60 protein-coding genes and 3 pseudogenes (2 of these 63 cut by a window edge) are annotated in these 57671 nt (G+C 40.4%); 33 read left to right on the top strand and 30 right to left on the bottom strand.

Annotated elements, in window-relative coordinates:
• On the bottom strand, nt 1-283 hold the 5' portion of the coding sequence (locus tag N8A86_RS19295; RefSeq protein ID WP_273566863.1) for a DoxX family protein. The gene continues 77 nt to the left of window position 1, outside the view; the window shows 283 of its 360 coding nt (coding positions 1-283); it begins with the start codon at nt 281-283; its stop codon lies beyond the left edge, outside the window.
• Between the two features lie 197 nt (nt 284-480).
• On the opposite strand from N8A86_RS19295, the gene N8A86_RS19300 reads away from it, so the two are divergent.
• Nucleotides 481-1062: a fasciclin domain-containing protein gene (locus N8A86_RS19300; protein ID WP_273566864.1), complete on the top strand. Its 582-nt coding sequence runs from the start codon at nt 481-483 to the stop codon at nt 1060-1062.
• 261 nt (nt 1063-1323) lie between these two features.
• Here the strand turns inward: N8A86_RS19300 and N8A86_RS19305 are convergent, their stop codons facing one another.
• Both N8A86_RS19305 and N8A86_RS19310 read right to left on the bottom strand, forming a co-directional pair.
• Complete coding sequence (locus N8A86_RS19305; RefSeq protein ID WP_273566865.1) at nt 1324-1893, bottom strand: PQQ-dependent sugar dehydrogenase; 570 nt, start codon at nt 1891-1893, stop codon at nt 1324-1326.
• A gap of 15 nt (nt 1894-1908) precedes the next feature.
• Nucleotides 1909-2852 (bottom strand): annotated as a pseudogene (locus N8A86_RS19310) (PQQ-dependent sugar dehydrogenase); the annotation flags it as partial.
• Between the two features lie 264 nt (nt 2853-3116).
• Between N8A86_RS19310 and N8A86_RS19315 the strand changes: the two are divergent.
• Together N8A86_RS19315 and N8A86_RS19320 are read left to right on the top strand one after the other, a co-directional pair.
• Nucleotides 3117-3719, top strand: a complete 603-nt coding sequence (locus N8A86_RS19315; RefSeq protein WP_273566867.1) for a hypothetical protein — start codon at nt 3117-3119, stop codon at nt 3717-3719.
• Nucleotides 3674-4504, top strand: coding sequence for a transglutaminase-like domain-containing protein (locus N8A86_RS19320; RefSeq protein ID WP_273566868.1), 831 nt, complete (start codon nt 3674-3676; stop codon nt 4502-4504). Before N8A86_RS19315 ends, N8A86_RS19320 begins: the two co-directional genes overlap by 46 nt.
• On the opposite strand, the gene N8A86_RS19325 is transcribed toward N8A86_RS19320, so the two are convergent.
• From N8A86_RS19325 to N8A86_RS19340, 4 genes and pseudogenes are all read right to left on the bottom strand, one after another.
• Nucleotides 4496-4762, bottom strand: coding sequence for a hypothetical protein (locus N8A86_RS19325; RefSeq protein ID WP_273566869.1), 267 nt, complete (start codon nt 4760-4762; stop codon nt 4496-4498). The genes N8A86_RS19320 and N8A86_RS19325 overlap by 9 nt on opposite strands.
• Nucleotides 4763-5048: 286 nt before the next feature.
• Entirely contained in the window at nt 5049-6224 is a 1176-nt protein-coding gene (locus N8A86_RS19330; RefSeq protein ID WP_273566870.1) for a hypothetical protein, read from the bottom strand.
• Between the two features lie 30 nt (nt 6225-6254).
• Nucleotides 6255-6662: an Ig-like domain-containing protein gene (locus N8A86_RS19335; RefSeq protein WP_273566871.1), complete on the bottom strand. Its 408-nt coding sequence runs from the start codon at nt 6660-6662 to the stop codon at nt 6255-6257.
• Nucleotides 6663-6956: 294 nt separating this feature from the next.
• Nucleotides 6957-7816, bottom strand: a pseudogene (locus tag N8A86_RS19340) (sigma-70 family RNA polymerase sigma factor).
• 265 nt (nt 7817-8081) lie between these two features.
• On the opposite strand from N8A86_RS19340, the gene N8A86_RS19345 reads away from it, so the two are divergent.
• The 4 genes from N8A86_RS19345 to N8A86_RS19360 all read left to right on the top strand — a co-directional run bounded on the left by N8A86_RS19345 (nt 8082) and on the right by N8A86_RS19360 (nt 11738).
• A complete protein-coding gene (locus N8A86_RS19345; protein WP_273566873.1) occupies nt 8082-8420 on the top strand; it encodes a carboxypeptidase-like regulatory domain-containing protein in 339 nt (112 codons plus the stop codon).
• A 200-nt stretch (nt 8421-8620) separates the two neighbouring features.
• On the top strand, nt 8621-9472 hold the full coding sequence (locus N8A86_RS19350; RefSeq protein WP_273566874.1) for an IS110 family transposase: 852 nt from the start codon (nt 8621-8623) through the stop codon (nt 9470-9472).
• A gap of 197 nt (nt 9473-9669) precedes the next feature.
• Nucleotides 9670-10521, top strand: a complete 852-nt coding sequence (locus N8A86_RS19355) for a TonB-dependent receptor plug domain-containing protein (protein ID WP_273569102.1) — start codon at nt 9670-9672, stop codon at nt 10519-10521.
• Complete coding sequence (locus N8A86_RS19360; RefSeq protein ID WP_273566875.1) at nt 10518-11738, top strand: outer membrane beta-barrel family protein; 1221 nt, start codon at nt 10518-10520, stop codon at nt 11736-11738. Before N8A86_RS19355 ends, N8A86_RS19360 begins: the two co-directional genes overlap by 4 nt.
• A 121-nt stretch (nt 11739-11859) precedes the next feature.
• Here N8A86_RS19360 and N8A86_RS19365 read toward each other — a convergent pair whose 3' ends face one another.
• Nucleotides 11860-13296, bottom strand: coding sequence for an amino acid permease (locus N8A86_RS19365; RefSeq protein ID WP_273566876.1), 1437 nt, complete (start codon nt 13294-13296; stop codon nt 11860-11862).
• Nucleotides 13293-14051, bottom strand: a complete 759-nt coding sequence (locus N8A86_RS19370) for an APC family permease (protein ID WP_273566877.1) — start codon at nt 14049-14051, stop codon at nt 13293-13295. Before N8A86_RS19370 ends, N8A86_RS19365 begins: the two co-directional genes overlap by 4 nt.
• 301 nt (nt 14052-14352) lie before the next feature.
• Here N8A86_RS19370 and N8A86_RS19375 point away from each other — a divergent pair, with 301 nt between their 5' ends.
• The 8 genes and pseudogenes from N8A86_RS19375 (at nt 14353) to N8A86_RS19410 (ending at nt 21781) form a co-directional block, all read left to right on the top strand.
• On the top strand, nt 14353-14724 hold the full coding sequence (locus N8A86_RS19375) for a DUF4242 domain-containing protein (protein WP_273566878.1): 372 nt from the start codon (nt 14353-14355) through the stop codon (nt 14722-14724).
• Nucleotides 14725-14801: 77 nt separating this feature from the next.
• Nucleotides 14802-15740 (top strand): nickel-binding protein, encoded by a 939-nt coding sequence (locus tag N8A86_RS19380; RefSeq protein WP_273566879.1) that lies wholly within the window; start codon nt 14802-14804, stop codon nt 15738-15740.
• 12 nt (nt 15741-15752) lie between these two features.
• Nucleotides 15753-15893: pseudogene (locus tag N8A86_RS19385) on the top strand (helix-turn-helix domain-containing protein); the annotation flags it as partial.
• A 430-nt stretch (nt 15894-16323) separates the two neighbouring features.
• Nucleotides 16324-17238: a helix-turn-helix domain-containing protein gene (locus N8A86_RS19390; RefSeq protein WP_273566880.1), complete on the top strand. Its 915-nt coding sequence runs from the start codon at nt 16324-16326 to the stop codon at nt 17236-17238.
• A gap of 98 nt (nt 17239-17336) precedes the next feature.
• On the top strand, nt 17337-18548 hold the full coding sequence (locus N8A86_RS19395) for a PQQ-dependent sugar dehydrogenase (protein WP_273566881.1): 1212 nt from the start codon (nt 17337-17339) through the stop codon (nt 18546-18548).
• A gap of 61 nt (nt 18549-18609) precedes the next feature.
• Nucleotides 18610-19566 carry a nuclear transport factor 2 family protein gene (locus N8A86_RS19400; protein ID WP_273566882.1) on the top strand — a complete coding sequence of 319 codons (957 nt, stop codon included), beginning with the start codon at nt 18610-18612 and terminating at the stop codon, nt 19564-19566.
• A 526-nt stretch (nt 19567-20092) separates the two neighbouring features.
• Nucleotides 20093-20896 (top strand): hypothetical protein, encoded by an 804-nt coding sequence (locus tag N8A86_RS19405; protein ID WP_273566883.1) that lies wholly within the window; start codon nt 20093-20095, stop codon nt 20894-20896.
• 105 nt (nt 20897-21001) lie between these two features.
• Nucleotides 21002-21781 (top strand): hypothetical protein, encoded by a 780-nt coding sequence (locus N8A86_RS19410; protein ID WP_273566884.1) that lies wholly within the window; start codon nt 21002-21004, stop codon nt 21779-21781.
• 398 nt (nt 21782-22179) lie between these two features.
• On the opposite strand, the gene N8A86_RS19415 is transcribed toward N8A86_RS19410, so the two are convergent.
• Together N8A86_RS19415 and N8A86_RS19420 are read right to left on the bottom strand one after the other, a co-directional pair.
• Nucleotides 22180-23190 (bottom strand): CE1 family esterase, encoded by a 1011-nt coding sequence (locus tag N8A86_RS19415; protein WP_273566885.1) that lies wholly within the window; start codon nt 23188-23190, stop codon nt 22180-22182.
• Nucleotides 23191-23198: 8 nt separating this feature from the next.
• Nucleotides 23199-24164, bottom strand: a complete 966-nt coding sequence (locus tag N8A86_RS19420) for a CE1 family esterase (protein WP_273566886.1) — start codon at nt 24162-24164, stop codon at nt 23199-23201.
• 554 nt (nt 24165-24718) lie between these two features.
• Here N8A86_RS19420 and N8A86_RS19425 point away from each other — a divergent pair.
• The 6 genes from N8A86_RS19425 (at nt 24719) to N8A86_RS19450 (ending at nt 28952) form a co-directional block, all read left to right on the top strand.
• On the top strand, nt 24719-25126 hold the full coding sequence (locus N8A86_RS19425) for a LytR/AlgR family response regulator transcription factor (protein ID WP_273566887.1): 408 nt from the start codon (nt 24719-24721) through the stop codon (nt 25124-25126).
• A gap of 414 nt (nt 25127-25540) precedes the next feature.
• On the top strand, nt 25541-26857 hold the full coding sequence (locus N8A86_RS19430) for a hypothetical protein (RefSeq protein ID WP_273566888.1): 1317 nt from the start codon (nt 25541-25543) through the stop codon (nt 26855-26857).
• A gap of 5 nt (nt 26858-26862) precedes the next feature.
• Nucleotides 26863-27489, top strand: coding sequence for a hypothetical protein (locus tag N8A86_RS19435; protein ID WP_273566889.1), 627 nt, complete (start codon nt 26863-26865; stop codon nt 27487-27489).
• Between the two features lie 9 nt (nt 27490-27498).
• Nucleotides 27499-28059 carry a FecR family protein gene (locus N8A86_RS19440; RefSeq protein ID WP_273566890.1) on the top strand — a complete coding sequence of 187 codons (561 nt, stop codon included), beginning with the start codon at nt 27499-27501 and terminating at the stop codon, nt 28057-28059.
• Nucleotides 28060-28414: 355 nt separating this feature from the next.
• Nucleotides 28415-28672: a type II toxin-antitoxin system ParD family antitoxin gene (locus tag N8A86_RS19445; protein ID WP_273566891.1), complete on the top strand. Its 258-nt coding sequence runs from the start codon at nt 28415-28417 to the stop codon at nt 28670-28672.
• Nucleotides 28659-28952 (top strand): type II toxin-antitoxin system RelE/ParE family toxin, encoded by a 294-nt coding sequence (locus tag N8A86_RS19450; protein WP_273566892.1) that lies wholly within the window; start codon nt 28659-28661, stop codon nt 28950-28952. The genes N8A86_RS19445 and N8A86_RS19450 overlap by 14 nt, the downstream gene beginning before the upstream one ends.
• A gap of 297 nt (nt 28953-29249) precedes the next feature.
• Here N8A86_RS19450 and N8A86_RS19455 read toward each other — a convergent pair whose 3' ends face one another.
• Nucleotides 29250-30479 carry a hypothetical protein gene (locus N8A86_RS19455; RefSeq protein ID WP_273566893.1) on the bottom strand — a complete coding sequence of 410 codons (1230 nt, stop codon included), beginning with the start codon at nt 30477-30479 and terminating at the stop codon, nt 29250-29252.
• 116 nt (nt 30480-30595) lie between these two features.
• On the opposite strand from N8A86_RS19455, the gene N8A86_RS19460 reads away from it, so the two are divergent.
• The 7 genes from N8A86_RS19460 to N8A86_RS19490 all read left to right on the top strand — a co-directional run bounded on the left by N8A86_RS19460 (nt 30596) and on the right by N8A86_RS19490 (nt 40018).
• Nucleotides 30596-32953, top strand: a complete 2358-nt coding sequence (locus N8A86_RS19460) for a TonB-dependent receptor (RefSeq protein WP_273566894.1) — start codon at nt 30596-30598, stop codon at nt 32951-32953.
• Between the two features lie 109 nt (nt 32954-33062).
• Nucleotides 33063-34055, top strand: coding sequence for a 2,5-dihydroxypyridine 5,6-dioxygenase NicX family protein (locus N8A86_RS19465; RefSeq protein ID WP_273566895.1), 993 nt, complete (start codon nt 33063-33065; stop codon nt 34053-34055).
• Nucleotides 34048-35316, top strand: a complete 1269-nt coding sequence (locus N8A86_RS19470) for a purine-cytosine permease family protein (protein ID WP_273566896.1) — start codon at nt 34048-34050, stop codon at nt 35314-35316. The genes N8A86_RS19465 and N8A86_RS19470 overlap by 8 nt, the downstream gene beginning before the upstream one ends.
• A gap of 356 nt (nt 35317-35672) precedes the next feature.
• The gene (locus tag N8A86_RS19475) at nt 35673-35963 is read left to right on the top strand and encodes a hypothetical protein (protein WP_099542964.1); all 291 of its coding nucleotides are present in this window, start codon (nt 35673-35675) and stop codon (nt 35961-35963) included.
• 161 nt (nt 35964-36124) lie between these two features.
• A complete protein-coding gene (locus N8A86_RS19480) occupies nt 36125-36511 on the top strand; it encodes a DUF6807 family protein (RefSeq protein WP_273566897.1) in 387 nt (128 codons plus the stop codon).
• Entirely contained in the window at nt 36504-38945 is a 2442-nt protein-coding gene (locus N8A86_RS19485; protein ID WP_273569103.1) for a PVC-type heme-binding CxxCH protein, read from the top strand. The genes N8A86_RS19480 and N8A86_RS19485 overlap by 8 nt, the downstream gene beginning before the upstream one ends.
• Nucleotides 38918-40018 (top strand): c-type cytochrome, encoded by a 1101-nt coding sequence (locus tag N8A86_RS19490; protein WP_273566898.1) that lies wholly within the window; start codon nt 38918-38920, stop codon nt 40016-40018. The genes N8A86_RS19485 and N8A86_RS19490 overlap by 28 nt, the downstream gene beginning before the upstream one ends.
• 743 nt (nt 40019-40761) lie before the next feature.
• Here the strand turns inward: N8A86_RS19490 and N8A86_RS19495 are convergent.
• The 7 genes from N8A86_RS19495 to N8A86_RS19525 form a co-directional block, all read right to left on the bottom strand.
• Nucleotides 40762-40956: a cold-shock protein gene (locus N8A86_RS19495; RefSeq protein WP_273566899.1), complete on the bottom strand. Its 195-nt coding sequence runs from the start codon at nt 40954-40956 to the stop codon at nt 40762-40764.
• A gap of 73 nt (nt 40957-41029) precedes the next feature.
• Nucleotides 41030-41635, bottom strand: a complete 606-nt coding sequence (locus N8A86_RS19500; RefSeq protein ID WP_273566900.1) for a GIN domain-containing protein — start codon at nt 41633-41635, stop codon at nt 41030-41032.
• A gap of 110 nt (nt 41636-41745) precedes the next feature.
• A complete protein-coding gene (locus N8A86_RS19505) occupies nt 41746-42159 on the bottom strand; it encodes a nuclear transport factor 2 family protein (protein ID WP_273566901.1) in 414 nt (137 codons plus the stop codon).
• Between the two features lie 166 nt (nt 42160-42325).
• On the bottom strand, nt 42326-43021 hold the full coding sequence (locus tag N8A86_RS19510; RefSeq protein WP_273566902.1) for a protein-L-isoaspartate(D-aspartate) O-methyltransferase: 696 nt from the start codon (nt 43019-43021) through the stop codon (nt 42326-42328).
• A 36-nt stretch (nt 43022-43057) separates the two neighbouring features.
• Nucleotides 43058-44170 (bottom strand): hypothetical protein, encoded by a 1113-nt coding sequence (locus N8A86_RS19515; RefSeq protein WP_273566903.1) that lies wholly within the window; start codon nt 44168-44170, stop codon nt 43058-43060.
• On the bottom strand, nt 44161-44859 hold the full coding sequence (locus N8A86_RS19520; RefSeq protein WP_273566904.1) for a hypothetical protein: 699 nt from the start codon (nt 44857-44859) through the stop codon (nt 44161-44163). The genes N8A86_RS19515 and N8A86_RS19520 overlap by 10 nt, the downstream gene beginning before the upstream one ends.
• Complete coding sequence (locus tag N8A86_RS19525) at nt 44856-45281, bottom strand: hypothetical protein (RefSeq protein WP_273566905.1); 426 nt, start codon at nt 45279-45281, stop codon at nt 44856-44858. The genes N8A86_RS19520 and N8A86_RS19525 overlap by 4 nt, the downstream gene beginning before the upstream one ends.
• A 389-nt stretch (nt 45282-45670) precedes the next feature.
• On the opposite strand from N8A86_RS19525, the gene N8A86_RS19530 reads away from it, so the two are divergent.
• Together N8A86_RS19530 and N8A86_RS19535 are read left to right on the top strand one after the other, a co-directional pair.
• Nucleotides 45671-46270 (top strand): outer membrane beta-barrel protein, encoded by a 600-nt coding sequence (locus N8A86_RS19530; RefSeq protein ID WP_273566906.1) that lies wholly within the window; start codon nt 45671-45673, stop codon nt 46268-46270.
• A 5-nt stretch (nt 46271-46275) separates the two neighbouring features.
• Entirely contained in the window at nt 46276-47703 is a 1428-nt protein-coding gene (locus N8A86_RS19535; RefSeq protein WP_273566907.1) for a hypothetical protein, read from the top strand.
• Between the two features lie 86 nt (nt 47704-47789).
• Here the strand turns inward: N8A86_RS19535 and N8A86_RS19540 are convergent, their stop codons facing one another.
• The 9 genes from N8A86_RS19540 to N8A86_RS19580 form a co-directional block, all read right to left on the bottom strand.
• Nucleotides 47790-49403 (bottom strand): tetratricopeptide repeat protein, encoded by a 1614-nt coding sequence (locus N8A86_RS19540; protein WP_273566908.1) that lies wholly within the window; start codon nt 49401-49403, stop codon nt 47790-47792.
• Nucleotides 49404-49658: 255 nt separating this feature from the next.
• Nucleotides 49659-50201: a DUF4251 domain-containing protein gene (locus N8A86_RS19545; RefSeq protein ID WP_273566909.1), complete on the bottom strand. Its 543-nt coding sequence runs from the start codon at nt 50199-50201 to the stop codon at nt 49659-49661.
• Nucleotides 50202-50555: 354 nt separating this feature from the next.
• Nucleotides 50556-50945: a hypothetical protein gene (locus tag N8A86_RS19550; protein ID WP_273566910.1), complete on the bottom strand. Its 390-nt coding sequence runs from the start codon at nt 50943-50945 to the stop codon at nt 50556-50558.
• A 12-nt stretch (nt 50946-50957) separates the two neighbouring features.
• The gene (locus N8A86_RS19555) at nt 50958-51521 is read right to left on the bottom strand and encodes a carboxymuconolactone decarboxylase family protein (protein ID WP_273566911.1); all 564 of its coding nucleotides are present in this window, start codon (nt 51519-51521) and stop codon (nt 50958-50960) included.
• A gap of 65 nt (nt 51522-51586) precedes the next feature.
• A complete protein-coding gene (locus tag N8A86_RS19560; RefSeq protein ID WP_273566912.1) occupies nt 51587-52165 on the bottom strand; it encodes a TetR/AcrR family transcriptional regulator in 579 nt (192 codons plus the stop codon).
• Between the two features lie 159 nt (nt 52166-52324).
• Nucleotides 52325-53167, bottom strand: coding sequence for a 3-keto-disaccharide hydrolase (locus tag N8A86_RS19565; RefSeq protein WP_273566913.1), 843 nt, complete (start codon nt 53165-53167; stop codon nt 52325-52327).
• A gap of 104 nt (nt 53168-53271) precedes the next feature.
• The gene (locus tag N8A86_RS19570) at nt 53272-54486 is read right to left on the bottom strand and encodes a hypothetical protein (RefSeq protein WP_273566914.1); all 1215 of its coding nucleotides are present in this window, start codon (nt 54484-54486) and stop codon (nt 53272-53274) included.
• Nucleotides 54486-54962, bottom strand: a complete 477-nt coding sequence (locus N8A86_RS19575; RefSeq protein WP_273566915.1) for a TlpA family protein disulfide reductase — start codon at nt 54960-54962, stop codon at nt 54486-54488. Before N8A86_RS19575 ends, N8A86_RS19570 begins: the two co-directional genes overlap by 1 nt.
• A 171-nt stretch (nt 54963-55133) precedes the next feature.
• The gene (locus N8A86_RS19580; RefSeq protein ID WP_273566916.1) at nt 55134-55454 is read right to left on the bottom strand and encodes a hypothetical protein; all 321 of its coding nucleotides are present in this window, start codon (nt 55452-55454) and stop codon (nt 55134-55136) included.
• A gap of 225 nt (nt 55455-55679) precedes the next feature.
• On the opposite strand from N8A86_RS19580, the gene hpf reads away from it, so the two are divergent.
• Nucleotides 55680-55982, top strand: a complete 303-nt coding sequence (gene hpf, locus N8A86_RS19585; RefSeq protein ID WP_273566917.1) for a ribosome hibernation-promoting factor, HPF/YfiA family — start codon at nt 55680-55682, stop codon at nt 55980-55982.
• A 26-nt stretch (nt 55983-56008) separates the two neighbouring features.
• On the opposite strand, the gene N8A86_RS19590 is transcribed toward hpf, so the two are convergent.
• Nucleotides 56009-56377: a hypothetical protein gene (locus tag N8A86_RS19590; protein WP_273566918.1), complete on the bottom strand. Its 369-nt coding sequence runs from the start codon at nt 56375-56377 to the stop codon at nt 56009-56011.
• A gap of 43 nt (nt 56378-56420) precedes the next feature.
• The gene (locus N8A86_RS19595; RefSeq protein ID WP_273566919.1) at nt 56421-56762 is read right to left on the bottom strand and encodes a hypothetical protein; all 342 of its coding nucleotides are present in this window, start codon (nt 56760-56762) and stop codon (nt 56421-56423) included.
• 150 nt (nt 56763-56912) lie between these two features.
• On the opposite strand from N8A86_RS19595, the gene N8A86_RS19600 reads away from it, so the two are divergent.
• Both N8A86_RS19600 and N8A86_RS19605 read left to right on the top strand, forming a co-directional pair.
• Nucleotides 56913-57422, top strand: a complete 510-nt coding sequence (locus N8A86_RS19600) for a YceI family protein (protein ID WP_273566920.1) — start codon at nt 56913-56915, stop codon at nt 57420-57422.
• Nucleotides 57423-57662: 240 nt separating this feature from the next.
• A protein-coding gene (locus tag N8A86_RS19605) for a TerC family protein (protein ID WP_273566921.1) crosses the window boundary here: on the top strand, nt 57663-57671 show its start. Its footprint extends 948 nt past the window's final position; only the first 9 of its 957 coding nucleotides appear in the window; the start codon lies at nt 57663-57665; the stop codon falls past the right edge of the window.

Below are 57671 nucleotides of genomic sequence, written 5' to 3' on the forward strand. Positions count from 1 at the left end.
AAGTATCCTTAATCTTGATGCGTACCAGAAAGCCCAATACCATTAAAAATGATAAGCCAGCTGCAGCAAACGCTTGCAAATAGGGCTGGTAGATATAACCTAGGACCAATCCTATAGCCCCCAGCAACTGTAATAAGCCTACGATCTTACGAAAAGACGAGAGGCCATATCTTTTAAATTCCGACTTCATTTCTTTTGTTACAAAACAAGCTCCACCAAAAAAGAAAAAGGAGAGTGCGGAAAAAAAGTGAGATAGGTCAAAATTTCCATATACGTCTTCCATTTCGAATCGATTACCCGAATTTTTCCTAGGCTCAAGTTTTCTTAAAGGCCTCTTTAAGATTCAATTTATTCTTTTAGAGTACAAATTACGGAGCTTGGACAAACAAATTCTTTATTTTTGTTTAATGTTATGTTAAATAAATTAAACAAAATTTTATATCGAGTATCTTTATGGCTAATTAAAAACTTAAAGAACAAATGAAAATTTTCAGAGTGCTAAGTATTTTTGCAATTTCAGGTCTTTTATTATCATCCTGTGGTGAAAAGAAAAAAGAAATGAAAGAAGAAGAGACCATAGAGGAAACTACAGAAGTTGCTGTAGTGGAAGAGGTAACTCCAAATATCGTAGAAGTCGCTGCGGGAAATAACAATTTTTCTACCCTGGTCGCTGCAGTGCAAGCAGCAGAATTGGTTGAAACTTTGAGCAGTAATGGCCCATTTACTGTATTTGCACCCACCAATGATGCCTTTGGCAAATTGCCCGAAGGTACCGTGGAAAGCCTATTGTTACCCGAAAGTAAGGATGCTTTGACCGGTATTTTGACCTATCATGTGGTTTCTGGTAAATTTGAGGCGGCCGCTGTAATAGAAGCTATAAATGCTAATAACGGCAGTTTTACGGTGAAAACGGTACAAGGGAATGATATCGTTTTGAGCCTTGTAGATGGTAATGTTGTCCTGACGGATGCCAAAGGTGGAACAGCCACTGTAGTCATCGCAGACGTGGAGGCCTCTAACGGAGTGATTCATGCTTTGGATGCTTTGGTGATGCCAGAATAATAAAAACAATGATTAGGAACAAAAGAGCCATTGCCACAATGCAATGGCTTTTTTGTTTTAATGCTATATTAAATAGCTCAAGATAACCGCGATTTCATAAAGAAGAATACCAGTAGAAGAATCTTAAGACAATCATGCCTAATTTTCTTTTAATGTATACCTTCTATTGTACTTTACTAAGATGTCTAAGACACGATAGTATATAGAAAAATAAAAAATATTCTTGAAGATTTCATAATTTTTTGAAGAGTAAACCATTGCCTAATCGATATACTCGAATTTGAGTATTGTACCCGGGTTATTAAGATTAGTAAGGCCTTCGTTATTTGGGCCCGATGTAGGTCCTCCACCATCCGTGATGACATAGATGGCCTTACCATCACTGCTAACTGTTAAACCCCTGTAACGATTGCCCACTGCAAATAGTTCTTGCATCGCCCCCGTCACGCTTTGTCCATCGGCAGTTAGCATTGTACGGAAGATTCGACCGGATTTGAGCCCCGTGGATAACAAGGAATTCCCCCATTCCGGTATCCCGTCATCGTCATAGACTTGTATACTGGATGGTGCAATCGTCGGGAAGCAGTAAAAACCATTTCCGCAATCGAAATTAAAATCATTGCCCACCGTACTTTCAAAAGTGCTGATCGGAGCCATAAAATCTGGATGGTCCCAAGAGTCTTCCGTGAACGTTGGGGCACCTTCTGGGCAGCTATCGGTCTCGTCATATTCGACCGATTGGCAGTTCTCCATGTCGGCCCATATACAATAGCTATAGGCCATGTTGTCTTTATATCCTGCTACATGAGGCCATCCATAATTTTTTCCCACTTCGATAATATTGATTTCGTCATCGGTTTTCGGGCCATGTTCGTTGGAATATAATATTCCGTCTTTGGAAAAATCAATCCTTGGGCATTGCGATGGCCATACGAATAAATATGACTCTTGACCCCATTGATGACCGGATTGTCATTAGGTATCGTTCCGTCGAGATTTATACGCAGTATCTTACCGGGATAATTGGACCAATCTTGATTGTCGATTTCTGCTTGTATAGGAATAATTTGAGATAATACAGGTTGGCATTTATTGGTAAATTGGTTGGCACCCAAATCCCCTATGGTGTAATACAATGTATTGTCCGGGCCGAAAACCAAACGACCTGAATTGTGGTCCCCACTGGCGGGAAGGTCGGTCAAGATAGACGTTGTGTTGGACAGGTCAGCGTCGCAATTATCATCAATGGAGTAATCCATGCGTACAATCTTCTGCTTGTAGACCCCATCGTTATAGGTGTATGAGGCGTAAACATAATCATTGCCCTTGTCCTGTCCAATTTCTGGATGTAAGGCGATCCGCAATAGCCCTGTTTGAAATTCGAAGTGTGTTGCATCGTTCAATTCGATCAGCTCATCGCTATCTCCTGTCTTTGGGTTGATACGGACAATCTTATACGATTCGCGCTCCGATACCCAAAGATAACCTTCAGGACCGATAGTGATTTCCCAAGGTGTAACAAGGGAATTGTTGGGTAAAAGCTGTGTCATTTTGAAGCCATCAATTATAATAGGTTCTATGACTGAAAAATCATCAGTGTCCGCGTCGATTTCGCAATTTGAAGTAGGGTCGTTGGTGGGTGGCATTTCTGTATCGGGTTCTTCGGGTATTTCCGAATCAGGCTTTGTTGGTGTTTCTGAGTCGGCAGGAGGTATTATTCCAGTACTTATATCGTCGTCTCCACAAGATAAAATGGTCAATATCAGAAATAGGAAAACTATTTTTTTCATGGAAAATACATTTCGATATTTGATGGTGTATGATGAATTAATTCTTAAAGTTAAAAGAATCTATCATAAAACTATAGCATTCAAGGACTAAGTCATGGAAGTGAGGTTGAAAATCAACAATTTGCATGGGTATGGTATAAGTTGGAGATTGACTGGACAAAGAACGATCCCTATAGTTAAGAGCATATTCCACAGGATTATTATCCGTATTGGGATAACAGTGTATTTATCGTAAATTCATACAATCATTAATCCCGTATTGAAATGAAAAAGCTTCGGATTATTTATTTCCTAATGATTGCCATGCTCATGGCCTGCAATTCAAGTACAAAACAAGAAAAAGACAAGGAAGAGTCCCTTGCTGAAACCAATATTCCCAAAGTTGTTACGGCAGATATAGAGGCGGGTATTAAAGCCAATATTGACAAAAGAGTAGCCGAAGGCGATGGGTATTTTTATATGGAAGATGCCGAGGGACAAGAACTCCGCCTACAATTGGTTCGCGTACATACCGAATATCTTTCTAATTTAGGGCCTCGACGGCATTTTGCCTGTGTCGATCTCGCCGATATTAGCGGTGATGTCTACGATGTAGATTTTTTTCTAGAAGGAGATCCGGGTAACATGTCGGTTACCGAAACTACCTTACACAAACTAAATGGCAAACCTTTTTATACATGGAAACGACGCAAGGATAAGACTTGGTACCGAGTACCAATGCAAAATGCCTCAAATGATTTGTTGGGAGTGATCGAAGGAGTTGATAAATTCGAATTTCATTATGAGGTTACGTTACCGGAAATGACGGAAGGGGCACAACTATGGATTCCGTTCCGCAGAGCGATCGTTTTCAAACCGTTGAATTAACATCCTTGACGGCTCCTGCGGAACATCAAATGCTCGATGAAAAGGCAAATGGCAATACTATTTTGTATATGCAACTCACTCCCGAACATAGCGGGAAGAAAATTGAACTTGTTTATGATGTTGAGCGACACGAGAAAAATCCTTATGAGGAAGATTCTTCCCCTTCAAAGTACCTTAATGCCAGTGCCTTGATGCCCGTGGGCGATCGGTTTCAAATACTCGCGGATTCCATTATTGGTGCAAAACGCAATGACGGTACCATTATGCAGGCAAGGGCCTTATATGATTATGTGACTGAAAATGTGCGTTACATCAAGGCAGGAAAATATGGTACAGGAGATGCGGTGTACGCGTGCGATGCGAAAAGCGGCAATTGCACGGAGTTCCATTCCCTATTTATTTCATTGGCCCGGTCGGCCGGTATTCCATCACGGTTTGCGGTAGGAGCTTCCATTCCGTCAGATCGGGACGAAGGCGGTATTGACGGTTATCACTGTTGGGCGGAATTCTACGCAGAAGGAAAATGGTGGCCCGTAGACATCAGTGAAGCCAACAAATACTCTGCACTTGCGACCTACTATTTTGGCCGCCATCCGGCAAATCGCATTGAATTCACTCGTGGGCGTGACCTGATAGTAGAACCCGGACCGAAGTCCGGGCCTATTAATTTTCTGGCGTACCCTGTTATGGAAGAAGGAAATACAGCAGTATTCCCAAAGACGTTTTTCTCGTTCCAACGCAAGCGTACGGACGAAACTTCCGATACATTGGTAATGCTACCCTGATACGGAATCCTTGGCAGGATGCTCTTCACCTTCTGGGTGTTCTTCACCTTCGGGATGTTCCTCGCCCTCAGGATGTTCACCTTCTGCAGCCGCATCTTCGGTCGGGTGTTCCTCACCTTCAGGATGTTCTTCCGCTTGCGATTCGGTGCTTTCCTCTTTTTTCTGTTCCCTGCAAGAGCTTACTGTTCCTGCGGCAACGAAACAGAGAAGTAGCATAATCAAAGTAAAATATTTGAGTTCTTTTAATCGGCTCATCATATAATTGTTTTAGGTGTTAAAAATCAAATGGATGCATGTGATTAGCACTTCAAGTAAATATAGTAAAATTTGACTGAAACAGGTTTATGTTGCCCATGTTTATATCCGACACAGATAGCCGAAAGTCAATCGATACTTTAGCTCAACAGGGTTGCGATGCAAATACGTTTTAAGGCATATCCATTAGAAAATGATCCATTCAAGGCTTGAAATCAACCCAAAAGTGGATCGGAGGGAAGTACCACCATTTGAATTCTTAGAAGTAACAACGCTTAGTAAAATCGGTTTATTGAAAAACGTAATCTTTTATAGGTCTATTGAAAAATGGATAGTCAGATTTTGAGATAACATCATAACCCGTACTTTTTAATAAGTGGTCTTCTTGATTTTTGACGACCATTTGTAGATATTCGTCAAAATCTGAAATTCCCTCATAATTGGCCAATTCTACTGAGCCTACCTTGAACTGATTATTCGCATATATGTCTTGTAGTATTGCTACTTCAGAAGGTAGTTGCGGAATTACGATTTCTGACGTGGACTTGCTGTCAAAGGTGAAATTCCACACATAAACAGGAGTTATATTATTAGCATAATCCATAAGTTGAATTCTGCCTAAATCGTGATCTGTTCCGGTAATTTCCAATTGTATGGTTTTGCCCATTACAGCATAATCAATATCAATTTCAGGGATGGTATAGGTCTCCAAAGGTGCTCCTAAGCGTTCTGTATAAAAATTTCCATACGTAAGACTATGCAAATAGTCATGCATGCTTGTATTTAACTCATATTGAAATAAATCGGAAGGTGAATAGTATTGATTGCTGTTATAGATAAGATGGGCCCTATTAACATCGGCTCTTTTATCTTCGACACTTAAATAACCGTAGAGTTGAAGGTTGGCAGCTTCTCCTGATAAATTTTGAGAAGTATTGATTGTCAAGGTTTTAGATTCTATGCCATCCGAAATAAAATCAGCTTTATCTAAAACAAAATTATCTTCCAATGGGGCATTCAAGAGAAGGTAGGAGTGATCTGTGTTAAAACCGTTGCTCCAATTCCCGTAAAGATAATATCCCGAGGATGGATTCACTGGTCCATCAATTCCTTCATTCAATGAAAAGTTGACTGTGCCCATGTCAACATCCATATAAATATTGAAAAGCGTATCAAAGAACTGATAACCACTTTTTGAAATAAAATTATCGGTAGTTTCAAATCCGGTGATGGGGTAGGTCTTGTTAGTACCTTCAGTATATCGAATGGGAGTCCTCAGATTTAAAGTCTTCGGATTTTCCATTGTAAGATTCGCATAAGTCAATAATCCGGTGGCTGTGCCATTATCAGTAAGCGCGAACGTAAGCATAAATTCCTCATCCTTCGCAAAGTCAACTTCCGTTCGTAACGTGATGGTACGATCATCATTGTTGAACAGCTGGTCGGCAAGGAGACTTCCATCCATTTTTGATGCAAAAACAGCAGCATTTATTATTTACTGATTGATCATATTTTGAGGCAGGTTAATCGTAATCAGTTTTCGTTGTACCGAAAATTGGACTTCCTTTTCTGTTGATTTTCCGTCCATCTTGGTAAATACGACCTTTAAGCTATGGGTTCCGGTGGCATAATCTAAGGGGTCAACGCTAAACGATATATTTGCTTGTTCCGTCGCCTGGTAAATTGATTGGCTATCGACAAACACTTCTACCGAACTTCCAGGAACGTCTTCTTTTGCAAAGCTAGCCGAGATATTAATTTTTTCATCCACAATCTGGTCGCTCATTAACGATATAGAACTGATTTCAGTTACTATATCAGAACCCGTTTCATTCTTCGAACAAGAGGCTATGGAGAATATAACTATACAGAGTACCAAAAAACCACTTTTTTTTTGCTCCATAATGCGGAATTTTAACGAATTAACAGATTTGTTGTATTAAAACGAAAACAGCAACTGTTTCGTATAATTATCTGCTCTTCTTCAACTAAGTTTTGGTTTGATAAGGTCTGCTGTACCCGCAGTCCCGAACTCGCTTAGGGAATACTTTGCGCGAAAGCCCTAGAAAGAAAAGGTCTTCAACCCGAAATATTTTTTGGAGTGGGTTGGGTCGTTGAAATATTGGACATTATTATTGCCATAGCTGCAAAAACAAAGCCGACTTTTGGGAGTCGGCTTTACTAATGAATATATTTTTTACAAATACGCTTTTAAAATTTCGCTTCGTGATTTATTGCGTAGAATCCAGATGGCTTTTTCCTGATTTGCCGTACACGCTCTCTGGTTATATCGAATAGTTCCCCAATTTCGCTGAGACTTTTCGGTGTTCGTTCCCCAATTCCATAATAGAGACGGATAATTTCCCTTTCTCTATCCGGCAGTGTCTTCAAGACTTGATTGATATCCGTGTTTAGGGAGTCCTGCATCATTTTGGCATCGGGACTGGCCGCATCTTTCGATTTGATAACATTATACAAGTTGGAAGATTCCCCTTCTTCGAAAGGAGCGTCCATTGACAGGTGTCTTCCCGAATTTTTAATGGCAAGTTTGACCTGAGTAGTACTCATATCGAGTTCCCTGGCAATTTCGACGGCACTTGGGGGTCGTTGATAGGTCTGTTCCAAAGAGGAGTATACCTTCTTTATTTTACTGATTTCCCCAATTTTGTTCAAGGGCAGTCGAACTATACGCGACTGTTCCGACATCGCCTGTAAAATCGATTGACGGATCCACCAAACGGCGTAAGAGATAAATTTAAAACCACGGGTTTCGTCGAAACGTTTGGCCGCCTTGACCAATCCGATGTTTCCTTCGTTGATCAAATCGGAAAGTCTAAGCCCGCTTCCTTGATATTGTTTTGCGGCCGAAACCACGAAACGTAAATTGGCATTCACTAATTTAGTAAGGGCAATCTGATCTCCTTCACGTATTCTTTTGGCCAGTTCTACTTCCTCCTCTGCGGTAATCAAATCGATTTTTGATATTTCCTGAAAGTACTTTTCTAATGATTTAGTATCTCTGTTCGTAATTTGTTTCGTGATTTTCAGTTGCCTCATATATTTATTTTAGTTAAAATTATGCCTATATAAACTAAGCTTTTTCTCCGGAAATCCTAATAAAATGGCAATTTCTTTTCAAAAACCTTCTTTGAAAGGTCCTTGTACGATGAACTTAATTCAAGGAATTCGGTTTATGAATACTTCGTAAAAGAACTAAAGAGGCCATGAAATATGAATTCCTTTTACTCATAATTGGCACTTTATCTTTTTGACTTCACAATTTTTTTTAGATGTACATTTGAGTGAATTCTAATCATTCGATATGAGTCGAATAATACGGGCATTATTCGTGCTTGTTTGCCCCATAGTTCTTTTAGCCCAAGAAAGCGTTACCCTAAGTGGCCAATTATTAGATCAAGAGACCCAAGAACCCTTGCCTTTCGCGAATGTAGCCGTCCATCAATTTGAAGATGACGCGTTGGTATCAGGAGCGATTTCAAATGAAACGGGAAGGTTTGAAATCTTGGAACTCCCTTTTGGCAAGTATCGTTTGTATTTTTCTTTCCTAGGATTTGAAACTACGGAACGCACCCTGGTTGCCGGAGGATTGAACACGATTTTTGATTTCGGAGAAATCGAACTTGCCCCAAGCGCCCTTTAGCTTCTAATTCCTAATTTCAGGTATTATAAACTAAATACTGGAGAGGGAAGGGTGAACTAGCCAAGCGGCCGAGTCAAGACTCATCTTTCGTATTAGTCCCTTCCCTCTTTCATGTCGCAGATCCAATTAGAATTTCAGGCGGGAAGGCCTAGTAAAGGTATTAGAAAACGACACGTTCCAGTATCCAATACATATCAATTATGAAAATACGATTTTTCATTGGCATAGATATCTCTGCCAGAACCTTGGACTTTTGCATAATGGTAGATGGTAAGGCCATTGAATACCATTGTATCGGGAATACCAAGAAGGAACTGAAAAAGCTTTTCAGGAAGTTCGTATCCAACGGCATGACCCAGCACAACTCATGGATATGTGCCGAACATACCGGTTCCTATGGCTATAGGCTAAGACTTTTCTTGGAAGAAACAGGATATCGATATTCGATGGTCCCTGCTATAGAGGTAAAAAAATCCACGGCACTGAGCAGAGGGAAGAACGATAAGGTAGATTCAAAACGAATCGCCGAATACGCCTTTAGGTTCCAGGACAAATTAAAAGAGTCAAGATTGCCGGAGAAGTATTTGATCCGATTGAAGAACCTTTTCAAATACAGGCAACAAAGAGTAAGGAATTCGACCAGATTGAAGAACCAGATCAAACAGCTTGAGACCCAATGGGAATGCGGCCCTCGTGATTATATGCTGGTAAATGCCAAAATGGAGCAAGAACAATGTGGAAAGGTGATCAAGGAAGTGGATCGACAAATACGGGAACTTATAAATAGTGTTGAAAAAGCCAAGAGAAATCATGAACTTGTCCGATCGGTGCTCGGGGACGGGCCAATGACCGCATGCTATCTGCTGATCTGTACGGACAATTTCGAACTCTTCGATGACACTAGGAAGTTTGCCTCTTTCGCCGGTCTTGCACCATTCGAGAATCGTTCGGGTTCCAGTATCAAAGGGCGGACCAGGACGAGCAAATTAAGGGACAGACAGATAAAGGCATTGTTGAAGCGGGGTCAATTCGGTAATCTCGGGAAAAAATGAATTCGGGAAATACTACCGAAGGAAACTAGATGAGGGAAAACATAAAAACTCGGTAAAAAACGCAATTGCGTTCAAGATTATGACCAGGGCCTTTGCCGTGGTCAAAAGGGGAAGTCCATATGTTGAAATATATTCAGGAAATTTTTGAAGATAAATTTGGTAATCAATAAACCTTAGAATACGAAACGTTGCAAGAAGTGGAAGTAATAGGGGAGCAGGCCACTACCAATTCAGACCTGAACAAAAAGTCATTCGCACTTGACAACAATATAGCCCAATCGGGCGGTTCGGTTTTGGATGCCATGAAAACACTACCGGGCGTGACCTTTGACCAAGACGGGAAAGTAGTTTTACGCGGTAGTGATAAGGTGGTCGTACTTATCGATGGCAAACAAAGCAGTCTTACCGGTTTTGGCAATCAAAAGGGATTATCGAACATTCCTGCATCGAATATCGAAAAAATCGAGATTATCAACAATCCATCGGCCAAGTATGATGCCAATGGTTTTGCCGGTATCGTGAATATCTTCTACAAAAAGGAAAAACAAACCGGACTCAAAGGCGATGTCGGACTTTCATTCGGTTTGGGAGCACTAGGAAAACGCAAAGAAGATACCTCGACCGATTTGGGGAGCTTTTCAGTAAACCCCAAATTGATTCCCAGTTTGAACCTAAATTATAAAAAGGAAAAAGTCAATTACTTTTTACAATCGGAATTCATTTTTCAGGAAGCCCTTCCCAATAACGAATTTACCACCCGAAATTATGATGATGGCCGAAATATCATTTCTCAAGTACCCGAAAATAGGAAGCAGTTTCGGTCCATAATCAATGGTGGCATCGACTATGAACTCGATGATAACAACAGCTTTACCTTTTCAGGACTTTACGACCGAGAAAAGCACATCGATACCGCACAAGTCGCCTTTATCGATTTGAACAGTGCGACCAGAAACCGCTTGTACACCTGGCAAGAAGAAGAGGTAACCCGGTATATCAATGGGACGGTAAACTTCGGCATAAATTTCAAGAAGCCGGACATACCTTGAGCGCCAATGCACAATATACACAAGGTTTGGAAGATGAGACCTACTTACTGAACGATAGTTCCGCGGTCCAAGTGGGACGGGATAAAACCAACATTCGTGCCATTGAAAATACCACCAGTTTGTCTACGGATTATGTACGTCCTTTACAATCCGGACGTTTGGAATTGGGTGCAAAAATGCGAGTGCGAAGACTTCCGGTCGACAATACGATTTCGCCGGGAAACCAATCCATCATTTATCCCGATCTGGGTACGTTTTCTGATTGGGGTGAAAATTTGTATGCGGGCTATATCAACTATCTTTTGGAAAAAGAGAAATACGATATCGAAGCAGGGCTCCGCGCAGAACAAACCAATGTGTTTTATGATGTAGACCCTGCGAACGGATATTATCCTGAAAATGATAAGTACGATTATTTCGAACTCTTCCCAAGCGTTCGTTTGACCTATAAGATAAAGGATAACAATAAATTCTCGATTTTCTATAACCGCCGTATCGACCGCCCGGGAGAGCCCGAACTACGAGTTTTTCCGAAGTATGATGACCCCGAGCTTTTAAAAGTCGGTAATCCGTATTTGCGACCCCAATTTACCGATGCGTTCGAACTGGCGCATAAATATTCGTGGGAGGGCGGCTCATTTTTCACGGCCGTTTATCACCGAATGATACAAGACCAATACATGCGTATTTTCAGTTTTGATGATTCCAATCCCGATTATGATATTGTAAACCGTATCTATCAAAATACGGGCAGTGCCACCAATACAGGTGTTGAGCTCTTGGCAAGTCAAGATATTTTGAATACTTGGAAAGTATCCGGTAACTTCAATTGGTTTTCCAATCAGATTAATGCCTACCAGGGTATTTTATTATTTCCGTTTGAACGGACATTCACCATTCAGGAATCCACCGCCAACGCGTGGACTGGAAAAATAACCTCGGGATTGGAATTGCCAAAAAATTTTACCATACAACTGACATGCGTTTACTATTCCAAAAAGAACGTTCCCCAAGGGGAGGAGCTGGCTCGGTCATCGATAGACTTCGGACTCAAAAAGGCCTTCTGGTCCAAAAAGGCGGAACTAACATTATCGGCCAGCGATATTTTCAACAAATTCGGAATACGCCAAAGGGTAACCAATGAGGGGTTCTCGGCATTGTATGAAAATTATTTTGAGACCCAGATTTTCAGATTGGGGTTTCGGTATAAGTTATAGGCGAGACGATAGATCTGTCTCTCCCATACTAAAGTTTCTTATATACAAAGGCCACCGCTTTATCTCGCATCTAAAAAGCGTATGTGTGTGAAATGTTCCATATACCTCTATAAGACTGGTATTAAGCTAAAATACTCTCATGCCCTGAGTCCTTGGCAAATAAACAGGTACTTTTCGTTTTAGCCGACATTTCTTTTATAAAATCAAATTTAAGATCCTCATCCATTCCAAAAATATTCAGGTCTGCAGAAGGTGCATTATTTATGACCGAATAGAAATCGCCAATATGCACTTCGGTTAGCGTTTCAGGTAAACGCGCAAGATTAATCAATAAACTCAAAAATTCCTTGGCCTCGTCTTCTTCATTGGGGTCTTTTATGACTGTAATCAGTCTAATTCGCGCTCCCCAGTTCATTTTAAGTTTGTAGGCCACGAGAATGGAAAGGTCCAGGTTTCCTATATCCCAGCCCAAATCCCATTTGGTTTTCCGATCACTTACCCAGACATTGATGATATTACGTTGACCTAGTAATGCGGACGGATGCACCAAATACAAAAGCACACCTATTTCCAATCGAATGGATTCTTTGATCACGGGACGTAATTCGGTTTCATAATTATCGTGATCCTGTAAATTCAAGAAGACAATATTGGGTCTGAAAAAAGCACCCTGAAGCGCTTGACTTCCGTAATTGATTCCCTTGGCAAATTCTTCCGTGTGGATGACCGATGTTGATGAAAAAACCCCCTTTTGCCGAAACGATTCGGAAATGGACTCTAATTCTTGCGCCAGTGTACTGGTTTCGGAAAATGGCTCGATACCTAATAATTTGATGGAACCTTTAGGCTTGGCTATATTTCTTAAAAATTCAAAAGTTCCCTTTAACCCATTTACATCCCTGACGGGAACCATTAAATTTGCCTTCCAGGCACGCTGTTGCATTTTTTTCATGCCCCAAGTATGTTTGGCCGCCCATTCTGCAAACGAAACAAATAGGCCTGAACGTACATCTTCAAAAGGTGTTTCCAGATTTTGTCGTGATAGGTACCAGTACACCATCAAAACAATCATGATCGATACCAGACTAACGGTAGGGTTGATAATGAACATGGCAAAGACCGATGATACCAGTCCGAACCAAGGTACCCACCTGTGAATTTTGAAAACAGGCCGGTAACTGATCAATCCGAGGTTTTGTTCGATGATGACCACAATATTGATCATAGCGTAGGTAATTAAAAAGAAAAGTGTCACCAAAGGGGCTACGGCATTTAAATTCCGTAATAGTAGCGTCGCGAATATCAGTATTCCGGTGACCAACATGGCGTTTCTCGGTTGGCCATTGGCACTTTTTCCCCCTAAAAAATCGGAGAAGGGAAGTACCTTGTGTTCCCCCATGGCAAATAAAATACGAGACGATCCCACAATGGATGCCAAGGCCGAGGAAAAGGTTGCCCCAAGTATTCCAGCAAGTATGAGCGGTCCTATGTAGGCCTTTTCTACCATGATATAATAATTACCAACCAGTTCTGCTTCCGTGGCACTTCTGGAAATCAAAAAGCAAGCACCATATAAATAAAAAAACTGACCCCGATTGCCCAGAGGGTTCCGATAGGAATGCTACGTTTCGGATATTTCAATTCGCCGGACATATTGGCACCGGCCATAATACCTGTGGCGGCCGGAAAGAAGACGGCAAAAACGACCCAAAAACTACTGCCACTAAATCCATTCTCGATAGACCCTTTAAAGGTCCCCCAACTTAAGGCATCGCTTGTGGGTATGGTCATTGAGCCTTCGTAGGCGGCAATAACGATGGATATCATGGACAGCACAATGATACCCATGATGAAAAACTGTGTTTTGATTGCGAGATTAGCACTTATGTAGGCAATCGAGAGGAGCAAACCAAAAACGATCACATCTACCAAGAAGGCATTGTGGTCGGGAAAAATTGCCAACCAACCTTCCCTGAAACCAAAAATATACATGGTGACCGCCAAGCCTTGCGAAATGTATCTGGGTATCCCCAAACTCCCGCCAACCTCCAGACCCAAAGCCTGGGATACAATGGCATAGGCACCCCCGGCACCTATGCGAATATTCGTCGTTATGGCCGACATGGAAAGTGCCGTACACAGGGTAATCAAAAAAGAAATGATAATAATCAACCACGCCCCTAAGAGTCCGGCGTTACCAACCACCCAACCCAAGCGTAAATACATGATGACCCCCAATATGGTCAATAAGGTCGGTGTAAAGACACCTCCAAAGGTTCCAAATTTTTTAAGGGTAGTTGCTTCTTTCTCCATTAGTCAGAATGGACTGATTTTGAGTATTAAAGTAGTAATTAAATGGTCGGGTTTCTTTCTAAATTCTATATAAAATCACTTTTATGCCTGAAGAGGTGCATGAACTCCTTTAGAAAACAATAGACCTGTATGAGTAAACACTTATTATATGGGCCGACGGAGGGAGGGGAATGTAATGTGTTTTGAATGGGATTGCAATAAATAGGTCTTGAACCAAAAATAGAGTTTTTTGGACCAAATGATTAATTCGTTGATTTAATGATGCTGTAGTTTTGAAATATTAAACCTTAAAATAGATATCATGAGAACAATCAAATTAGTCTTAATCCTAGCGTTAATTACTATAAATTATGCGGTAGGTCAACAAAATCAAGTAGCAACAGAAAACAACAGCACTATGAAGACCTATGTAATCGAACGTATTATACCCGGCGCAGGAGCCTTAACAGCAGATCAATTGAAAGGAATCTCTCGAACATCATGTACTGTAATAAAAGAAATGGGGTCAAAAATTGAGTGGCAGCATAGTTACGTAACAGGTGATAAAGTATACTGTGTTTACAAAGCAGAAAATAAGGAATTGATAGAAGAACACGCAAAAAAAGGAGGTTTTCCAGCAAATTCTATAAGTGAGGTCACAACTAAAATTAGTCCGGCAACAGCCGAACAATAACATTTTCACAAGAAGCCATGAATTTTTAATGATGGCTTCTTGTTTTTTTGTTGTGTACCTTAACTAAAAATTAGTTTATGCCCATATATATGGATTTTCATGAGTTGCCAGATGGTGTTACCGCGGCACATGTTGCAGAAATGCATCAAGCAGATTTGAAAATTGAACATAAATATAATTGCCGTGGATTAACCTATTGGTGTGATGAAAGAAGACAAACCGCATTCTGTTTAATGGAAGCACCTAATGAACAAGCGGTCATTGCTTTGCATCAAAAAGCACATGGTGATGTACCGCTGAAAATTATTGAAGTAAATGAAACTATAGTAGAATCTTTTTTAGGTAGAATTGAGGATCCCGAGAAATCGAAAAACACACAGCTCAACATTATAAACGATCCAGCCTTCAGAACATTAATGGTTGTTACATTAATAAAGAAATCACTAAGAGAAACTGGATTTGAAACCTTAAAGGCAGCGATACGAGGATACAATAAATCGATAACCAATATTGTTAGCAATCATAAAGGACGTATCGTTAAAGAAAAATCAAATGCGTATCTAATGTCGTTCGATTCGGTAACAAATGCCATTCAAAGCGCGATTCAAATTCAAGAATTACATAATTGCGTGATTACACCTGACTTGGAATTTAAAATAGGAATAAGTGCTGGGGTTCCTGTAACCACCAAAGACAACATTTTTGAAGACACTATAAAAAAGGCCACTAATTTATCCTTCATCGCAAAAGAGAGGATATGCATATCAAATGAAGTTAAAGATTTGTATGAAAGTGAAAATCAAAATAATGCTATCCCCAAGGAAATTAACGCATTGAATATTCAAGACGAAAACTTTGTTGCTCGATTGATGGAATATACAGGAACTAACTGGTCGCATTCAAATTTGAATGTAAGGGACTTTCATAAAAATTTGGGTTACAGCAAATCGAAATTTTATCGAACGATGATGTCAATACTCGGAAAATCTCCAAATAGCTTTTTGAAGGATTATTGATTAAACGAAGCGCTACAGCTATTAGATTTACAAAATTCGAATATTTCTGAAATCGCCTATAAAACCGGATTTAGCAGCCCTGCTTACTTTTCAAAATGCTTTCAAGAGCGGTACGGTATGCTACCATCAAAATATAGTAAGCAAATAGCGTAATAAGGAGTTGTACGCTTTACTTCAAATACCAGGAATATAACAGAATCGGTCCGACGTATCGCTATTTGATACCAGCGCGCCGGTAGGCAGGGTTTTTTAGCATAGGTGGGAGAAGGTATGGCATATCGGCTGTAACTCAATTTAGAGCGTAAGTGGAGCATGGAATGGTATTTCACTACATATTTTACTTTATTACCCTTTTCATTGAATATTTTTTTTGGACTTTAATATGCCAAGCCCTTACCAAAAATAGCAGTCGTCGAATATAGTGATACGTCAAGAAATTTGTTCCTTTGCGGTTATGGAAACCAATGCCCAGCTATTTAAGCATATAGAACTTTTGATTGGTAGTATTGGGGTAATGCTAAGTCTTTTTTTTGCAAGCTTCCTCATCTTAACCCATAAGAAACAACCAAAAGCGAACCTTTTTTTGGCAATTTACCTGCTTGCGTTTAGCCTGCGGATCAGCAAGTCATTATTCTTCAATTATTTTCCTATCGATCCTGTAATCCGAAACATTTTCCTGGGCGTTTTATTAACCATCGGACCTTCTATCTGGTTTTATACAAAGTATCTCGCTAAACCGAGTATTTCGATCAAACGCTCTAAAATCTTAATCCATTATGTGCCGGCTTTGCTCTATATTCTGTTTTGTTGGGCCATACCCAATGATGGTTCTATCACCGCCCAGTTCTTCTACACCTTTCTGATTTTGCACATGGCTGTTTACATCGTGACTTCTCTAATTTGGTTGTTTAGGCAGACGAAAGCCGCGATAATAAATGAATCGATTAAAAAATGGCTGTATTACTTTCTAGGTGTGACGTTGTTTATGGTGATCATTTATTTTATGATCAGCAATAACATCATCCCATATTATTTAGGAACGGCCTTTTTGTTTTCGGTGGTCATTATTTTCTTTGGAATATGGGCGCTAAAAAATCCTTTCTTGTTTCAAATCAACCAAGAAAAGTATTCCAATTCTTCTTTAAGTTATGAAGAATCCGTTCGCACTGTTGAACAATTAGATACATTGATGGAAGGTGAGAAATTGTTTCTAGAGCCTGACTTAACAATTGCGAAGACAAGTGCTCGATTGGGAATTTCCCCCAAACAATTATCACAAGCGATCAATCAGGTTTATAAAAAGAACTATTCGCACTACATTGCCAAATATAGGGTAGCCGAGGCCAAAAGGCTTTTAGGTTTGGCTGAATATGCCAATTATAAGATTTCGGCCATCGCTTATGACAGTGGCTTTAACAGCATATCATCCTTTAATACCACTTTTAAGAAACTGACCCAAATTACAGCAATTGAATATCGTCAATCCCTTTTATCTTAAAAAGGCCTTGAAAGCTTCCTTTTGTGTGCCAGAATCCTGATTTTGGTAGGAAAGTACCTGTATTGACAGTATTCTTGTATCGATAAATTTTTATTGGTATGAAAAGAATATGGGTCTTGCTCGGGTTATTTTATTTAGGATGTACTCCTGTCAAAGAAAATGTTACCGTCGTTAATTTCCATCCGCAAAAGAAGATTGTTTTAGAAGGATTGAAACGTCCTTGGAGTGCTGCATTCCTGTCCAAAGATGTGGTATTGATTTCAGAGAAAGATGGAAACCTTTTAAAGGTCAACCTTACCACAAAGGAAAAAATAAAGATCAAGGGATTTCCTGCTGATCTGATGGACACCATTACAATCAATTCAAAAGCGTATGCCCCTGGCAGCTTCCCCAGAGATGCAGATGGTAAACAAATGAAATACAATGCAGGTATTTTTGACGTGGTACTGCATCCAGATTTTAAAACAAACAACACCCTTTACGTCTCCTATGTTTCTCAAAAAGGACAATTATCTACTACCAAAGTCATTCGTGCAGTGCTTGAAAAGGACTCATTGACACAGGTGCATGCTATCTTGGTGGCAGAACCGTATACCGAAGGCCTTTTTCATTATGGGGGCGGTATGACCTTTGGTGCAGATGGCAAACTTTATATCACGGTAGGTGAGCGGCTATTCTCAGAAGTCAATCAACCATCGATGCCCATCGCCCAAGATCTCGCAGACAAACGTGGGAAAATCTATAGATTGAATGCAGACGGTAGTATTCCTGATGACAATCCTGATTTTGGAAATGAGGCAGTCCCTGGACTCTACGCGCCAGGTATTCGAGCTTCCCAAGGCATCACATTGAACAAAAAAACTGGGGCAATATGGTTTACAGAGCACGGAACGAAACAAGGTGATGAAATTAATCTGTTGAAATCCGGAGCCAATTACGGTTGGCCGATTAAAACAACTGGAGGGTACCGAGGATTGGGTTATGAACCCCCTGCATTGGAAGATCGGGTATTTACTAATCCCAAATGGTATTGGTTACAAACGGTAGCGCCTACTGGTTTAACATTTTATACAGGAGACGAATTTCCCCAATGGAAAGACAATCTATTTATTTCAGGGCTCTCAAGAGGCAGTCTTTGGCGTGTTGTGCTAGAAGGCGAAACCATTACAAGTTTAGAAGAGCTCTTTGTAAATGATAGGGTACGTACGCGCAAGGTTGTTCAGAGTCCCGACGGAAAGCTCTATTTATTGACCGATGAAGCCGATGGCAAAATGATATTGATCGAGCGAAATAACAATCCCAAATTATAGAAACCGCCCTATCTGAAAGAAAATAACAATTTAAAATTATTCGTATCTAAAAATCAATAGTATGAAAAAGACACTCTTTGCTTTAACCATCTTACTTTCCTTTGCAGTAATGCAAAGTCAGCCCACTAATGAAGAACAAATTAGAGTTGCCCTGAATGACTATATTGATGGCAGTTCTTATAATAAGGTTGACCAGATACTAAAAGCTTTTGCAGATAACGCCACCTTGTACCTTACTAATAGGGAAGGGGAGTTCAAGAATTTCACACCACAAGAATACACTGGTTTTTTTAAAAATGGGGTTCCTGGCAAATTCAATGGCCGAGTGGGAAAAATACTTTCAATTGAAATAGATAAAGATATTGCAACGGCCAGGGCCGAAATCGTCATTGCAGAACGGGAATCTAAGTATATTGACCTATTTTTACTGAAGCATATTGATGGTAAAGGGTGGAAAATCATTAGTAAAACAGCAACTCAAGTTGACTACGGAGGCTATGTAGAAAGAGATAAAAAATTAGACAATTTCACGCTACAAAGACTACTAGTGTTGAATGATGCAGGCGACGTTTTAATGGAACAAGGTGACGTTTCAACGGAACAAGCCGAACCGACTTGGTATCCATTATCACTCTATAGTACAACCAGACAATCCATAACCGAGGCGATGGACAGTCTGGCCCTTTCCCATGGCATTAAAATATCCAAACCTGAACTGCGGGCCTATACCACCTATAAATTTTCCTATCACAATCAAGTTTCTTTTAGAAGTTATTACGTAGCCAAGTATGTAGCAGGTAGTTTAAATCCGCCAAAAGACGGAATTACCTTGAAATGGTTGCCGGTAGAAGAGGCTGTACCCCATATACCTGTTGAGGCAATCCGTTTAATAACCAAACAGGTATTGGAATTTCCTGAAAACGTGTGGGGCGGTTCATTTCTCATTTCAGAAAATGGCGAACAACATGATACGCTTGTTTTAGAAGATTTTTACCCACTCTTTGGCACAAAACTGTAATTGAACTCGTCTTGAGTTAAGGTTTGGAACCGAGCCTGTCTGTCGGAAGGGCATAAACGAAGGTTTTTGTAGGCTGATGAAGTCATTTTTTGAGCGCATAGCCATAGTGACCTCTTGTAATTTTTTTAAATTATAATTATTCAATTTCAGAAACCCCAGTCATTCGTAAGAGTGAAGTGTCATGAAACAATACCTTTTCACTCTCCGTATTGAGTTACACATCGGTTTCAATCATAGTGACTCCTTCCATCCATAAAGCCCTGAAAACCAATTAGACTCGTTTTTCGAAACCTTTCGTAATAAAAAACAAGTCGGTAATTGTGGTACCTTTGTAGTTGTGCCAGTACGTTGAATCACAACAGGCTAAAGCAACTACTAGGTTGAGCCAAGCGCATTAAAAAAGTGAATACAAGCTTGAGAAATGAGGAGCATCCCTTTGAAAATGTCACTAAAAAATTCGGTTACTTACTACGTAATACTAGCTTTCATAGGCCTTATGCTAATGGGTTGTTCGTCGACCAAAAAAATGAAGAAGCAAACAATCCTTTTGGGGTCGGATCAAACTACTACACACCCACAAAACGATAATGGCAATACCGTTACAGCTATACCTGATTATGATTTTGATGATCATGAATATATTAGCCTAAAACCAGTGCAAATAGCACCACACCTATCCAATATCAAAGATTCATTGACACAAACCGATACTAGTACGGTAGCAAACGATGTTACAGCACTGGTTAGTTTAGATAATATAAGTCCAGTGGCCGATAAGCTAGTAGAAATTTATCTCAACAGCGAAAATAAAGAGCCTAAAGGTCATTGTCTTTCAGTAAGTAAAGGTCGTTTTGAACAAGCGTATAAGCAGGTTCATGGTCATTCGCTGTATCAAGATTTACCGGATAGCATGGCCACAAAATTATTTACCCCCAAACAAGTGTTTAATTTGTTATACTCATCTGCATCAGAAACAGAACAGGGCTGGCGAAGTCTTCCAGAAAAATATAGGGGTAAGGGCAATGCCGGGGCTATTGCTTATGCCGGTATGGGTACCTTGGTTGATACATCAGCAATTTGGAGTGGTCAATTAAGACCTGGAGCACTCATGCAGGTTTGGCGATTTAAAGAAGACTATGAACAAGTGGTGCAAGGTGTAGATGTTAAAAAACTAGACCCTTACGGACACTCGTTCATTTTCATAAGCTATGTACGTAATGAAAAAAATGCAATTATCGGGCTTAAAATTGCCGACCAAGGTTTTCAAAGCTACAGACCTTTAGTACCTAGTGATTATGAAGTTTGGTGGGCAGTGAACCTTAGTATTTAGAAGGCCAATATGTAATACAACATTAATTTAACCTTTTTTATGTAATTTGTACTTATCTAACACGTTACGAACATAGAGGTTCATTACTAAATCTATACAAAACCCATGTTATTCTTTTCGCTACTACTTTCTTTAGGCTTTATAAACGAAATGCCGACCAAAATAGAAAAGGTGACAGACTATAGCTTTGTTGCTGAAAAACCTTTATCTACTGCAGAAACCAGGAGTTTTAACGAAGAGGTAATCTTATCGTTTACAACAGATTCAGATAGTATTGTAGCTTCCTATGCCAATACCAAAGTCGATGCAGATCAACTTCGTTTGCGTTTAAAAGAAGGCCTTCGACTGGGCACTATTTCTTTTGAAGCTATTAAAACAGCTTTTACCGATCAATTGGTGGACAAGATTATACCGCACTGGTACGGTACTCCTTGGAGTTTTGGAGGTCATACCGATATACCTAACCAAGGTAAAATTGCATGTGGTTATTTTATATCGACCACCTTGCGCGATATGGGTATAAATCTCAACCGATATACATTGGCTCAAAAATCACCAGTTGACGAGGCTAAAATGTTGAGTTGCGGTTCTGTAATTAACAAAGTTGTTCAAGATACACCAGAAAAAGCCATTGCGGCGATTGATCGCTTGACCGATGAGGGACTTTACTTTATTGGTTTTGACGAGGGGCATGTGGGCTATCTTTTAAAGCGTGACGGTGAATTATTTCTAATCCATTCCAACTATTTTTCTCCCGTCTCGGTTTGTATGGAAACGCTCGAGGATTCACGAGTTTTCAAGCGTTTTACTACATTTCATCTTGTAGCTATTTCACATAACGATACCCTGTTGCAACGGTGGTTAGACAATGGTGAAGTGTTGTAGTAAATAGCACCAAATTAAGGTATTTCTTTCTTAAAATTTCCTTCAATAAAGTAATGTAATCTTCATTCTTCACCAGATGGTGGATTCGGAAGACAAAGCACTTATTCTACGAGCCAACGGTAACGGGGCAATGCCTGCCTGCCACGCCTACGGCGGGTAAACCCGCAGGCAGGTGTGTGTAATGATTAATTTCAGTTAATTTCCAACAGAAAGACATTTTAATCATATGATGAGAATCAAGGATTATTTGAAAGACTTCCTAAAGACTAGGGTTTTTATTCACAGATTCAAAAGTGACTCATCCATAATTCATAAGCGTCCAGATAGAAGACGCTATTCAGGAATTTGGTCATTACAGAACACTTAAGGTTGGCCCTCATTATTCTTTGAAAAGGGTATCAATTTCTCGAATGGCTTAAAAAGAAATCCAAAATCATCTCACTCGCATTGATTTCCTTACTGACTACACCTACCAAGTTAGGAGAAAGATATTGTGCTCCGCTCGGCCATGTATGGCCACCGCCGATTACCCTGACCAAAACAACTTCTGTGCCTTGTTCACACCCTTTGTGCCCAGAAATTTCAACACTAGTTCCATCGGTTGGAATAGTATCTATAATAGGTTGAGTCTCGGAGGGATTTGCACATTGATTATGGTCTACGAATTTTTCAATTGATGCGGCTGTTGACAGCACTTCGCCTCGCATGCAATCAGGAACAAATGGACCAAGAATACAACCTCCATTATAGGGCACAAGAGGGTCTTCTTCGCCATTAACGATCATTATGGAGATCGGCAATTCAGGAACTTTTGACTGAATAGCCGTTGTTATTTGGGCGGTAACCGGTGCAATGGCGGTAATTTTATTTGAAAGGTCCATCGCCAAGCGTATGGACATTAATCCGCCATTTGAAATACCAGTTACATAAACCCGATTTGCATCCACACCATAATTCTGGATCATATCGTCTATAATGGCGGCTATGAATCCGACATCATCGTACATGCTGTCGTTACCAAAAATTTCTGGTCGTCCATCATTCCAACGTTTGTCAATTCCATTGGGCATTATAAGAATCATACCTCTTGACTCGGCCGCTGTTGTAAGTGTTCCGGCAGAAACGTCATCTTCGAAATTCGTTCCTGTTCCGCCGCCGCCATGTAAAGCGAATACCAAAGGGGTATCGTTAGATTCATCAAAATTAGAAGGCAAATACATGTGGTAGGTTCGTTCGACACCGTCATGTTGAATGGTTTTTGTATTGAATTCCCCTAATGTATCTGTGGGAGAATCGTCATCCTTTGAACAACTGTTCATCATAAATAGAAAAAGTGGAAGCATCATGAAAACCCAATTCCATTTCGGTTCGGTGCAAGGTCTGTTCAAATTATTCTCTGTGTTTTTCATGCTTTTTTTTATTTGTTTTTAAAGAAATTCCAAACCTCAGTCGCCATTTCAATATCTCCGTTCTGCTCCTTTACAATAGCTTTAAAGACATTGCTATATCTTTCAGAAATGCTAGGTTCGGTATGCCCGCCGCCAATTACCTCATAAAAGACCACTTCCGTGTTATTTGCACCGTTTATATATAGGTGCTTTTTTACAGTAGAGTTGTCGGAGGTATCCGTATCTGCCAAATCAGTTACCGTCGGGGTGGTGTCGGTTTGATTTCGGTTGACCCAATAATCGATGGTTTCTTGACCAGAAAAGACTTCTCCACGATTACTCGCCATTTCCCCACCATCATAAGGGTTTATGGGGTCTTCCGTACCGTTCATAAACAGCGCTGAAATTGGTAAGGTAGCATTTGTACATTGGGAATTAACAGGATTTGATGCAACAATAGCTGCAAAAGCGGTTAGCTTGTCGGGTATTTCTTGAGCCAATCGCATGGCCATATGACCACCATTCGAAGTGCCAACGGCAAAAACTTTTGATGCATCCGCTTGATGTTCGTTCAATACAAAATCGATTAGCTTGTCGATGAAAAGCACATCGTTCGCATCAGGATTACCGTTAGCATCATTGCGGCAGTCATTCCAACCGCGATGGTCACTTGAGCCATTGGTACCATCGGGTACGATCAGAATTACGTTTTCCTGAAGGGCGATGTTCTCCCAAACTTTGTATGGTGCTTTTACATTGGTGAAGCCCATTATCTCATCTTTGTTGCTTCGATTGCCATGCAATAAAATTACAATTGGGGCATTCGTGACATTTTCAGGCAGGTACATATGATAGTTTCTACTTGTACCAGAAACATCGATAGTCTGATTTTTATGCCAGCCCTGCTCGCCGGGCGAAAGTGGGTTTGAATCATCGTCTTTATGGCAACTTACTGTAAGAGCAATCAAGGCTAAGTAAAATAGCATGTTTTTCATGGCAATGTATATTGTGTTTTAAAACGTTTTTTACCTCAAATTATTCTTTCAAACAAATTTCATGAAGTATTGGCTCTTTGAAAAAAAAGAATGACGAAAGCACTTCGTTTGATGATGAAAACTTCTTAAAACTTTATCAACTAAAATGAAATGTTTACATTCAAACACCGTTCATGTATCGGTAAACAATGGTAATTGAAGATCTATGAGCTAAATTTAAATAGTTTACAAAAGCAAATGCCCTTATTCGACCGCTTGATAAATAACAAAACCGTACAGAATCTATTTGTATGGTTTCTTGTATTTCTACTGTTAATTGCCACGGTACAACCTAGCAACAAGGTAGCCACTGCCATTTTCGCGATTATTTTATTGGCACCCGCCGTTTATTTAAGCAATCTGCTCATCCTTCCTTTTTTAAAAGAAAAAAAGTAACCTTTATTAGTCTTTTCACATCCAATGCTGCGGTATTTACTCTTATTTCAGCACTAATTACAAGTGCTGTTTCTGATAAGGTTATTGATTCGAAGTTGTTGATCAACTACTTCGGTATCATGATACTCGCCCTCATTTTGGCAGCCGCGCTAAAAATAGCACGGGATAGTTTTACGCGAAGGCAAGAAGTTCAACAAACGGAAACACCAATCAATGGGGAGGAAGCTGTCAGCTCTATTTTCGTGAAAAGTGATAAGAAAATCATTAAAATCGACGTTGATGAAATCCAATATATCGAGGCCTATGGAAATTATGTGAAAATTTACACAGATACAATGATTCTAACACCAGAGACCCTGACCAATTTTTTGGAAAAGCTACCTCCCAATTTTCTACGAATACACAAATCGTTCGTTATTAATTTCAATACATTAAAATTGATTGATGGGAATCAAATTGTACTACAAAACGGGGCTAAGTTACCCATAGGCAAGTCGTATAAAAAGGCTGTTTTAGATAGGATATAGAATCATAAGATTTTCATATTTTTCTCACACAAGTATTTGGGTACCACGTTTTCTTTGCTAACTCCGCGCCTCGCCGAAAAAAGCTATTACCCAATGGGTAGTAGCTTTTTCTCGCGTCTAAACTAAGGTAATGGAACACTTATTAACTGACCGACGACATGCGCTCCGAAGCTATTTACGGCGTAGGAGTGGAGGAGGAGGGCCATGTGTATGAAATGGTGTCAACTACTTCATGAGTATCTAAGTCGTTTTCTTCATCGCGAGGACCTCGAGTACAACTACGTTTTCCGTTAGTACAGGGCAGTTGTATTGATAGGATTGGAATCTTGGTTCAGATAGCGTTGAATTTGAAAAGCAGCATAGATAGTAATAAACAGCGGCGTATAACGTTCTATCTAGATAAAAAACCAGAATATGAGCCCGTTCAAATCTCTTTTTTTATTGCTGCTAGTTTTTCCTTTACTATCCTTTTCACAAGTCGAGATGAAATGGAACAAAGAGGTACCTACCAAAATTTTATGGCAAGAAGTTACCTCACTGGGCAACCTTATCGTTAGTTCAAGAGAAGAATTGATCGGTATCGATACCGAAACAGGTGCTATTAGCTGGGGAAAAAGAGCCTTTGGCAATCTTGATAGAGACGCTTTCGAAGAACTTCCCAATAGTCCGTTTTTTTCGGTAACGACGGGCAACAGCTTGCATCTCATCGATCAGTTTAGCGGCAATGAAGTCTTTAATTCTAAAAATGCTGGTCTTCAACAGGTTGCTAGCTATCATTTATTGTATAACTCAGATGCTATTCTTGTTTCTGGAACAGATTACAATGGAGAACCGCTGATGGTTTCCGTAAAAATGTCAGATGCTAGTTTGTCATGGTCGATGAATGAAAAATTTGGCCGTATCGTTGCTACCAATGAACTTGACAATCAAGAACTGCTTATTGTGACCTTGTTCAATAATTATAAACTCAACGCGGATACCGGAGACGTAATTTGGAAGAAAACGAACTCCAAGGAAACGGAGCAAATCGACAAAATGGGGAAATTTGGGGCCTTATTGAAGCAGGTCGCGGAGAATGTCTCCAAAGATATGGACATACAACTGCGCTACTACCAGCCCGAAGGCAGTGCCATTTTCTATTTGGGATCACAGCAAGAGCGACAAGGCGGTATGACCACATCCTCTGGCAATACCACTATTAACTATACCAATAACTATAACGCTTACAATATCAATGATGGCAGTTTGGTATGGGACGAAGAATTAGAGGTAAACGGGGCACTCAGCCAGGTCTATTTTTTAGATAAAGGAATGCTGGTGTTGCCCGATGATGGCAATCGAACGAAAATAAACCTGTTCGACTATAAGACCCGTGAAGGGCTGTGGGGAAAAAAGGGCCGTGGTATCGCGATCAAAGGCGGAGTTTATGATTATTTAGATTCCGGCGACGGTATTTTGCTGGTATCGCGAACATCCAATAAAGATTTTCTCAATTATTTAGACCCAACGGTTGGGGCCATTACATTTGATAAACCTGTCAAAGTCGATGGTACGGTCGTTGGCATTGTGCCACTGGCGAATTCAATCCTATATATAACGACCGAATCGATGAACATTTTGGACCACCATACGGGAACCCTGAAGTGGAAAAAAGTATTCAAACCAGTCCTAGACTTACCGCAGAGCACCAAGATAAAATTTATGCTTTTGATTCCAGTTCCGGCTTTTTAAAAGTTGTGGATAAGTCAAATGGCCAAGTAAGTGATTTTTCACAAGTGGAACTTCGATTTGAGGGGAAGGAATCCCCATCGAATCTGGAAATCATGGAGGACGGTATTTTTATACACTCTGATCAAAACGTTGCTAAATTCAATTTTGACGGATCCTTGGTCTATCAAGAATATTATGCCGCACCTAAAGAAGCGGGTTGGAAACGTGCCTTACTTTATGCCTCGGCGGTACGGGCAGCATATATTGGTGCTACCTCATACTATGTTTCAGGTGCCATGGCCGCGGCTGAAAATGACGTACGTCAAAAAGATGAAGTAGCAGGAGAATTGGTATCTCAAATAGGCGACGCTTATGGAGAATTGGGCAATGCCGCTTCCAGTTATGCCGGTGCCGCCTTTAGAAAGGCGAATGCCCGACTCAAAGCCACCAAACAAGGAAGGGATTTTATGTTCATCATGTCAAAACAAGAAAAAGACATTGTCTTGTTAAAAGTTAGTAAGACAACTGGTCAGGTAGCGGGCGAAATCAATTTGGGTAAGGACCGTGAACCCTTATATGCCGTTGACGATATTACCGGACAGGTATATTATCAAACAGGAGACGCTGCACTTACCTCTTATATGGCGCGCTAACAGATACCCGTGAGGAAATCCATAGCCTATTGCTTTCTTTTTGTAAACTTGGCGTGTAACACCAGTATGGAGGTTCGTACGGAAGGGAATTACGAAGCGCTAGTACTTCCTGATGGATCTCAAGTATACCTGAACCATCACAGTTCCATTTCATATCAAGAAGACTTTGATCCACGCACCGTCAACCTGAGTGGGGAAGCGTTCTTTTTTGTAAAACCCAATGAATCTATCTTCACAGTGGCAACTACTCATGGCGACATCGAGGTTTTGGGCACGGAGTTCAATGTAAAGACCACTTCAGATCAGGTGGCCGTAGATGTGAAAAAAGGGTTGGTCGAATTGAAAACAAAATACGACAGGAGTAAAGTCAAAAAGGGAACAAAGGCCGTTTACAAAGATGGCGAGCAGGCTGTTCAGAAAATTAAATCCAATAAGGAATACCTGAAATGGATACGTTCGTTGGAAAAAGACTTCAAAGCGCTCGGCAAACAGCTTAAACCAGCGCTAAGGGAAATCGGTAACGATTTCAAAAAAGCCGGAAAAAAGATTGGTGATGAGTTTAAAAATTAATATCCGTTTTGGGTATTTCCGTGTGCTATGGACCGTAATCCTATAAAAACATAGGTATTCCCTTAAAAAACTTATAACTTATCGCTATTTGATATACGGCATAAAAAGAAAAGATTGAGAATCTTCACTTTTTTGAGCGGGTTGGTGCGCTGGCGTATTTGGCACTAAACTTTCTTTAAATTTTTCTTCTAAAAAGTTTCTTCTCAAAAGGTAATGGAACACTTAATTAACTGACCGACAATAGGAGGGAAGGCAATGTGTGGAATGGGATACTGCTAGATTCTCCAATTATTTGGATAATTCTTTAAAATGCACTAAATTACACCAATAGTATGATTAATTAAACATTTTTGTTATGGCAACAGTTCGTAAAACGGTAACCTTTACCGAGCAACAAGATAAATGGATTAAAGCTCAAATTGAAGCAGGCGAGTACACAAACGATAGTGAGTATCTTCGAAATCTAGTACGTCAAGACCAAGCCAATAACGCCAAGTTTCTTTCGCTCAAAACAAAGCTGATAGAAGGTCTTCAAAGCGGTGTTAGTACTAAATCTTTACCTGATATAATGAAGGAAGTCGAAGCACGTATGCGGGAAGATGGGCGTTTATAAACTTTCCAGTAGAGCTGAAATTGATTTGGCCGAACTCTATGAGTTTGGCATCTACAAATTTGGGCTCTCCCAAGCTCAGCAATATTTTATTGGTATGCATGAAGCATTTAAAGTACTAGCTAAAAATATAGACTTGGGTCGTGATGCTTCTGAATTTATTGTTGATTTGAAGCGATTCTCCTATAAGTCGCACACCATATTTTATTTGCAAACTGCAAGCGGAATTTTCATTATTAGAGTTCTTAGTCATCGTATGGATTATGAGCAAAATTTAAAATGAAAATTGCGGTACGCATCAAATCTCATGGGTTAGGAATTCATTAGAATTACTTATAACTTATCGCTATTTGATACTTCGGCAAGCTCAGTACAGGTGCCACGTCAAATTATGTTTCGTTTTTGAAACATAATGTCTTGCGTTATGGAACTTGAGCTTTGGTTAAAAGCTAAAGTATCTGCAAATCTTCGTTGATTTTTTTCTTTCTGAATAGTGCTTCTAAAAAGGTAATGGAACACTTATTATACGAGCCAATCCCGAGTACTCGGGGGAGGGGAGTGTAATGTGTGTGGAATGGGCTTACCTGCTTTCAGTAAAGTTAATTATCAACGTGCCATTGACCAATCGATTCTCATTGTCAATACCGCTAAAAACACCGTCTTGGTGTAGTTTCTCATTTTTCAGGTAATAGGTTTTAAAATAGATATTTACTCGTTCAAGTGCGATTATCCCTGAAAAGCTAAACCTGAAATTGATTACTGAACCTTTATTGAGCAGTTCAATCCGGTCTTTTTCGATGTAGACATTTTCTGTAAGCGTAATGATTTGATAATTTGTTGGTAGGATTTTGAACTTTAGTGTTTCCTTGAAACCCTCTTCAAAATCAAAAGTCAACTCATAGGTTCCTGGTAATTTGGCGTATAAAGAGGCATATGGACTATTGCTAGACAACTCCAAAGCATGTCTTGGTACTATTCTTTTGTTAACGATACGTTTATTTCTAATTTCCATTGCGATATAAGGAGGAATAAAGGGGGACTTTGATTTTTCCTCCATTTCTTTTTTACTTTCGCATTTCTCTAAGATGGAACGACCGGCAACTGTATTGGTGAAAATATCAAAAGTGCAATAGGTACCTATCAAATAGTTAATGCTTGAAGGCGTTTTATGACCGATGTAGTAAATCTCACTCGCTCCCTCAATATATCTATCTCCAGAGAGCGTATTGGTTTTTATGGTGAGCGTATCTCCTTGACGTTTAATACTGCCATGGCTGTAATGCTCTCTTAAGGTACCATCTTCAAGTGGATAGATGAAAATATGTTGGATTTTCTTCCAATTGTTCGAAATAGTGGTTTGTCCCTTTAAAATAGTATCATCTTCCCCAAAATAGTAATTGATGTAGTAATAAATACTATCATCTTCGTTCTCATGCAGCAAGGCATTTTGTTTTTCATGGGCAACGCCTGACAATTGATGTTCCTCCAGAAATTCCTTGAAATCGGTATACCCTAAGTAGAGTAGAAGAATGGTCTTATAATATTGGTTTAATTTGATTAATGGTTTTCCTTTTTCTAGTTCACGTGATTTGTCATACAGATATTTTCCATTGATAAACTCAGAACCTAATGCTTCAAAATCCGTTTTTAAACTGGGCTTTTCTTCATTAAAAGCACCATAACCATACAGTTGAAATGCTTTTGGTAATTTCAATAGCTGATGCTTGCTCATGAATTGTTCCTGAACCTTTTCCAATAGTATTTTGAAATATTCCGAAGTAAGCGTTAAAGATGCAGGTGCAATTTTCATAAATTCCTATTTTGTGCTATAAATTATTAAAAATATTTTTAATCACTATAATGAATAATAATTAATATGTGTAAATCTATTTTTATGAAGGTACAATCACACTAAACAGTACGGTCATGAAAAAAACAATCTTCTTCGCGTTTCTATTTGTCTCTTTGATAGGATTCTCGCAAACAACAGTAACAGGAAAAGTAATTGACGATTTTGGCGAACCACTTCCGGGTGCCAATGTTGTAGAACAAGGTGCATCTAACGGTGCCATTACCGATTTTAATGGTAATTATGAAATTACGGTCGCTTCCAACGAAGCGATTTTAGAATTCTCATTTCTAGGTTTTGAGAATCAAGAAGTTCCAGTTAATGGAAATACACAAATTGATATCCAACTAAAAGAATCATCTGAAGCTTTAGATGGAGTTACGGTGCAAGGCTTTTCTGGAGTGATTGGTAAATCTAGAAAACGCACCGCTTCCATTCAGACCACTCCTGAATCTGTGACCGCCTTGAATTCCGAAGGTATCGAAAGTGCCGGTGTTACTGATATCAGTTCTTTTTCTTCACTCGTACCCAACCTTAAGTTTAATTCGGCCCAAGCTGTGGGATTGAATTTTATAACCGTTAGAGGTATTCCGCAAGTCCGTGGGGGCGATGCGCCTTTGGCTTTTGTAATTGATGGTGTGACCATTCCCGACCCTAGTTTGTTAAGTCAAGAATTGTATGATTTGGCTTTAGTGGAAGTGGTTAAAGGTCCACAGGGCGCACTTTACGGTAAAAACGCAATTGGTGGTGCCGTGAATATTTATACCAAAGACCCGACCAATACAATGTCCAACAGAATACAGGTTGGTGCAGGAAACGGTGGCGCTTTCCAAGCTCAGTTTGTTTCCTCAGGGGCAATTAAAAAAGACAAAGTATTCTACCGATTTTCCACACAGTATAAAAATTTCGATGGCCTCTTGACCAATGAATTCCTGAATGAACTTGTAGATTTTAGAAAAGATTTTAACATCCGTGGACAGCTCAAGGCGAGATTGACAGATAAGTTTACACTTTCCGGAACATATCAATATTTTAAGTTAGATGGTGGTGCAACCTACTATTCTGTGAATCCTACAGGGTTTGATGGTGAATTCCCAGGCGGTGTTTTGAACCCGAATCCAACTGATGGTGATAATGTTATCGTTGCCGATGTGCTAGGTAAGTCTGACATGGTCAATAATTACGGAAATATCAAGATGGATTATAACTTGGGTGGTGTCAAATTGCAAAGTATCACTTCTATCAATAATGTAGAGCGCTCTACCTTAGGAGATTTAGATTTCTTAGATCTTGATTTGTTTACGCAAGGTGAAATGGCCGAGACCAAAACCTTCAACCAAGAGCTACGTATCAATAATACCAATACGGAGGGTAAGTTTGATTGGAGTTTTGGCGGATTCTATCAGAAAATAGAAAAAGATGTATATCAAAATGGAACCGATGGTGTAGACGCTGAGTTCGGGGAAGCGGAATACGACGTTGCGGACTTCATTAACGAAACCAGAACCATTGCTTTATTTGGTTTTGGAGATTATAAAATAACGGATAAACTGACCGCTTCTGCAGGATTTAGATACGATATCGATTCCTTTTCACAAGAAGATTTTCTATTTGTAACTAACTCTGAGAGAGACAATAACGAGTTTCAACCTAAAGTATCGTTATCCTATCAAGCTTCAAAAGGTGTTTTGTTCTATGCCAACTACGGAAGAGGGTATAGAAATGGTGGATTCAACGCCGATGCCACCGACCTTTTTAATCGGGAATTCGATGATGAAACTTCGGACAATTATGAATTCGGATTCAAAACCACCTCTTGGGGAGACCGTTTAATTTTCAACGGCTCTGTGTTTAGTTCCAGATTAACGAACCAACAGCAGTACATTTTAGACTTGAATACTTTTATTGCAGGAGTCTATAACTATGATGAAACCAAGGTATTTGGTTTTGAACTTGAAGCACGTGCTAGACTCAGCAATTGGTTAGATGTATTTGCTAATTTCGGTTCTGCGGATGCAGAAATTGTTGAAGGAGGTGCTACTGGAGGAGCAAATGGCACCACAACAGACAATTCCAATTACAACGGTGGTAAAGTACCATTTGTGCCCGTTAATACTATCGGAGTCGGATTGGAATCATCGTTCAACATCACCGATGATTTAAAATTTAATGGATTCCTCAATTTAGATACTACCGGAAAAACCTACTGGCACGAAAGTAATTTAGCGGTGCATACTACTGATGCATATTCCTTATTGGATGCGCGAATAGGCTTAGGCTACAAAAACTGGAAACTAGAAGTTTTCGGCAAGAATTTAATGGATACCCAGTATTACCAAGAATTTTCTCCAGGTGAATTTGTTGGCAGTCCTGATGATGTGGGTTGGAGAGGGCAACCTTTGACCGTAGGTACTTCCCTTTCGGTAAGATTCTAGAATAGTCTCTGTTTTCCAAAAATAATAATAAAATTCCCCTTTTTTAATAGCTATGACGCATAACAAACATTCCATAACGACTCGTTTTTCCAAAATCTTAATGGAAGACATGTTTCAAGTAAAACCAGGGGAAACAGTAGCTATTACTACAGATTTTGGTTCGGACACGACTATCGTAGACAGCCTGTTTGTTGCCGCTCAAAATGCTGGCGGACTTCCTTTGATTTTAAGGATTCCAAAAGCTAAGAAAGATAGTCAAGCCGGTATGAACGATTGGCCGCACCAAGCACTTACAGCGGCACTTTCAAACGTAGATGTCTGGATAGAAGCCAATTCCGTGGTGCTCTTGTATTCCGATATTTGGGAAACTGCCATGAAAGAGAACAAAAAGTTACGATACTTGATTATTGCCGACAGTACTATAACATCTTTAGATAGAGTCTTTACAGGTTTTGATATTCAGTCCCTCAAAAAGTTATTAAGAGAAGTGACCGCTATGGCGAAGGCTGCCAATAAAGTCCGTATCACAAGTGAAAATGGCACCGATGTATCGTATGAAATTGATTTGAACCATGCCTTTGACTATGACGATGGCGATTATTCACAACCTAAATTCGGAACCGCTCCTGGCTTTGTAAATATTGTTCCTAAGTTGAACAGTATGAACGGCAACATCGTATTTGACCACCTACAGCATACCGAAGAAGGAAATTCTTTGGAATTTATCATGAAAAATGGACTAATTTCAGATGTAATAGGAGGGAAGGCAGCAGAAGCGTTCAAGTCCTACCTAGCTTCTTTCGAAGATGAAAATATGTACAAGATTTCCCATAATATGTTGGGTTTAAATCCCAAAGTGCGAGAATTGACAGGCGAGCTTGTAGAAGATGAACGTATTTGGGGCGGTGTAGATTTTGGTTTCGGCCATACCAGTGCGATGGATATGCCCCCGTTCGGACAAGAAGCCAAATCGCACTTTGATGGTGTAGTGATAAACACAAGCATCTACTTTGATGACATACAGCTAACCGATAATGGCGAAGTTTGTCATAAAGATTTAAGACCTTTAGCCGAGTCAGTATTAAAATCCATAAATGCCTGAGGAAGGAAATCAGTATACAACAACTAAAGTACAGCCGAAAGATTTTACCTCCGGTTGGTTAATTGCGCTATTGATTGCAGGTACGGGCCTCACACTTCCCATTTTATATTTAGGTTCTGAAATTGCCCTTTCCATAGGGTTTAAAGGTGCCCTATGGGCTTTTGGAATTTCCACCCTGGTACTCACATTGATGTGTATGGCCACCACAGTCATCGGAAATCGATCACGACTATCCACCTACATGATTATGCATTTCAGTTTTGGGCGAAAAGGCGCTAAAATCATGAATTTTATCTTCGGAATTACCCTCTTAGGATGGTTTTCGGTTGCTTTGGAATTATTGGCAATCGCAGTAAAAGATACTGCATTACAGACCTTGCAAGTCAATTTAGTAGAATGGCCTATCATTATTGTTGTGGGCACTTTAATTATTACCACTACCATTTATGGAATCAAAAGTCTAGAACGATTAGCAAACTATGCTGTTCCCATTTTGACTTTGTTTTTGGGGTATGTAGTATATAAATCCATTGAAGGAACATCATTTCAAGCAATTATTGATTTTGTTCCAACAGAACCCACCCTAAGCCTTTTTGAAGCGACCTCTATTTTAGTGGGGTCTTCAATTTTGTTTCCTGTTTTGATGGCGGATTTCTCAAGATTCATCTATAATGACAAACAAAGCTTGATAGCAGTTTTAGGTATTACTATCGGGTTTCCTATCGCATTGATTTTTAGTGCGATACCTTCTATTCAATCCGGAGAAGTTGATATCATCAAAGTGATGGAAAGTTTAGATTTGGTGGTACCCGCTTTTGTATTGTTGTTTGTTTCAACATGGGTAGGTAATGCCTCCAATCTATATTCTACAACCTTAACATTTTCAACAGTTAAAACCGATTGGACCTTTAAAAAAATGGCAATTGTTTCTGGGATAGTTGGAATGGTCGCGGCACTCTTAGGTTTCTCTGACTATCTATTTGACTTTTTAAATTTTCTGGGGATTTTAGCGCCTTCGATTTCAGCCATTTATATCATCAATTTCTTCTTTGTCAAAAAACAGGACTATAAGTTAAAAGACATTGTAGATTGGGAGTATGAAGCATTGATCGCTTGGGTGATTAGTTCGGTGATGACCATATTTACCTATTTGGAAGTCTTTCAATTGACACAGGCCTATTTTATTGATTCCTTTTTGCTGGGCGGACTTATCTATATGATGTTAAAGTGGAAGGTGATTGTAAGGAATCTCAACGCATAATTGACTACCAAAGCTATTTGACATAATGTCTAATTATAGAATGGTCAATCTGGTCTATAATGTCTTGCGTTATGACACTTTGCTTTGGTAAAGCAAAGTAATTAGTACTACTTCTCCTTTAAATTTTTCTTCTAAAAGGTATCTTCTTAAAAGGTAATGGAACACTTATTATACGAGCCGACAGTAGGAGGAGAGTGTAATGTGTGTGGAATGGAATTTTATTACAAATGACAATTAGTAACAGAAAAGCGTAATTGATTTCTTGTTAATTTTTAATATATTTAAAATCTCCAAAGAGTTTACCATCCACAGTTATATCTCAGATTAATATTTTATTGAAAAGTAAACACCCTACTATGACCAGAAAATTACTTGGCTTATTTATTTTACTATTTGTTCTAAGTTGCTCAAATGATGAAGGGAATACGAATTCAGAAGATAATCCCATTGCTGAAGAACCAACGGAAGATTCTGCTGATGACACCCCAGAAGTTATTTTGATAAAAACTGAAAGTGTCCCTGTTACTGGTGGAACAATCGAAATCGAAGGTAAGTTCAAAATTGTTTTCCATTTGACCCGAAACTTGGCAAAAGGGCGTCCAATGGGAAGCCTTGAATTCGCCAAGAAAACGGAATCAGGAAGCTGAAGGTAAGAGAGGCATACGGGTAAATATGCGACGGAAATAGGGGAGTTGGAGAAATGCGATCATATCGCTATCTTTTTCCATCCAAAGAATGATCTTTTTCCACAACCCTTTAGAGTTATCTGGAAAAAATTTGGAATCAAATAACCACTAAAAAGAAAATAATGCCAAGATTATTTCTATTGCTTCTAGTACTTACTTGTCTGATGTCGTGCAAATCCAAGAAAGAAAAGAACCTGGATTCGGCCGATGAAATAGCCTATAATTTTCACATTGATGAGAGCGATAATGAAATACGGGTTTTCGAAGACGGGGCAACGTCAGCGCTGCTGACCCAGAACGCTAAACACGATTTTAGACCCTATATCCATCCGATTTTGGCGCCTGGCTCCACGGCCGAACTGACCCAGTACAGTCCCGGGCACCACAAGCACCAGACTGGACTTTATTGGGGCTTTACCCGAGTGAACGGCGAAGGCGCCACTCCCGAAGAATTGAAAAAATGGTTTTACAAGCCCGATAAGCCCGAGGCTATCAAAAAAGATAGGTAGAGATTTTTTCCATAATCCTGGTGGTGATTATTGGCAAAAAGTCGCATCCGAAGTTCTTGTTCCCGAAGGGAAGGAAGTAAAATGGAAGACGGTCTACAACATGCTGGATGCAGAAAAAAAACCAATTCTTAAAGAGACCCAAACATGGACCCTAACCCAAAAAGGGAACAAATATTTCTTAAGTCTTGAATGGCAAGGTGAGGCCTTGACCGATATTACGATCAATGAATTTGATTACGGAGGTCTCTTCCTTAGAATGCCTTGGGAAAAGGGCATCAAAGGCGAAGTGATGAATGCCGCACTCCAAAAAAATGAAAAGGCGAACGAGAAAAGAGCCATGTGGGCCGATGTCGGAATGGAAATAGAAGGCCTGGAACCATGGGGCCATATTGCGATTTTCGATCATACAGGGAATCAAGGATATCCACAGCCATGGAGGGTAGACGGGCAGTTTGGCATCGGCCCCGTATTGGCAAAGTCAGGGGATTGGCATATCAAAAAAGGGGAGATAAAAATATTCCAATATCAAATAGTGGCCTATTCGGGCGATTTGGATACAGTGGAGATGAACGACCTTTGGGGCGATTATGTAGGGGATAAGGGAATGTACAATACCGCCTCGCTCTGGCAAATTGCCAAGCAGGAAGGCCGAGACGCCAAGTTTTTAAATCCAAAGGAAGCGGTCGAGGCCATGACCGTAAAGGAAGGTTATAGCGTAAACGCATTTGCCTCCGAGCCCATGATTACCCAGCCCATTGCTTTTTGTTGGGACGATAAGGGTAGGATGTGGATAGCCGAGAACAGAGACTATGAAAACAGGCAAGAAGGGTTTGCCAATTCGGGTGACAGTCGCATACTTATATTAGAGGACACCGATCGCGATGGAGTGGCGGATACCAAAAAAGTATTTATGGAGGGCATCCCTTTCCCTTCGGCCATCGCAGTTGGTCATGGCGGAGTATTCATCGGTGCACCACCGAACCTGCTTTTCGTGCCCGATAGCAATAATGATGACAAGGCCGATGAAAAGGACATTAAGGTGCTTTTGACTGGCTGGGGCATCCGAGACCGGCATGAGACGATCAATAGCTTCCATTGGGGTCCCGACGGTTGGTTGTATGGTCTTGAGGGTTTTGCTACTCCCTCTAAAATACGAAAGCCCAATGATGGAGAAGGACGACTGTATAAGCATGGCGATGAATTTCCAAAAAATCTATTGGAGAAGGAAGGAGTCGATATTAATGGAGGCGTTTGGAGGTACCATCCCATAAAGGAACGTTTTGAAGTGGTGGCCCATGGCTTCAGCAATCCCTGGGGCATAGACTATGATGCCAAGGGAGAAATGTTTATAACGGCATGTGTAATTCCCCACATGTTCCACATTATGAACGGGGGCATATACCACAGGCAGGGAGGACAACATTTTAACCCCTATGTTTATGAGGATATCAAGACCATTGTAGACCATAGTCACAGATCGGCACACGGAGGCGCAAGAATTTACCAGTCCGATGCCTTTCCAGCAAGTGAGCAAGGACGCTTATTTATGGCGAACATCCATGACCATGGCGTACTGTCGGATATTCTTGAGCCCAACGGTTCTGGCTTCACTGCGCGCCATAGCGATGAGTTCATGATGGCCAATAATGCCCAGTTTGTAGGCTTCAGCATGGAGGTGGGTCCTGCAGGCGATCTGTATGTACTTGATTGGCACGATGCCGATATATGTGGGGGCGATGTACTTAATAAGGATACGGGTAGGGTGTTCCGAATTACTCCCGAAAAGTCCTTGGCCGAGAATTGGCCGGGCAGATTTGATGACTTAAACAAGAGAAGTGATGAGGAACTTGTAGCGTTGCAATTGAGTAAAAGTAATTGGCATGCGCAACGGTCACGTGTCATATTGCAATACAGAGCAGCTAAAAAAGCACTGGATGCAAATGCGGTTAAACGCTTGAATGACATATTGGCCAATGAGAAAAGTGAAGATATAAGGCTGCGCGCCTTATGGACTTTACAAATAACCAATAACCTTAGTTCACAAAGACTTTTGGATTTATTGAATGACAAGGACCAATACGTCCGTTCATGGGCCATTCAATTTCTGGTTGAGGATGGGCAACCCTCGGAAAGAGCCATAAACCAGATGACAGCTATGGCGAATACTGAAACTTCGGCTGTCGTTAGACGCCATCTTGCCGGAGCCCTACAACGTATAAATGAAGCCGACCGTTGGGCTCTTGCTGAATCCCTAGTTCGGTTTGAGGAAGACGCGGATGACCCAAATATACCTCTGATGTTATGGTTTGGGATAGAACCAATAGTAGCAAAGCAGCCTGGAAGAGCATTGGCGATGGCTGTGGAAAGTGCAATTCCCTCCTTGTACAAAAAATTGCAAGACGTCTCGTGGATGAGGGCCAATTGGAAAAATTGATTGCTGCGATTGGGCAAAAATCCAGTACACAGTCAGATCTGTTAAGCGGACTATTGGCAGGTTTGGAAGGAAATATAGATGCTAAGGAGCCTTCGAATTGGTCGAATGTCTATCAATCATTGCAAAACAACGCCAAGTTCTCTTCCCTTGCCGATGCCGTAGCTCAGAAATTTGGTAATGCTGAAGTAGCTCAAAAAATGTTGGCGGTTATCAATGATTCAAGTGCAAAACCTGAGGAAAAAAGGAAAGCAATTCGGGCCTTGGCTTCCCAGCAAAATCCAGCATTGCAAGAGGAAATACCTAAATTACTGGAGGATGAGGAGCTGCGATTAGAAACTATTAAGTCCATTGCAGCTTATGATAGTGATGAGCTGGGCAAGGCGTTATTTCAGAAATATAAGGACCTTTCGCAGCCGGAAAAAGAGCAGGCCATATTGACCATGGCTTCGCGGCCAAGATATGGAAGGTTTTTAGGGAATGCCCTTAAAAATGGCACGATTCCAAAATCTGATATCCCGGCGCATGCTGTTCTACAATTAAGGGCCGTTTTGGGCAATGGTTTTGTGGAGATTTGGGGTCCCATTGATGATATATCCCAAACATTACAAGTTGAGTATATCAAATACCAAGGCATATTGACAGATGATGCCCTCGTCAAAGCGAGCCCGGGCAGGGGCAAGGAGGTCTATGCGCGTGTCTGTGCCACTTGCCATATGCTGCATGGGAAAGGCGGAAAGATAGGACCAGACCTTACGGGCTCCAATCGAACCAACATGACCTATTTACTGAGTAATATTCTAAACCCGAGTGGAGATGTACAGGAAGATTATAAACTAGTGGTGATTACTACACAAGACGGACGTACCTATAGCGGAAACGTTATAGCCGAAAACGACAGAAGTCTTACCCTGCGGGTGGTTGGTCAAGACCCGATTGTGCTCAATAAATCACAAATTAGGACTAGGGATGTTTCTGAAAAATCTATGATGCCAGAAGGGTTATTGAACAACTTAAGCAAAGAAGAGGTGTTGAATTTGATAGCGTATTTGAAGAAGCTGGAGCCATCGGCATAATGTCACAATTGCTTAGTATTAAGCAAGTGAATAGAACATATTTGGAAACTGGTTTAAATTGATTCTGAGTTTTTCATTAAAGTTTAATTTGAAGAACAGTAAGATAGTTTTGAATTTCAAAACACTAGGAAGACTCAGTAATTACTTATAACTTATCGCTATTTGACCATAATGACGGATTATAGAACATTTATGTTCTATAATTTATATTATGTAAAATAGATTATTTTTAAGACTTCGCACTATCGCCCATCTTTAGGTCTCGCCGACCTTTATTGCCGTTAAAAAGCTCAAGGGTAATGAATAAAACTATTTACGTTTCGAAGTATAATCCGTAGTGTTTAGTACACAACACGACTTTTATCACATTCACTTCGTTCAGAATAAGTTGCACAATTTGTAGTTAGCTTACAGATGGCATCACTTTGATGCATTGGGACCTTATTTTTATCCTGAGTAGTATCAAAAGCCATAAATAGCAATAAAATCCCCACTAACCAAAGGCTGTAAAAAATTAAGAAGTTGCGATGCTTTTTCATGTACTTACAAGTATAACCTTATATCTGACAGCTTCGTATTTTAAAAATGGTAATCTTTTCCTAAAAAAATGCACTCTAATACCTTTAATCAACCATGGGTCTAAAACACCAATACAACTCGATTGTATTTCTTTGAAAATTTGCGCACAAAAAAAGCCCATCCGCCAACTGGCGGATGGGCTTCAATTTTAAAGTTTAATCGTCTTATTCTATAACTCTTACGTCAACTGCGTTTAATCCTTTTTTTCCTTGGGTTAGTTCGAATTCTACTTCATCGCCTTCGCGAATCTCATCTACTAATCCTGAAATGTGAACAAAATGTTCGTTGTTTGAACCTTCTTCTGTAATAAATCCGAAGCCTTTGGCATCGTTGAAGAATTTTACTGTTCCTTTACTCATTGTACTATAATTTAATATTAATAATTACAAAGCGTATTTCAATTATGATGCCACAAATGAAACATACGTAAAACTATAATTTGGCAAAGCTAATACTCGTAAGTCCGACTGCCGATTTGTGTACTTTTGATGTTTCTAAATCGCGGGCATTGATTTTACCCATGCCGTCCAATTGTATTCTAGAATCGTCCGCTTTGCCAGTAAAGCGCATAGAACACAATCCTTCTAAATCAACACGAAGCTCCTGCACGTCCACTTCAATTTTGCCTCTAATGAGCCCGTCTCCACTTACACTAAAGCTATCACTGGAAACAGGATCAATGGATTTGACAGATACCAAACCTTCCATATCAATCCCTTTTAGTTCGGGATGTGTCAAATACACTTTGATTTTAGGAGCGGAATGGCGTTTTCTAGTACCGCCGTTACGTTGTTTTTCACGAAGTCGTATGTATAAGGTGTTATTTTGAACGGTGATTTGATAATCCTCGAATTTTCGCTCATTTTTTGCTTCAATACGAACGTTGGCCTCAGTACCTTGTTTTAGATAGAGTCGTATGTTTCCGTCCAATCGCACATTATCAAAGGCTTCTTCTAAATCTTGGGTTTCGTTATACTGCCCCATTCCACTACATACCGCTAAGAGCATTAACGCTAAAACTAAACTTGCTTTTTTCATGATTTGTCGTTTTCTGATTGGTGAATAGTTCTTGTTTCTACTACTATAGATGCGATTGTTTTGCGCTTGTTACACTAATCCCCCATTTTATTCTCTTTAAGGACTAAACCTTAATAGGTTACATAGGTAAACGACTTATGTACAATCTGCCAGTCACCTTTCGTTTTGAGCAATAAAAAATAATCTGTATACAATCGCTTGCGTTCCGGCATATCAATTTCAACTTTGGCCGTGGCAGCATCGTTCGTAATATCGATATCGATTATTTTTCCGATACGGTTGCTTTTTTGGCCTTCCTTGACATTACCAATATAATCCGATCCTTTCCACGCGGTCACACTATCGTTTTTTACAAAATAAAGATTGAATTCTGGATGAAAGGCTATTTTTAAACGTTCCGGCTCCCCATTGGCCGTACCTTCAATATAATGGGTTAGCACTTCGGTAACAGCTTCTTTATCGGTTTGCGAGAAGCTAATTTGTATTGCACATATCAGCATGGTAGTTGTGAGCAGTTTTTTCATGATATATCGATTTTTGATGAAATACTAAGGTAAGATTTTAATTGATAATGGGCTCAGAGGTAGCGCATCGGCATTCACTACCCACTTTCTAAATCATTCCCCATATAATTTATAAAGACGCCATCGCTTCACAGCAGTCCAAATGATACTATTGAAAACCAAATTTTCAGTCTTTTCGTGTAAATGGAACGAACCGCACCGCCATTAAACTCTTTTTAACGATTCTATTTTTCTTTTTTATCAAGAGCATCAGTTGCCGTATCCCATTATGTGGCCCAACAGGTATAATCAGTCTGCCACCAATTTTGAGCTGATCTATCAAATCCTGCGGTATGGTTTCGGCTCCAGCCGTGACCATTACAGCATCAAACGGCGCTTTTTCAGGCCAGCCGTGATACCCATCTCCAGCCCTAACCATCACATTGTCGTAATGCAATGCTTTTAAACGCTTCTCGGCTTCAAGTGCCAGATTTTCCACTATTTCAATGGTATATACCGAATCCACGATTTTTGCCAGTACGGCTGCCTGATAACCTGATCCCGTACCGATTTCCAATACCCTATCCGACTTTTTCAGCTGCAGGGCTTCGGTCATAAAAGCTACAATGTAGGGCTGTGATATCGTTTGCCCATTGCCGATTGGCAAGGGTCCATCCGAATAGGCATAGGGTTTTACCTCTTCAGGTACGAATTCATGGCGCGGCACGCCCAACATAGCGAGCAGAGTCGGAGGGTCTGCCACACCACGCGCTTTTATTTGCTCCTCCACCATTTTTTTTTGTAAGGTAGTATAATCCTCCTGTGCAGCAATAGCGCCATTGTATAAAATAAAACTTCCGATAAATAGTAGTATATATTTCATTATTAGAGTTTTACATTAATCAAGTAATTGCTAATCTCATTCTTGTAATTCCAGTATCTTGAATTTGAGCGTTCGGATTTTCACCGTGTCCGTTTCACTGAATTTCCCGCCTAACATTGGGGTATCGAAACGTCTTTCAAGATTATTACCAGCTAAGTCTTCCAATCGTGATTCTACGCGTAGTTCGATTTCGGAGGGCTGCCATTCGGTATCTGGCTCGAATCGTAATATGCTTGCTTTTTCAATAAGACTGAATTGACCTTTGACCGGTATATTCTTTTGATCATAAATTCGAATTGTTTCTTTTGCTAAAAATGCATCCATAGGCTCGCCAAAATTCACATGCAAGCCTTTAGCGGATTCTCCTTGCTCCATTTCTATCTGCCATTTGTCCATATCCGGCTTTTTATCGTCTCGCGGCCCAACAAAGAATTTTTTGGTGTAGGCCTTTTTTAAGGCTATCCCCTCAATTGATTTCCAAGCATTGTCGATTGTTATGGTATACTTCTTTCCTGCTTTCAGTGGCAGCCCTTTTTCACGATTGGGTATCAAATCCGTCTTGATGCGCCCTGGGTCCAACCATAGGGTCAGTACGGTCCGTTCTTTGTTCCACAACTCCGACTCCAATCTCAAAAAAGGTTCTATTGCCATACTGTCGGTTTCATTGGCAACGGAAATGAAATCCAAGGCATTGTGAACTTCTTGCATCGGTTGTGCGAACTCCAGGTACATTTTTAAAAGGTTTTCAGGTACCGTATCCAAATTTGGATGAATTGCCAACAATACCGCCGTACCCTTCTTTTCCTTTTTTGGTATTGTAAATGAGGCCAACACTTCCGTATTGTTTTTACGAAGTGTATAGGTTTGTCCCTCAGTAAAAGGAATAACTGGTGCAAAGTGATGTTTACCTTCTGCACCTACAATAACCCCGATAACCGAAGTCTGGGATTCCTCCCCTATAAAAACCCGTAATTTTTCAACATCCATATTCGTTGAAAATGTGACACCAACGGCCTTTTCATTCTCATAGTCGATCTGTTCAATGGCTACCCTATCGCCCCGCCAGCATGCTACGAACAAAGTCAAACAAAAAAAGACCAAGTAAAACCTGATCTTTTTATGAATGCTATGTAGATGGTCTACATCCATTCCGTTGCACGTACGCGTAATGTTAGGTTACCGTCAGACTGCCGCTGAAGGTAAACCACATGGGTCGCATCGAGATTATCCATTTGCAATACATACGGAAAAGGCAGATTATCATAAGCCACACCCGCAGTCTCCGCAAATACGGTTACCGGTTTGGTCATCGTATCCTTAAAATTGGCGATATCGTCATACTTAATGCGCATGACCGGTCTATTGCTGTTCGACATCAAAAAGTAGGTACTCCCCTCCTTTTCGTACGATATCATATCCAAAGGCGAATTACCCGCACCGAGTTCGGCCACCGTTCGGCCCTTTGTATGTTTTCCGTCCTTGAGTTCATCCATGGGAAACAGCACCAAAGGCGTACAGGTATAACTGGCCATCAGATAATCGACTTCATCAAGTTCAATGATATCGAAGGTCTTAATGGGTGAATGTGTTTCAAATGCGCCATGAGCGGCATGCCAAATTTCAAGGGATGCATACTCCTGGGTATCTTTGAAAGGAAACGGAATGCTTCTAAAGGTGGAACCGAATTCCTTGTTTGACAGACCCGAGACCAACACTTTTCCATCATGGAACTTAAGATCTGAAATGGCCCAAGTACGTAACGGGCGTTCCCTACGATCCTTGGCATCGGCGGCCACCGGATCCGTCAATGCAATTTTGGAATAGCTTACCTCTTTCAAGGAAACATTTTCAAACCCCTCCCCTTCAATTTCAACAATATTGGAGTTCCGTCAGCTACCTGAACGGAAAAATAGATGTTTTTGGAAATCGGATTGACGGCCATATCACTTATCTTGATATTCTCAATGGTGGTACCCAACGATGAGGCAATCTTCTTATCGAATTCCCCCATGTTGATTTCGGTTACATCACCGGTCGATTCTAGGTCTTTGGTTTCAAGAGCATAAATAGCGGCATTTTGGGAATCACCCAAGAACAAGATTCCTTCTGGGCCGAAACTCATATGATTAATAGAAGCTATCTTAGGGTTTCCGTATACGAAATCTGCCGTCAAATTTGATTCGGATTCCATATTAACGGTAGCTGACAAGGTCAACAAGACCACAGCGCACAGTGCGAAAGCGGGAATTATTTTTTTCATTTTCCTATGGATATTGGTTCACTATTAAATTATCAATTTCTTCACTGCAACTTGGAATCCATTTGGCCAATTAACTCAAATTTAACATGTTAGACAACAAGTGAACCCCAAATGCTACTACAATCTTCGTGCGAAAATTAGTAGCTTTTGCAAATCAGCTCCTAAAAAAACCAATGCTCCTTCTCGTCGTCCTCCTTAATAATCAACTATAAGTAATCCTCTAATCGCAACTTAAGCCTTGGTGCTACCTCCAATGAAGAAGCGTATTTTCCAATACTCGCCAAGCGTAGTTCAAATACTAAAAAAAATATAATCCGTTATAAACCAACATATTTTATCTATTGGGCAAGCCCTAATATTGAATTTTGTAAATCCAAATCTTCAAACCAATGAGACATTATAGTCTGCTTTTTTGTTTGTTTTTTATGTTCTTGATGGCTAGAGGTCAGATGAGCCATGGTTTTGAAATAGGCGCCAACCTTATGAACGCCGATTTCAATATTGAAAATGCCGAAATCGATGCCAAGAATGCCGTTGGGCCAAGGGCAGGTTATGTTGGGGAATACAATATAACCGATGCCTTATTCCTTAGAGGGGCCCTACTCTATATGCAAAAGGGATTCAAATTTTCCGACGAGACCTGGGCCGTCAACAGTTTCGACCTACCCATTAGCGTAGGTTACACTTTTGATTTGAGCGGCGATAAGATCCAATGGTTTATCGACGGGGGTGCAAGTTTGGAATACAATACAAGGGCGATTACCCGAATCGATGACGAACCGGTAGAATTGATCATCGGTAAGGAAGAGGGTGATATCAAGGCCCTATCCTCTGGGGTGAGTTTTGGTACCGGCCTGCAGTTTGCCCGGCTCATCAAGCTACGGGTCAATTACTATCAGGGTTTGACCAATATGATCAACACCACTACCTCAGATGAATGGAAAAACCGTTATCTGGGCCTATCCTTAAACTTTTTATTCAGAAAATAACTCCTATGAAAGTTTTCAGCTACCTTCAAAAACGCAATCCCCTTTTTGTACTGTTCACCCTCATGCTCTTGGCGATAAGCATTCCATCTTATGCTACTACAACCCCAAGTGCTGTACAACCAGAAGATACCAAAGGCCTATTTTCCATTCAGTTCTCATGGAATAAGGAATCCTTCAACGATATTACCCGTATCGAAATCGAGTACAAACGCAAGGGTTTATTGAATAAAAAGAAAGTCAGTGGTAAGACAGCTTTATATGCCAAGAAGAACGAATTCATCAACTTGGAACTCCGTGAGGGGGAATATGAAATGACGGGTATAAAAATCCGTAGTTCAGAATTTGCCTATAACCAATACCTGAGTGTTTCGATTGACGAGCCTTTTGTCATCAAACCTGGTCAGGTTACCAATGGGGGAATGATTTTCCTAATTCGGGAAAACAAGGAAGCCAAGTCGGTAATGCTATTGAAAATGGATAATACGGCAGATGTAAAACAGTATGTCAATATCTATATGCCCGCTTATGAGGCCAAGCTCAGTAGCCTTCAACCCGCATGGATTTTCTTGGAGAAGAAAACCGTAGATAAACTGATCACCTCCTTTGCCCATGCCATCGTGAAGAACGAGAATCGAAATCCCCGTAAAAACATGAAGTACCTGCGCACTACTTTGGGTATGGCATTCAAAATGACACAAAACGAGGATGGTAAGATTACCTCCTATGAACTTATTCCTACCCCGACCTACCAAGAAATCAAGGCCATGAAAATCTTACCTGGGGGAAAGCTGCTTTGCACTTTGGAGAATGGAAGCTATTTATATGGGGATGACGAGGGATTGGACTTTATGCCTTTACCCAAAGGGTTGGAGAAAATACCCGAATTAAGTCTGATCAAAGGAGGCCGATTCTTATTGGTCGATGCACATTTCAATATTTTTTCGGCCGATGCTTCCTTTAACTGGAAAGACCAACTTGCCTATAGGAAAGAACAACAGAGTGGGGGCTTATTTACAATATTCCCAACAGTGACCTACCCTAAGATTTATAAAGGGAATGATCATATTTACATCTATTCCCCAAAGGAAGAGAAAGATCCGATACTGTTACAATCGAGTTATGACAACATCGATTTTCAACCGGTTGCCCTGTCTGAAGAAGTTAAAAAGGTTCCGCTTGTTTCTGAAACGGCAACCCATATCTTTGTTGGCCCTATTTTAAAGCAAAGTGCGACCGCCAAACGCCCCGCCTATCTTTATGTAAAAGAGCACACAGCGCCCGGCTGGACGGTTAGGAATCTGCCACGTGGCGATTGCAATAAGTTTTCTCCCGCGGAAGATGGATCTGTTTTGTACACGGAATGCTCGAAGGATAATTGGTTCGAGAGCAGGGACGTGGGGCAAAGTTGGTCTAAATGGAAAGAAAGTAAGTAATTTACCGGCACATTTTACTATGCTGCAGCTACTAGCATCCTGCTACAGCATTTACATTGGGAGTTTGACTACAGTATGATGTGCTCTCAATCCTTATCTCGTAATGAGGAAGCTTTGGCAAAAGCCTCGTCGGCCTCCGCAGTCTTGCCCAAAGCCTTGAATGCTGTGCCAAGGCCTTCCCACATTTCGTAATCCTCAGGGTAATATTCGGTAAACATTCCGTAGAGAAATACTGCCCCTTCAAATTGTTCTTGAAACAACATATTCCTTCCTACCTGTTTGAATTCTTTATCAAAGGGAATATGTGCATACACGGGGTCTTTTACGATACGAGTGGCATCCGTTTTTAGCTGCTCCATTTCCCCGGCGATGAACAATTTGGTAAAATGGTCCATGGGGTTGACCAAGAACGAATCGAAATCGTAGTTCATAGCCAAGTCTAACACAGGGTCTTGATTGGTTCGATACTCCTCAAAGGTCATTTCCCTTAAAATTTGAGGTGTCGTGGCATCTGCGTTTTCCCACTGGGGTTTGTCCTGCCACCAAGCAAAGGATAAATACGCATCTATCTTAGAATTCGGCAAAGTTGTTTTCTTGGCATCGCCATAGAAATTCTTGTTTTCGGCAGTCGGTTCCCCTATCATTATGGCATTTGTATAATTTTCAATCTCATTGGTCAGGTTTTGACAAGCCGAAAACGTGTTGCGGCCTATGATATAAATGAATTTTCCCTTCGCATTGATTTTGGGCCGTGCCATAATACCCTGAATGAGTGGTTTGTTGTTGTAGTTGTTGCCTCCCCCATTCAAACGCACATCATAAATGAGTTTCTGCACCTCGTTGGTGTCGATAAATTCGAAGAGTCGTCCGTAAAATTCAGCCAAGGCTTCTGTTTCATGGTTGAATACCGAGCTCTGACGCACATACACTGTTTTAGATTCGGGCAAGTACTCAAAATAGTAGTATTTCTCGTTAAGATGTTTGAGATACAAGGGGTCCTCCCCTTCTGCCCTAGCGCTAACCCACGATTCATCAGGTGTAGTAAATCCATAATTACGAGAAAGTTCTTCATACGGAATAGCAGTCAGCTCATATTCGCTTACCTTCCCGTCTTTTTCCAAGGTCAAGGTTATGTTCTTGCTGTAGGCATTAATAACTTTTTGCGCATGTAGCACTGTTGGTACCGTAAGAAAGCGAATGCCATAAGCCTTAAAATAACTATCATTCTCTACAGGAACCACAGGACGTATCATTTGCAAGGCTTCCTCTACGGTGAAATCACCGACTTTAAGCACCTTCGCACCTAGTATCTTTTGGTGTTGCTTCTGTGTTCCTTCCACATAAATACCATCTTTAAAATAATATAGGTTTACTGGTAATACCCCATCTTTGGCGATGGTACCAAAGGGAATCTGGGTGTGACCGTACTCGAACAGGGAAACCATGTGCGCTAGGCCTACCTCGATTTCATGTTCTTCCAAATCAGGAATCTCAGCATAAAGTTCTTCGACCTCGGCATCCCAAACTTCTTTTTTTACTTTTTTAAATAGGAAAGGAAAATCGGAATCTACCGTTTCTTGTAGAAAGCGCAGATCTTCTTGCCATTGTTCTGCCGTTAAACGCTGCTGACTCACTGCCGTACCGCAAAAGGTTATGGCTATTAATAGTACGAAGAAGTGTTTGATGGAAATTGTTTTCATCTGTTTATATTTATTTATTTTTTATCGGTCAGATGTAATTCGCCATTAAACATTTCGGTGGGAATCACAAATTGTTATGGCTCATTTCATGGTTTTTTGATTGATTTGTTATGTTTGACCGCAAAGTAGCACCAAAGTTACACCAACCGAAAATTGATTTGACTGAAATGTTAAATTAATGGGTTGGGCCGTCGTTTTTAGGAGTTCACCTTAGTAACATAGAATTCTTAACCCATTAAAAAGATATGCAAAGCACTACTCCTCCAACTCCCCTACCGTACCGGAATATCGTATTGGATTACGATGTGAACTTCGAATAGAAACCAAGGCGGACGAATTTGGGTACACCTCGGTATTTATGATAAACGTTTCTGTTTTGTCGTTTATGGTAAATTTGATACGATGCCTGTTCTTATCATCTTCTCGAATGATTTCAATGTTTTTGGGTATGGCGTTAAACTTAATTCCTGGATTGTCATCATAACCGCCTCCCATTTGGCGCTCCCCAAAATAAGGTAGATTCGCTGAAACGGAATCTCCGTGCACTTTGATGAAATGGCCCTGGCCGGTTACATCAATACGACTTATGGTATTTCCTGGAGGCAACATACCGCTATTCGCCACTTGGGCCATGGCTTGGGTTACTAGGGGCTCTACAGTTCTAACCTTGATTTCAAAACGTTTTTGTGCAATCAAACCATCCAATGCAGCATTATTCTCCACAAGCTTTTGTGATGGCGAGCAGTGTAACATCAATATTGTTACACTAAAGACGAGTGCTATTTTCCGTACAATCATGGTCTATTTTTTACGCTACATAAGGTACTGAAAGCGTATCAAATCTTGTGCCATATCGTAAAACAAAAAAACCACCCGATGGGTGGTCTCCTTGTCGCTATGCAATGTATACTAATTTGATGTTTTCAGAATCCAAACCATTATATTCTGTAACCATACTCAAAAAAGCCGCTTCCACCTTTTGATGTGCCAACAATCCTGATTTGACTTCACCCTGCAAATAGCCCTGCACGCCATAGTGATTGTTCTCATAATTTTCCTTGACCGATTATACTATTGTATATCAGTAATTTACGTAATTATCCCGGTTATAGTACCTACCCCCACATAACCACTAGTATTCTACATAAAACCCTAAGCGATTTTGGGAACCTTCAACTTTTGCAAGAAGAACAGAAACCCTATGGCCAATATAAAATGTAGACCACAAAACAACCAACCCAGGGTATTCATGACACCTGAAAACGATGCAATGAAGGTTGAAATAGCATCCAAACCATGAAATATGAGATTCCCGATAAGGATTGCTTTTAATCCCGTTGATGCATTGTTCTCATTTCGCACTAAGTAACACATGATTCCGAAGTTTAGCAAGCCAGAACCGGAAACGCGCGCCATAAGGATTCCATCTGGATCCAAATCGAGTCCGACCATAGGAAAGAATAGTCCGGGTATGGCCAGCATAACCAATCCGAAGGGTACAAATAAAACCGCGTTGCTAATCAAAAATTGTTTTAAGCTCATAATCCGTTATTTTTAAATTAATTGTGTTTCCAAATCGGCAAAAACAGGCTCCAATTCCACATGAAGGGCATCACCGAATTTGCTTACCATAATATATATCGTAATGACATAAACCATCTCGACCAGTTGTGCTTCACTCCAATGTTCGCGCATGCGACTCCACAGTGCATCGCTTACTCTATTCGCATCTTCTCTGATCTGCATGGTCAATTCCAAAATACTACGTTCGGCCTCTGTGAAATGCGGGCTGGTTTTATATAGGTCACCCTTTAAATCGGCCACTTTCTCATCAGAAATACCTAATCGTCTAGAAACTACTTCATGCTGTGTTACACAATACTCACATTCGTTTTCCAACGTGGATTTTAGAATCAAAAGTTCTTTGGTTTTCCAATCGACCAGGCCATCCTGCAGTACTTCCATAATTAATTGGTTCATCGGAAGTGCCAAATTCTCGACGACGCCCCATGCCTTGAAAATGTTCAACAACAGCTGGAATCGTTCAGCCGTTTCATCATAACTAGCCTGTAGTTTTGGGGAGGCATCCTCCCGCTCCTTTAATGTAATACGTGCCATACTATTCTTTTTTCAGGTTATTATTCCTTTTAACTAAGCAATTGCTTAGTAATTATTCAAAAAAACTATTTCAATGTCGTCATGGTTTGATCAATAAAGACGTCTATCTCTTCGGCCTGCTGAAACTTTGCGTACACCGATAAGCCCTGCAAACTGCCCAGTAAAAAAAGTGCATTGCGTTTGATATCAAATTCCGGGGACACCTCCCCTATTCTCTTGGCCTTTTCCAGAACATGTTCCAAAATTCGCTTGATAAACTCAAAATATAATTCAAGCTGCTGTAGTACTTTCGCATCTTTATGACCTACTTCCAAACTGGTATTGACCATTAAACAACCATTGGCCTGCTTACCTTCACGCACCGTACGTGAGTAGTCAGATAAAAATTTACGTATATCCGCCAATCTTCCCTCTGAATCTTTCAACTCTTTCAAAAAAGTATTGCCGACGTGGTTTTTGTACTTTTTAAGCACCTCAATAAATAGTTCTTGTTTACTACCGAAGCTGGAATAGATAGAAAACTGATTGATGCCCATATCTTTTTCCAACAGACGAACGGAAGTTCCCTCATAACCATTCTGCCAAAAGGTATGCATGGCTTTCTCCAATACTACATCAGAATCGTACGCTTTTTTACGTGGCATTTTACGTTATTAAAATTCAAAACTAAGCATTTGCTTTGAAACAAACAAATGCTTTAATTATTTATCCTTATTCCCATGCTATTATATCTCAGGGTTGCTTTTTCCGCAGGTAAAGAGTACTCGTGTGTTCCTTCTAACCCAAAGTTTTTTTGTAGTTACCTAGTACTCACAGCTGGCATCATCGGCCTTTACATAATACGATTTGTAGTTTTTCGCTTCTTTGTCCATGCAGCCACAAAGGTTCAGAAGTTCAATCGATTTAAAATCGATGGGTGCCGTCTCGGCTTGAATCGAGATATACCCTTCCTTTAACGGGGCACCTTCTTGGTAAGCACTTTCTTCGTAGCCGCTTATGGCACCTCCCCCGATGGTGGGTTTTCGAAATTCCATAACGACCTGGCCCTCCATAATATGCTGCACCAAAGAATCGCCGAGCACAAGCGCCTCTACCTCTACCCATTCATCTCCATGATAGGTTTTTGAAACGGAGTTTATACAGTGCGGGGTGAACAAGGTGTCTCCCATTACCACGTTTGTACCAGGTGTACATAAATTTGCGGTAGTACGTTCATCGTTACCATTGCCTCCCAAAAGCTGCAATTCCAATGAAATCGGGAAGTCTTGTTGAAGTCCGATGGTTTTCGGATCTTGACAATGCAACATCAAACCGTTGTTGCGTACTGCCCAACCTGGGCCACCCTTCTGCTGCGAGCCAACAAATCGGTATTTGGCCTTCAGTTTATAATGCGAGAATTTTTGCTTGTAATACAAATGCCCAAAATCGGCATTAAATGTATCTTTTTGATTATAACGCACACTTAAAAGGCTGTCTTTGAGTACAAATCTATCCTTATAGTTGATCCCTAATTCAGTTCCTGCAAACTTTGGAGTCCATTCGCTCAGGTCCGTTCCGTCGAACAACGAAATCCATTCTTCGGTATCCTTATCCGTATTTTTTACGGGCTGTTTACAACTCGTTGTACAAAGGATTAGCAGCAACATTGTAGCGAAAGATAATACTAAGCCACGAAATCGAATTGGAAGAAAATAATGCATTATCAGATTAGTTTAATTGGGTAGAATATAATAATTTGTATATAGAAATACTAAAATGCCTGCTTCGGCACATATGCCGTATGAATCGTCGAATGCCCATTATCAACATCCGTCCAGGCAAAATATACCTTGTCATTGACCAATTCCATTTGAGGGAAGCCCGTTTTTCGCGAAGCGTCCAAATCCGTAATTTTTATAGCCTTTGACACTTCTCCCGAACGTTTCACTTTTACGGCTTTTATTTGGGCGCTATCTTTTTTAGATTCCATATAGCTGATGATGGCCGTATCATGATCGAGCAATGCAATATCCACCCTCCCCATGGCATTCATTTCGCTAACCGATATGGGAGTATCAAAAAATTTTCCACCATCAGCAGAAAAAATCACATTTACCTTCGGATTTTCATTCGCTGCTGTAAACCAAGCTATTGCCAATGTATTATCCATTGCCGTTGCCTTCGGTCCGTTTACCGGGCATCCGTTAATTTTCCAATTATCGTTATGGATTGCTTTGGGTTCGGTCCATTCGCCAGCGACATGCCGAACGATGTAGATATCTCGAATCTCGTCTTCAGAACGGTCACGATAAATCACAACCGGACCCTTCTTGGTAATCGTAGCGGTCGTTTGACAGCAATCACAGGTTCGGGAATCTAATTCCATCTCACTGCTAATGTCGCCGGTCGGTGAAACTTCGACAGCCCGAATCGTCATGGCACCACGCTCCTCCCCTATTTTTTCTTCGGTATTTCGCCCATCAAGCCAAGTAACAAAAAACGAATCTGACTTGTATGGCAACAGGGTTACGAAACCATGTTCGGTCGGTGTGTTATCGGAATGAAGGGCTAAATTAGTTCGCCATTGTGATTCTCCTTTGGGCAAAACATTGAGTTTCACGTCATACGAATACGTTCCTTCCGAAGATTTTTTTAAAACATGTGACAAAAGATTGCCCTTATTTTCCGCGATGGCAGGAAAGTCGGCCCAATTCACAAACCAATCGTTCCCATCGATAATTTCGTGTGGTGTTTCCCATGTATCCCCTTTTAACTTGGAATATTTTAGGATGGTTAGACTATCCCCTACCGTTTCCATCCAAGATAACAGTGTAATATTAGAATTCGAAAATAAATGGGGTAAAGAACTATTAGGTCCTGCGGGAGAAACTATGGCCTGAAGTGATACAACCTCCTTTTTCGGTTCCTCTTTGCATGAATTCAATCCCATGAGTAAAAAAAAGATACTAGCTATCGTTCGGCCCATTACCGGATTTCCTTTAGTTTTTGGATGATTTCAGGGGAGTCCCATTCGGTCATTCCGTCGATCCGTTCGACTCGCTCCCCTACCTCGTTGTAAATAAATGTGGCAGGTAGCGCACTAATCTGTTGTTCTGCCATGGAACCATTGTATTTGAGGAAGGTAAAATCGAATTTCTTTTTTTCTTTGAACGCTTTGATTTTCTCCATCGATTGGTCGGAAGCTAGGAGAAAAACGTAGTCTTCCTCTTCCAAAAGTTCTTGTGCTTTTAACATCGAGGGCATCTCTTCGATACATGGTTTACACCAGGTCGCCCAATAGTTCAAGACCACTCTTTTTCCTAAAAAATCGCTAAGTTCTACAGCGTTGCCGTTCAAATCTTGATACGACGGCAATTTTTGTGAGTTTGCAATAATTTTCGATTCAGTTACCTCGTCCTCAGCAGTGCGGACTATTTCTTTGCACCCAAGTAATAACAACATCGCTAAAAAAATAACCCCAGTTTAGATTTCATTTGGTGCACTTTGAATCAGGGAACAAGGTAGCGAAAATTATTCTTTCGTTTAACTCCAAATGGGGTACGGATTACTGGAGAGTTGTCACACAAAGCGCAACACATTATAGAAATTGATGAATAGGGAAGAAACGAAATATTAGTAGCTACGAATTCCTTGGACATAGTCGTGCACACCCTGCTGTAGCTCTTGGAATTCAGATAATTGTTGTTTAACATTATCCATATAGTCCTCGACCGATTTTTTCCGCTCCTTTAAGTTTTCTATCATCTCTCGATTTGAATTGCTTAGATGTTCCAATCCTTTTTTCAAGGTTTCGGACCGCTCGAACAAGTTGTAGGTTCTCGGTTCGCAGATATAGGAGCTGAGTTTTGTTTTTAATTGCCCCATTTCCCGCTGATTGCGTTCTAGTCGTAGTACCAATTTGCTCTTTTCGAAGGAGTTTTCGACGGATTTCATAGTCATCAGATTTATGGGTTAGTAGCATTCGTAACATCGGGGGTTCAGTATATACGTAAAGATAACGCCATTTAGATGTGCCTAAGTATCTTAAAATTAGAGTTTAACGTTTATTTATTATTAGGAGTACAATTTCTTTAACTGTCAGTTTAATTTGTACGAATTTTTAGTTCGATTTATTTGCAAATACCCCCTTCACTTTCTAACTTCATAAAAAAGAATTAGATGGATATCAACTTCGAGTATCACGACGTAAAGGCAAGTGCAAGATTGGAAATTCTTGCAGGAGAAAAACTGAATAAATTGCTTGACAAGTTCGATTTTATAATACGGGCGGATGTGTTTTTTAAAACGGAAAACACATCAGATCAAGACAAGGGAAAGATATGTAACATTCGATTGAGCATCCCTGGGCCACGTCTCTTTGCCGAAGCCAATCATGGTTCGTTCGAAGCGTCGATTGCTGAAGCCGCCAGCGATCTCGAAATTCAATTGCGAAAACGGAAAGGTAAAATGCAGCGTCATTAGGAGGTAGACGGAACTGGCAAGTCCGACTAATCTGGATTTTCAATATCGTCCTCAAACTTGGTTTCGGCAATTACCTTGACCAATCTTTCAGAGAAAACAGGACTTCTTTTTAAATCGCGGATCAATTTTCTTCTTTTACGGTCCGAAATATCCAGAGTGTCTAAAAGCTGTTTCGTACGTTGTAAAGTGATGATCCTATCTTCTTTCAATTGAATTCTGTCTTCAACGGAAATTACCAATTCGGGTTCGAAACGTTCCATAACGGTATGCCGTTGTACTTTGAGTTTTTCCTTTTTTTCAGTGTCCCCGTTCACAGTTTGGGTCTGGGCAGAAACCAGAAGTGTGCCCATCATAAATAGGAACAGGAATAAACTATGTTTGGTAAAACTTCTCATTCTTAATAACTATGTATGGCACTCTAAGAAAATGGATAATATGCTATTGTTCGACATCCTCAAATTTGGTTTCTGCCAAAAGTGCTTTCGATAGTCTTTCGGAGACACCATTTTTATACAAATCTCTTAACAACCGGCGTCGCTTTCGGTCAGAAATATCCAAAGTGTCCAAAATGGCTCTGGTGTACATAATTTTGGCCATGCGTTGCTCGTTCGATTCCAAAAAGTCGGGTTCGAATTTCGATAAAACAGGACCATCTTCCTCGTCAGCTATTTCTCTGGCCATTTGGGGAGAATTTTGAACGACCCCGGTTTGTTGCGCTTGGGCCGTCATTGCCAAAAGAAAAAATAGTATGAGGGTGATTAAAAAAATACTTTTTTTCATCTCCGAATAATAGTTCTCCTTTACAATGTAGAAAAAAATCGCAATGCCGGTAATTTGAGTATGATAGGTGCTGTTCGCCCTGCGTATTCATCCTTTTATCGATACGATTAATATCAATATCTTTGGTACGATCCTTGTAATGAACCGCTTATGAAAACGATATGCTTTTACTTGATTTTATTTATGGTCACAACGCCCATACTGTCTCAAGACAAGATGGAAATCAAGTCCGCCAAAATCACCTTTACCTTTGTCAACAATGACGTGGATGGTTCTATATCGGACTTCAAGTCTTCCTCCAATATTGATTTTGAAAATCTCTCGGGTTCAACCTTCGAAGGTTCCGCAGCGGTAGAGACCCTCAAGACCGGAAATTTTCTGCGTGATTGGTCCCTGAAAGGCGGCAAATATTTCGATGCAGATGCCTATCCCCAAATTACCTTCACAAGTTCTGAGGTATTGACTAATGCAAAAGGTTTTACGGTCAAGGGTACATTGACCATTAAAGATACTTCTAAACCCATTGCCATTGATTTCATAAAGAACGGAAAACAACTGACAGGTACCGTTACCCTGAATTCGTACGACTATGGTATCCAAATCAAAAAAAACAGGGAGCAAAATAACGTGGTCGTCCAAATGATTTTTGATTTGCAGTAACTGAACTCGTCTTGAATTAATGTTTGGAACCGAGAATGAAGGCTTTTGCGTACTGATTTTGCCATTTTTCACTTCTGTAGCTATTGCTATGCAACCAAAAAATGGCAAAATCAGTACGCAAAATGCGAAATTCGTAGGTAAAACATTAATTCAAGACGAGTTCACTTGTTAATAATATCCTTTATTTCTATATCGCAATCACGAAATGATCCTTAACTTCGCGCCCAAAAATTTTCCGCTATGTGGGTA

Origin of the sequence: Maribacter halichondriae, assembly GCF_027474825.1 — a bacterium.
In the GTDB taxonomy this organism is placed as follows: Bacteria; Bacteroidota; Bacteroidia; order Flavobacteriales; family Flavobacteriaceae; genus Meishania; species Meishania halichondriae.

What these genes read in the sequence shown, in the direction of transcription:
- N8A86_RS19300 (WP_273566864.1), top strand. Translation starts at nt 481, where the DNA reads ATGAAAATTTTCAGAGTGCTAAGTATTTTTGCAATTTCAGGTCTTTTA.
- N8A86_RS19315 (WP_273566867.1), top strand. Translation starts at nt 3,117, where the DNA reads ATGAAAAAGCTTCGGATTATTTATTTCCTAATGATTGCCATGCTCATG.
- N8A86_RS19320 (WP_273566868.1), top strand. Translation starts at nt 3,674, where the DNA reads ATGGATTCCGTTCCGCAGAGCGATCGTTTTCAAACCGTTGAATTAACA.
- N8A86_RS19325 (WP_273566869.1), bottom strand. Translation starts at nt 4,762, where the DNA reads ATGATGAGCCGATTAAAAGAACTCAAATATTTTACTTTGATTATGCTA.
- N8A86_RS19330 (WP_273566870.1), bottom strand. Translation starts at nt 6,224, where the DNA reads ATGGATGGAAGTCTCCTTGCCGACCAGCTGTTCAACAATGATGATCGT.
- N8A86_RS19335 (WP_273566871.1), bottom strand. Translation starts at nt 6,662, where the DNA reads ATGGAGCAAAAAAAAAGTGGTTTTTTGGTACTCTGTATAGTTATATTC.
- N8A86_RS19345 (WP_273566873.1), top strand. Translation starts at nt 8,082, where the DNA reads ATGAGTCGAATAATACGGGCATTATTCGTGCTTGTTTGCCCCATAGTT.
- N8A86_RS19350 (WP_273566874.1), top strand. Translation starts at nt 8,621, where the DNA reads ATGAAAATACGATTTTTCATTGGCATAGATATCTCTGCCAGAACCTTG.
- N8A86_RS19370 (WP_273566877.1), bottom strand. Translation starts at nt 14,051, where the DNA reads ATGGAGAAAGAAGCAACTACCCTTAAAAAATTTGGAACCTTTGGAGGT.
- N8A86_RS19375 (WP_273566878.1), top strand. Translation starts at nt 14,353, where the DNA reads ATGAGAACAATCAAATTAGTCTTAATCCTAGCGTTAATTACTATAAAT.
- N8A86_RS19380 (WP_273566879.1), top strand. Translation starts at nt 14,802, where the DNA reads ATGCCCATATATATGGATTTTCATGAGTTGCCAGATGGTGTTACCGCG.
- N8A86_RS19395 (WP_273566881.1), top strand. Translation starts at nt 17,337, where the DNA reads ATGAAAAGAATATGGGTCTTGCTCGGGTTATTTTATTTAGGATGTACT.
- N8A86_RS19400 (WP_273566882.1), top strand. Translation starts at nt 18,610, where the DNA reads ATGAAAAAGACACTCTTTGCTTTAACCATCTTACTTTCCTTTGCAGTA.
- N8A86_RS19405 (WP_273566883.1), top strand. Translation starts at nt 20,093, where the DNA reads ATGAAGAAGCAAACAATCCTTTTGGGGTCGGATCAAACTACTACACAC.
- N8A86_RS19410 (WP_273566884.1), top strand. Translation starts at nt 21,002, where the DNA reads ATGTTATTCTTTTCGCTACTACTTTCTTTAGGCTTTATAAACGAAATG.
- N8A86_RS19415 (WP_273566885.1), bottom strand. Translation starts at nt 23,190, where the DNA reads ATGAAAAACACAGAGAATAATTTGAACAGACCTTGCACCGAACCGAAA.
- N8A86_RS19420 (WP_273566886.1), bottom strand. Translation starts at nt 24,164, where the DNA reads ATGAAAAACATGCTATTTTACTTAGCCTTGATTGCTCTTACAGTAAGT.
- N8A86_RS19425 (WP_273566887.1), top strand. Translation starts at nt 24,719, where the DNA reads ATGATACTCGCCCTCATTTTGGCAGCCGCGCTAAAAATAGCACGGGAT.
- N8A86_RS19430 (WP_273566888.1), top strand. Translation starts at nt 25,541, where the DNA reads ATGAGCCCGTTCAAATCTCTTTTTTTATTGCTGCTAGTTTTTCCTTTA.
- N8A86_RS19445 (WP_273566891.1), top strand. Translation starts at nt 28,415, where the DNA reads ATGGCAACAGTTCGTAAAACGGTAACCTTTACCGAGCAACAAGATAAA.
- N8A86_RS19450 (WP_273566892.1), top strand. Translation starts at nt 28,659, where the DNA reads ATGGGCGTTTATAAACTTTCCAGTAGAGCTGAAATTGATTTGGCCGAA.
- N8A86_RS19455 (WP_273566893.1), bottom strand. Translation starts at nt 30,479, where the DNA reads ATGAAAATTGCACCTGCATCTTTAACGCTTACTTCGGAATATTTCAAA.
- N8A86_RS19460 (WP_273566894.1), top strand. Translation starts at nt 30,596, where the DNA reads ATGAAAAAAACAATCTTCTTCGCGTTTCTATTTGTCTCTTTGATAGGA.
- N8A86_RS19465 (WP_273566895.1), top strand. Translation starts at nt 33,063, where the DNA reads ATGTTTCAAGTAAAACCAGGGGAAACAGTAGCTATTACTACAGATTTT.
- N8A86_RS19470 (WP_273566896.1), top strand. Translation starts at nt 34,048, where the DNA reads ATGCCTGAGGAAGGAAATCAGTATACAACAACTAAAGTACAGCCGAAA.
- N8A86_RS19475 (WP_099542964.1), top strand. Translation starts at nt 35,673, where the DNA reads ATGACCAGAAAATTACTTGGCTTATTTATTTTACTATTTGTTCTAAGT.
- N8A86_RS19480 (WP_273566897.1), top strand. Translation starts at nt 36,125, where the DNA reads ATGCCAAGATTATTTCTATTGCTTCTAGTACTTACTTGTCTGATGTCG.
- N8A86_RS19495 (WP_273566899.1), bottom strand. Translation starts at nt 40,956, where the DNA reads ATGAGTAAAGGAACAGTAAAATTCTTCAACGATGCCAAAGGCTTCGGA.
- N8A86_RS19500 (WP_273566900.1), bottom strand. Translation starts at nt 41,635, where the DNA reads ATGAAAAAAGCAAGTTTAGTTTTAGCGTTAATGCTCTTAGCGGTATGT.
- N8A86_RS19505 (WP_273566901.1), bottom strand. Translation starts at nt 42,159, where the DNA reads ATGAAAAAACTGCTCACAACTACCATGCTGATATGTGCAATACAAATT.
- N8A86_RS19510 (WP_273566902.1), bottom strand. Translation starts at nt 43,021, where the DNA reads ATGAAATATATACTACTATTTATCGGAAGTTTTATTTTATACAATGGC.
- N8A86_RS19515 (WP_273566903.1), bottom strand. Translation starts at nt 44,170, where the DNA reads ATGGATGTAGACCATCTACATAGCATTCATAAAAAGATCAGGTTTTAC.
- N8A86_RS19525 (WP_273566905.1), bottom strand. Translation starts at nt 45,281, where the DNA reads ATGAAAAAAATAATTCCCGCTTTCGCACTGTGCGCTGTGGTCTTGTTG.
- N8A86_RS19530 (WP_273566906.1), top strand. Translation starts at nt 45,671, where the DNA reads ATGAGACATTATAGTCTGCTTTTTTGTTTGTTTTTTATGTTCTTGATG.
- N8A86_RS19535 (WP_273566907.1), top strand. Translation starts at nt 46,276, where the DNA reads ATGAAAGTTTTCAGCTACCTTCAAAAACGCAATCCCCTTTTTGTACTG.
- N8A86_RS19540 (WP_273566908.1), bottom strand. Translation starts at nt 49,403, where the DNA reads ATGAAAACAATTTCCATCAAACACTTCTTCGTACTATTAATAGCCATA.
- N8A86_RS19545 (WP_273566909.1), bottom strand. Translation starts at nt 50,201, where the DNA reads ATGATTGTACGGAAAATAGCACTCGTCTTTAGTGTAACAATATTGATG.
- N8A86_RS19550 (WP_273566910.1), bottom strand. Translation starts at nt 50,945, where the DNA reads ATGAGCTTAAAACAATTTTTGATTAGCAACGCGGTTTTATTTGTACCC.
- N8A86_RS19555 (WP_273566911.1), bottom strand. Translation starts at nt 51,521, where the DNA reads ATGGCACGTATTACATTAAAGGAGCGGGAGGATGCCTCCCCAAAACTA.
- N8A86_RS19560 (WP_273566912.1), bottom strand. Translation starts at nt 52,165, where the DNA reads ATGCCACGTAAAAAAGCGTACGATTCTGATGTAGTATTGGAGAAAGCC.
- N8A86_RS19565 (WP_273566913.1), bottom strand. Translation starts at nt 53,167, where the DNA reads ATGTTGCTGCTAATCCTTTGTACAACGAGTTGTAAACAGCCCGTAAAA.
- N8A86_RS19570 (WP_273566914.1), bottom strand. Translation starts at nt 54,486, where the DNA reads ATGGGCCGAACGATAGCTAGTATCTTTTTTTTACTCATGGGATTGAAT.
- N8A86_RS19575 (WP_273566915.1), bottom strand. Translation starts at nt 54,962, where the DNA reads ATGTTGTTATTACTTGGGTGCAAAGAAATAGTCCGCACTGCTGAGGAC.
- N8A86_RS19580 (WP_273566916.1), bottom strand. Translation starts at nt 55,454, where the DNA reads ATGAAATCCGTCGAAAACTCCTTCGAAAAGAGCAAATTGGTACTACGA.
- hpf (WP_273566917.1), top strand. Translation starts at nt 55,680, where the DNA reads ATGGATATCAACTTCGAGTATCACGACGTAAAGGCAAGTGCAAGATTG.
- N8A86_RS19590 (WP_273566918.1), bottom strand. Translation starts at nt 56,377, where the DNA reads ATGAGAAGTTTTACCAAACATAGTTTATTCCTGTTCCTATTTATGATG.
- N8A86_RS19595 (WP_273566919.1), bottom strand. Translation starts at nt 56,762, where the DNA reads ATGAAAAAAAGTATTTTTTTAATCACCCTCATACTATTTTTTCTTTTG.
- N8A86_RS19600 (WP_273566920.1), top strand. Translation starts at nt 56,913, where the DNA reads ATGAAAACGATATGCTTTTACTTGATTTTATTTATGGTCACAACGCCC.